The sequence below is a fragment of the Ectopseudomonas toyotomiensis genome (assembly GCF_017167985.1).
Lineage (GTDB): Bacteria > Pseudomonadota > Gammaproteobacteria > Pseudomonadales > Pseudomonadaceae > Aquipseudomonas > Aquipseudomonas toyotomiensis.
The window spans coordinates 2263361-2319915 of record NZ_CP070505.1; the positions used below are offsets into that span (position 1 = coordinate 2263361).

Below are 56555 nucleotides of genomic sequence, written 5' to 3' on the forward strand. Positions count from 1 at the left end.
CCTGCAATTGCCCGGCAAGGACCTGCAGGACAGCAGCATCAACATCCTGCGCCTCAATGACCTCGGCACCTCGCTGGTGATCACCCGTGGTGCATTGGGCGATGGCGAAACCCTGCGCAGCCACTTCGAGGCCCAGGTCGCCAAGCTGGCGAAACAGGTCAAGGATCTGCGCTGCAGCGCGTTGCAGGACGTCCAGGTCGGCCCGGCCCAGGCCATCGTCGGCGTCGAACTACGCAGCCAGTTCAGCAAGGGGCCGGAGCAGGTCTACCAGTTCCAGCTTGGCGTGTTGCTGGCCGATGGTCGCCGCCTGCTCGCCCTTAGCTACGTCAAGCCGACGCCGCTCGATGACGCCGACGCCGCGCACTGGGCGCAGATCAAGCACAGCCTCAGCCTCAACGGATGACCTGCGATGTCTGATGCGCTCTGGGCCGCCCGGCTCGGCGACGATCTGCTGCACACCACATTGCTCGCCGATATCGTCGGTGGCGTGCTGGAAGTGGCTGCCTATGCCGCCATCACCGCCGTGGCCTGTGCCGCGGTGGTCGCCGCCACCGGCCTGACTGTCCTTACCGGCGGTCTCGGTGGGTTTGTCCTCGCAGCAGTAGTGGGTATCGCCGTGGGGGTCGGCATGAACAAAACCGGCTGGGACAAGGGTCTCACGACCCTCTGCGAAGGCCTGGGCAACGCCATCTCCCCGCCCAATGTCCAGGCCAAGATCCTCACCGGCGCCAACAAGACCAAAACCAACGGCCTGCCTTCCGCGCGCGCCGCTGGCAAGTTGGGCAGCGCCGCTGCGCCGGCCGGCACCGAGCTGGAGCAGGCGCCGCCCGCCGAGGAGCCTGAGCCCAGCTTCCTCGACATGGCCAAGAGCTTCTTCAGTGAGATGTGGCAGCCGACGGTTGCCCAGCCGGCACCGGGCGTCATCCCCTGCCCGCTGGATGCCATCGAGTGCAAGAAGCACCCGCCGATGCCCGTGCAATTGCTCGCCGAAGGTTCGATCAAGGTCAGCATCGAAGGCCAGCCGGCGGTGCGCAGCGGTGACCGCAGCACCTGCGAGGCCACGGTGGTGGACAGCGGCAACATCTCGCCAAACGTGCGCATCGGTGGTGACGCCGTGGTGGTGCAGCCGATTCGCAGCGGCAAGACCCCCGGCATCGGCCTGGCCCTGACTGTGCTCATGGCGCTGCGTGGCAACCCACGCAAGCTGTGCAGCAAGCTGCCCTGCCTGGTCGCCGGTTTCGCCGGCAACATGGCCATGGGCGGCGCGACCGCCTATGCCACCAATTCCATCGTCAACGCCCTTGGTTCGGCCAGCAGCGGTGCGCCCAACCCGGTGCACGCCAGTACCGGGGCCAAGGTGCTCGGCGAAGACGACGACCTCGACTTCGTCCTGCCGGGGCTGATGCCCATCGAGTGGCAGCGCTTCTACAGCAGCTGCGACGAGCGCCGTGACGGTTTGCTGGGGGCTGGCTGGAGCCTGCCGTTCGAGATCGCCGTGCAGGTGCGCGCCCACCCGCAGGGTGGCGAAGCGCTGACCTATATCGACGAGCAGGGCCGCCCCATCGAGATCGGCAGCCTGCCACCGGGCGATGCCTGCTACAGCCCGGGTGAAGGCCTGAACTTCCGCCGCGATGAAAGCGGTGCACTACTGGTGGAAAGCGTCGATGGCCTCTATCGTCTGTTTGAGCCTCTGCCTGACGCGCCGCAGCGGCTGCGCCTGAGCAAGCTGGGTGATCGCAACGACAACCGCCTGCTGCTCGAATACGACGCCGCTGGCCGACTGCGCGCCGTGCGCGATGGCCATAACCAGCTGTGCATCGAATTGATTGCCGACGCTCAGCACCCGCAGCGCCTGGGCCGGGTCGAGCGCCTGTTCGCCGACGCGCGGCGCGAGGTGCTGGTCGCCTACGCCTATGATGCGCAGGGTGATCTCAGCGAAGTCCGCGACGACAAGGGCCAGTTGCTGCGTCGCTTCGTCTACGACAGTGGCCGTCGTCTGATCGAACATCAGCGTCCCACCGGTCTGCGCTGCTTCTATGAGTGGGGTGAGTTTCAGGGTGCCGATGGCCGCGAATGGCGGGTGACACGGCACTGGACCGACGACGGCGACGAATACCGGCTGCAGTACGATCTGGATGCGGGGATCACCCGGGTCACCGACGGCCTTGGTCGCACCAGCGAACGCCACTGGAACAGCCAGTACCAGATCACCCGCTATCGCGACGCCCTCGGCCAGCTCTGGCTGTTCGAATGGAACGACGAGCGCCAGCTGCTGGCCGCCGTCGCACCGGACGGCGCGCGTTGGCAATTCGCCTATGACGAATCCGGCAACCTTTGCGAAACCCACGACCCGCTGGGGCGTCGTGACTTCACTAAGTGGCTCGGCCACTGGTCGCTGCCGGAAGCCGAGACCGACGCTGCCGGCAATGCCTGGCAGTACCGCTATGACAAGCGCGGCAACTGCATCGCCGAGATCGACCCGCTGGGCCATGTCACCCGCTACCGCTACGACACCAGCGGCCTGCCGGTGGAGATCATCGACGCCAGCGGCAAGCGCAAGACCCTGCGCTGGAACACCCTCGGCCAGCTCACCGAGCAGGTCGACTGCTCCGGCTACCCGACGCGCTTCGCCTATGACGAGCGCGGCAACCTGGTGCAGATCACCGATGCCCTTGGCGAGATCACCCGCTACCACTACGACAGCCAGGGGCGCCTGCTGCAGACTCAACTCGCCGACGGCCGCTGTGAGGAATTTCAACGCGACACCATTGGTCAGCTCAGCGCCTACCTCGATCCTGCCGGCAAGCCGGTGCGCTACCGTTACGACCGCCGTGGCCAGGTGCGCCAGCGCATCGATGCCCTGGGCCGCAGCGTCGGTTTCGAGTACGACGCCTATGGCCGCCTGCTCGCCCTGAGCAACGAGAACGACGAGCGCTACCGCTTCACCTGGGACGTGCTCGACCGCCTCACCGCCCAGCATGACCTCGACGACAGCGCCCGGCATTATCGCTATGACCCGCAGGGCAACCTCATCGCCCTGGCCTACACCCCGGCGCCGCATGGCACCGGCCTGGGCAGCGTACCCGAGGCGCCACCGGCGCCGATCATCCACCGCTTCGAGCGCGATGCCGTGGGCCGGATGATCGCCAAGCACACCGATGACGGTCGCACCGAATACGCCTACGACCCGCTCGATCGCCTGACCGGTATCGACTTCACCGCCGTCGATGGCCAGGTGCAGTCGCTGGCCTTCGCCTACGACGCTCTTGGCCAATTGCTCAGCGAGCAGAGCGCCGCTGGCGCCCTGCAGCATGCCTACGATGAGCTCGGCAACCTGCTGGAAACGCAACTGCCTGACCGGCGCCGTATCCGCCGCCTGTACTACGGCAGCGGCCACCTGCAGTTGCTCCACCTGGATGATCAACTGGTCAGCCGCTTCGAGCGCGACCGCCTGCATCGCGAGGTGCTGCGCACCCAGGGGCAGCTCGTTACCCGCAGCCAGTACGACCGCACCGGACGTCTCACTGCGCGCCTGCGTCGGCGTCTGGAAACGCCCGTGCAACTGCCGGCCGAAGCCGAGCGGCGCTACGCCTTTGATCCCAGCGACAACCTGATCGGCCGTCTCGACCGTGACCCGGCCAGCCAGCGCGAACAGAAGCAGCAGCTGCACTACGATGCCAGCGGGCGCATCATCGCTAGCCAGGACCTGATTCGCGGCAATCTGGAAACCTACAGCTACGACGCCGCTGCCAATCTGCTCCACCCGGTCGGCGGCGACGCCGCCAGCAGCGGCTGGGTACGCCACAACAAACTGCTCACCTACCAGGACAAGCGCTACCGCTACGACGCCTTCGGCCGCCTGGTGGAAAAACGCAGCGGCCGTCACCAGGTGCAACGGCTGAGCTACGACGCCGAACACCGCGTGCGGGAAGTCACCAACAGCGACGGCAGCCGCGTGGTCATGCACTACGATCCGCTCGGCCGGCGCATCGGCAAAAGCCACTACGATGCCCACGGCGTACTGCTTGGCCAAACCGACTTCACCTGGGACGGCCTGCGCCTGCTCAGCGAAACCCGCAACGGCCGGCACAGCCTCTACCTCTACGACGAAGGCAGCTACGACCCGCTGGCGCGCGTAGACGGCCAGGGCGAACATGCGCGCCTGCGCTATTACCACACCGATCCGAACGGCCTACCGCAGCAGCTCACCGAAGACGACGGCCGCTGCATCTGGCAGGCCCGTTATCAGGTCTGGGGCAATACCCTGGCCGAACAGCAGGAAAGCTCCTTTGTCGAAGAGCAGAACCTGCGCTTCCAGGGCCAGTACCTGGACCGCGAAACGGGGCTGCATTACAACACCTTCAGGTTCTACGATCCGGATATCGGACGCTTTATCAGCCCGGATCCGATTGGTTTGGGGGGCGGCATAAACCTCTACCAATACGCTCCCAACCCTATTGCCTGGGTCGACCCTTTAGGCCTTAAATGCAGCAACTCTTGGAATAGCTTCCAAGCGCGCTCCAAGGGAGTATTTTCTTCGAGGGGGCAGGCAGCCAAGGCTTATTCGCTTTGGAAGAAGAGAGATTGGAAAGCTCTTGAGGCATTCATGGGGCCTGGTGCCTGGCCTCCAAATCGGGGCTTCGTTAAGGTCAAACCAGTAGTCCTTCAACCCGGTACTAAGATTGACCGTTATGGCGGCTGGATGGATAACGGAAAGTTTAGGGATTCAGGTACTTTCGCATCTCCCGCTGGGGCTTCTTTTGGCAGCCGGGCACTGCCTCAGAACACCCTGAATAAACCGCTGAATACTTATGAGGTGGTTAAGCCGGTCAAGGCCGACGCTGGCCCAGCTATACCCTGGTTCGGGCAGCCTGGTAAAGGCACCCAATATGAGTTATCAAAATCTATCGACGAGCTGCTGAAACAAGGTGCGATAAAAAAAATTTAGTTGAATGGAATCATGAAGAATCTTGTTAAAAAGAAAAAAAGACTATTCGATGGGGCTGAAAGCGATTTCTATGTGTTCAGCTCAATGTTGGATACGACAGATTTAGGATCAGTGCTCTTCGACAACCGGCAGGTCCAGTATTTATGGGAACTGGGTGAACGGCAGGCCGATGCGCTGATAGGTTTGGTTCCTGGCGCAATAAAGCATCTGGATTTTCCTGGTGATACGCCCGCGTATAAGCAGGGAAACCTTGCGCTCTACGTGCAGCGCGTTACTGGTCAAGATGACAACCACTCGGTACTCATCGTCGTAGCTGCAGGCGAATCGCAACCTGCGCGATTCGTGATCGATCTATGTGGCGTGTTTGTGGACGAGTAAAGCTGCCTTCTGATTAGCGTCAGGCTCAGATCATGATTTTTTGCGAGCGCCGCTATGGCAAAAGGCTTACACGCCGAAGCGCAACGGGCCTCTCCCCTCGCATGAGTGGGCTGGTTAATCTAGTCACACCTACCGGGAACTGGATGTCCCGAGTCAAGGAAGACAGACCGCGCCAGGATGGCAAACGACAGGATGTCGGAAGGTCTTAAAAAACCCGCTTCGGCGGGTTTTTTGTTGCCTGCGGGAAAATCAGGCGACGCTGAACGCAGATAGCCAGGCATGACTCAGGTCTGCCAGTAATCCGAGCCCCACCTGTCAGTCCGCCGTGGCCAGGACCTGTGTATTACGCCCGGCATGCTTGGCGCGATAGAGCGCGGCGTCGGCCTTGAGCAGCATGCCGGTGATGTCCTCTACGAGTGAGTTGGGGCTGCCGTAGACACCAGCGCTGAAGCTCAAGGCGATGTGCTTGTCGTCAATCTGCGCCGGGTGCTGGGTCAGGGATTGGCGTAGCTGATCGACCAGCTCCAGTGCGCCGCTGGCGTCGGTGCCGGGCAGGATCAGCAGGAATTCCTCACCACCATAACGGCCGATGCTGTCATTACGCCGCAGCCGCTGCTGAAGATGGTCCGCGCAATGCCTGAGCACGGCATCGCCGACCAGGTGGCCGTGGCTGTCGTTGATCTGCTTGAAGTGATCCAGATCGAGCATGGCGATGGACAGCGGCGTGCGTTGGCGGCGAGCGCGCTCCAGCTCGTCGGTGAGTTGTTCGAGTATCGCCAGGCGATTGGGCAATCTGGTAAGCGTGTCGCGCAGGGCGGTCTGGCGCAGCTCCGATTCGATGCGCTCGCGCGACAGCAGCACCAGGCCGAAGGAGAACATGATGATGGTGGCGGCGCCGAGGGCGACGGATACCGTCTGTTTCAGGTTGCTGACGTCGTAGTGCATTTCCGCCGGCGCGCCGCTGAGGATGACCACCACGCGGATGCCCAGGCCGAACAGGCTGATGCCTGCACCGATCATCAGGATTCGATGGGCACGCCCACCGGGCACCGCATGGAGGCGGCTCAGGTGCAGAATCACCAGGCATTGGCTGAACAGCAGCAGGCAGGCCAGCAGTTGGCGGGGTTCCTGGGTATCGATCAGCAGGCTGAGCAGCACGCCCAGCAGCAGCGGGAAGGCGAAAGCCAGCCGCCATGGTGGTCGGCGGCCGTGGATCAGCGGCAGGCTGACCGTGTAGAACGCCAGCGCGGTGGACAGCAGCGTGTTGGCCAGCACATAGCTGAACCACATCGACACCTGCCCGAACAGGGTGAAGCCGATGTAGGCCAGCGCATGGGACAGCATGCCCAGACCGGTGGTGAGCATGCCGTCGCGATGACGCAATTGGCCGACCAGGATCAGACAGCTGCCCATGATCACGGCGACCAGCGCGACGGCTCCGAACAGTGTCTGAGTGTGGGCGATCATGTCAGCCTTCTTGTTTTCTGATTTGCGTTGACTCTGGGGCAACTGCCCTCACGGTACCTGTGCGGGCTCAGGCCCACCAGTAGCGCACCATATGGAAGAACACGGGTGCAGCGAAGCACACCGAGTCCAGGCGGTCGAGCATGCCGCCGTGGCCTTCGATCATATGCCCCCAGTCCTTCACGCCGCGATCACGCTTGATCGCCGACATCACCAGGCCGCCGGCAAAGCCGAGCATGCACACCAGCAGGGCGAATAGCCCCGCCTGCCAGAAGGCAAAGGGGGTGATCCAGCACAGCATGGCGCCGATCAGGGTAGCCAGTGCCACGCCGCCGATAAATCCTTCGATGGTCTTGGATGGCGAGAGATTGGGGGCGATCTTGTGTTTGCCGAACAGCTTGCCGCACACGTACTGCAGCACGTCGGAGAGCTGCACGACGATGATCAGCCAGGCGATCAGCAGCAGGTTGCGGCCCTCGTAGCCGGGGATGTCCAGGGTCAGCAGCGCGGGTACCGAGGAGATGCAGTACACGGCGATCATCAAGCCCCACTGCACCTTGGCCGCGCGCTCGAGATAGCGCGTGGTATCACCGCCCAGCGAGGCGAGGATCGGCAGCAGCAGGAACAGATAGACCGGGATGAAGATGGCGAACAGGCCGTACCAGCCGAAGGCGATCAGCAGGTACTGCATCGGCAGGGCGAAATAGAAGGCTGCCACCAGCGCCGGATAGTCGCTGCGCCGGGTCGGCGTCAGCGTCATGAACTCGCGCAGGGCGTAGAAGGACACGAAGTAGAACAGCACCACGACGCCGATGTTGCCGAACAGGAAGGCGATGCCGATCACCAGCACCATCACCCACCAGGCGTTGATCCGCGCGTTGAGGTTGTCGATCACCGGGTTCGGCTGATCACCACTGCGTCGCTTGAGGACGAAGCCGACCAGGCTGGCCAGCAGGAGCAGGGCACCGATACCGGCGAACAGCAGTAAAGTGTTGTTATCCATCTCAGGCCTCCTCGGGTGCCAGTGCCAACAGGGCGTTGCGTGCGCGTTCCAGGAAGGCGTCCTTGCTCTCGCCCTCGATGCGCTCCAGCGCGGCGCCGAAACTCAGGGTACACAGCAGAGGCAGCGGCAGCGCGCGGCCCTTGGGCATCACCCGGTTGAGGTTGGCGATCCACACCGGCACCAGTTCCACATCCGGGCGCGCCTGGGCCAGGTGATAGAGGCCGCTCTTGAACGGCAGCAGCGGCTCGTCGCCGAGATTGCGCGTGCCTTCGGGGAAGATGATCAGCGAGTCGCCGCCATCCAGCGCATCGAGCATCGCCTGCAGCGGGTTGGCGCCTTCCTTGCGCTCGCGGTCGACCAGCACGCCGTTGAATACGTTATTGATCAGGAAGCTGCGCACGCCCGGCTTCTGCCAGTAGTCGGCGCCGGCCACCGGCCGGGTGCGCTTGCGCAGTTCCGGCGGCAGCGATGCCCAGAGCAGGACGAAGTCGCCATGGCTGCTGTGGTTGGCGTAGTACAGGCGTTGTGTCGCCTGCGCGGTGCTGCCGAGCCACAAGGCTCGGGCACCGGTCAGCAGGCGGGCTGCCGAGGTGATGGCGAAAGCGGTCAATGCGGCGAGCATGGCGACTCCTTAAGCGAAAACGATGAAGAACCCGAGTGCGACGATGAAAATCTGTAGCAGCAGGCACAGCGCCTGTTTACGTAGCAGGCCGAGCGCACCCTGAGCGCGCAGGCTCCAGTCGCGGCCAGCCTGCTGCGCATTCTGCAGCCCCAGCTTCTGCAGTGCCTGATCCAGCGCATGAGTCTGGCTGTCGAGCTGTTCGCCAGCTTCCGCCAGACGCTGGAACAGTTCGGCATCCAGCGCCACGCGCAGCGCCCAGTATTTTTCGGCCAGGCCGGCGATCAGCAGCACGGCACAGAGCAGCGCCAGGATCAGGCTTGGCGGTGCACCCAGCCAAGGCGCCAGGCCGAAGAGCACGGCGACCAGGCTTAGCGTGCTGGAGCAATGATCGAGGTTGCGGCCACGTCGCAACAGTGCCGCGACCAGCAGCAAATCAGCCTGCATGAGCGACCTCCAACCCCGGTTGTGCATCGACCATGGATTGCAGCGCGGCCAGGTGCTGTGGGCCGAGCACGACCTGTGGCCGCGCCTGGTGGATCAGCGCCACGGCCGCATCCACGCTCTGGCAGCGGCCGCTATACAGCAGCCAGGCCGCCACGGCGGTGGCACTGCGCGAGTAGCCCAGTGCGCAGCACACCAGCACCGGGCCCTTGTGGCGTAGTCGTTCGATAGCCTCGGCGGCGTGTTGGCAAGTGAGTGCATCCGGCGCCACCAGATCCAGTGACGGCAGGCTGCAGTAGTTCTGTGGCGTGTACTGCAGCGGCAGCTCGGCGCAGAGGTCGACCAGGGCGGCATAACCATCGAGATCGCCCATGGCGGGCAGGCGGCCGAGGTGGATGCCCGCCACGACCTGGCTTGGCGCTGGCTGGCGGTATGTCCATAGCCGTGAATTGATCCAGGCACCGAGCAGATAGGGGGCGAGCAATGCCGTGGCGGCTGGGCTGAGGCGACCATTGGCCTGCTTCTGGAAACCGCCAGCACCGAACAGCAGGTAGTTGAGCGCAACCAGCGCCAGTGAAGCCACCGGCCAGAACAGCCATAGCCAGGCACCGCCCAGCTTGACGGCCAGCACGGCGCACAGCGTTGCGCCAAGCCCATAGCGCAGCGCCAGGCGCCAACGCCGCGGATCGCTGGCCAGGCGTATTTGCGTAAGCGGCGTAGCGCCCTGCAGCGGTAGCAGCCACAGGCAGAAGAAGCCCGCCAGCGCCCCGGTGGGCAGGTCGATGAAGTGATGCTGCCAGGTGGTCAGCACCGAGATGCCGATCAGCGCCATCCACCCGTGCAGCAGGCCACGCCAGAACAGGCCGCGGGTGTGATTGGCGAACATCGCCCAGATGATCACCAGCAGGGTGATATGCAGCGAAGGCGCCTGGTTGAAGGGTTTGTCGAAGCCCATCAGTACGTCGAACATCAGGCCGAAGGTGCCGTCCAGCGGCGGCCGCTCGAAGGTGAAGCGCAGCGGCCAGAGCAGGAAGCAGGCGACGCAGATGACCTGAGCGGCGAGCAGACGCAGGGCGTGGCGATCCATCTCGCGGCGGCAGACCGGCAGCAGGAAGGACAGGCCGTAGAGCAGGTCGATCGACCAGTACGGCACGATGGTCCAGGGCCAGAGCGGGATCTGCGGCTCCCAGGCGAAGACCAGGCTGCCGACATCATCGCGTTGTCCGGTGAACCAGTTGGCGAAGCCGTAGCTGGCGAAGAACAGCGGGCCGAGCACCAGCAGCCAGAGTACGCCGCGCTTCCACAATCCCTGTTCGCGCGCGCTGTCCATCACTTCACCCGTTGTGCCAGGGATACGCTGAAGATGCCCCACTGGTCGATGCGCTGCGCCACCTTGCGAAAGCCCGCCGCTTCCACCAGCTGATCCATCTCCGCCTGGCTGCGCCGGCGCATGACCCAGGCCTGGCCGCCGCGGTGGCTGGTCAGGGCGCGGGCAATCAGCTCCAGCTGCGGGTGCCAGGGCTGGCCGGTGTAGACCAGATAACCACCCTCCTCGACCGCCGCCGCCAGCCCGGCCAGCGAGTCGCCGACCATCTGGTTGCTGCCGAACAGTTCGTACAGGCCGGAGACCACCGCCAGGGTAGGCTTGGGATCCAGCACGGCGAGATCGTCACGGTCGAAGGCATCGCCTTTGACGAAGCGGGCGATGTCGCCCAGGCCCTTGTGCTCGATCAGCGCGTTGCCGTCACGCACGTTGATGTCGCTGTAGTCGCGCAGCAGGATCGAATCGGGGCGCTGCTCCTGGCCCTCCAGCGATTCGAGGATGTAGCGGCCGTGGCCGGCGGCGATATCGACGATGCGCACCGCCTTGTTCGCCTCGCGCAGTCGGACCATGGCCAGGCGTAGCAGCTCTTCGGCGTGCAGCTTGCGTTGGCGGATGCCACGCCAGCCGATGGAATCGAGGTAGTTCTGGTCGATCAGCCGGCCCAGTGCGCCCTTGCCGATCGGCTGGTTGCGGTAGACGTAATCAAGCGTGCTGCCGGAGTCGAAGCCGGTGTCGAAGCCCAGCTTGACACCGGCCGAGAGCGTGCTGCCCAGGCGCATGCCGGCGCGGGTAGCGCGCCAGTAGAGATCGCGCAGCGAGTTTTTCGGCAGCGGTGCGGCCAGCTCTTCGGCTTCGGCGCAGGTGGCGCCCAGGCGGTCGGCATCGAGCAGCGAGGGACGCGCCACCGGCTCCTCGAAGTTGCGCAGGATAAAGCGCCGTGCGCGGCTCAGGGCATGGGCGCGGTCGCGTTCACCGAGGGTGTCGTGGAAGAAGCCGGGCAGCAGGTGCTTTTCCTTGCGCAGGCTGCCGAGACGCTCGAAGAAATCTTCCTGTGGTTTACGGTGGACGACGAAGTCGGCGCCGGAGATCAACAGTTGGGTCGGCACCTGGATGGCCTGGGCGTCGGCGACGACGCGCTCGGCGGCTTCATACAGGCCGAGCAGCATGGTCACCGAGATTGGCCGAGCGATCAGCGAGTCGTTCTCGAAGGAGGCGATACGCTCGGGATCGTGGCTAAGGAAGCGCGCCTTCACGTAGCTGTTGACGAAGAAGTTGCCACGCCAGGCGTGCAGCAGCTTCAGCCCAGGGCGGGCGAAGGGTACGTAGAGCTTGACCTTGAATGCCGGCGAGGCGAGCACCAGGCAGCGCACCTTGGGCGCGTAGTCGTGGGCCCAGGTGGAAACGATCACCGCGCCGACGCTTTGCGCCACGACGGCCAGGTTCTCTTCGGTGATGGCGTGCTGGCTGCCGATATGCTCGACGAAGGTCTGCACGTCACGCACGTTGGTGGCGAAGCTTGGGCTGTCGCCGCGTGCGCCGGGCGACAGGCCATGGCCACGGGCATCCCAGGCGAAGAAGTCGCAGTGCGGCAGCTCCAGTTCATCCACCAGGTGGGTCATGCGCCCACCGTGCTCATGCCCACGATGAAACAGCACGACGGCCTGGCGTGGGCCGTCTGCGGGCGCAGTCGCCGGCCAGTGGCGATAGCTCAGCTCGACGCCGTCATGCGTGGTGAAGGTGTGAAGCTGTACGGGGCGCATGGAATCTCCTTATTCCTTAGGACGAGTCAGACCGCTTCGGCCAAACCCCGGCGAACGCGGTTGTAGAGGGTATAGAGCAGCAGGGCGAGGATCAGACCCAGCAGCAGATTGATCCACAAAGCCGGAAGCAGGCCGCTGGCGACGCCAGCGCCGAGCACGCCGAAGCAGAAGGCGCGATCACTCTTGCCCATCGGCCCGTCATAGCGACGTGAGGCACCGACCATGGGCCCGAGTACGCCAGCATATTCACTGATCACCGCCAGCAGCACCACGACAATCACCAGCAGCGGCGAAACGCCGGGCAGCAGGGCGAAGGGCAGATACAGTGCGCTGTCGGCGATCACGTCGCACAGTTCATTGAGATAGGCGCCTAGCTTCGATTGCTGACCGAATTCACGGGCGAGCATGCCGTCGACGGCGTTCAGCGCCATGCGCAGCAGCATCCACAGGGGAATCAGGGCGAACAGCCAGGTGATGTGACTGAAAGCAGCGAGCAGGGCACCGAGCAGCACGGAGACGGCGGCTGCGGCCAGAGTGACCTGGTTGGCGGTGACGCCGTGTGCGTAAAGGCGTTCGACGCCGGGACGCAGCAGGTTCTGGAAGGCCGGTTTGAGCTGGTAGATCGACGGCATGGCAGCGAATTCCTTTTCGTGTCTCATCTTCGGCCATTGCCGCGGGCGAGACTGTGAACCCATCGAGGTAGAAGCGGCTTTATCGACGGCTGGTGCCCGCTGGAAGCCAAATGGCGGTTAGGCCTTTCCTACATCTGAGCCACAACTTATACCCCGCTGCGGGATTTTCCTAGCGCTGGTGATTCGCCAGGAAAATCAGTTCGATGCAGGGGTTGATGGCGCTTTGATTGCATTCCCTGCACAGCTTGTCCACAGATCAGGCGGTTTCGCCCAGACGGCTCAGCTGCGGCTCTTCGCCACGCAGTTCGGTCTGTTGCTGGCGTACCCACTGAAAAGCACGTTCGTTGAGCTCGGCGATGGCACGCGGCCCTTCGCCTTCTGCGTACATCGGCTGGCCGATGATCACCTGGATAGTGCCCGGGCGCTTGCCCCAGCCAGCCTTGGGCCAGAACTCACCGGCGTTGTGTGCGATGGGCAGTACCGGCAGGCTGGCATTCACTGCCAGGGCAGTGCCACCTCGGGAGAACTTGCCGATCTGGCCCGGCGGAATCCGCGTGCCTTCGGGGAACACCAGTACCCAGGCGCCCTGCTTGAGGCGTTCGTCGCCCTGCTTGGCCAGTTGCTTGAGCGCCGCCTTGGGGTTGCTGCGGTCGATGGCGATGGGCTTGAGCAGCGCCATGCCCCAGCCGAAGAACGGCACGCGCAGCAGTTCGCGCTTGACCACCTGCGACAGCGGCTCGAAGAAGCCGGAGAGGAAGAAGGTCTCCCAGGTGCTCTGGTGGTTGGCGAGGATCACGCAGGGGCGCTCGGGGATGTTCTCCAGGCCGCGTACTTCATAGCGAATGCCGACGATCACCTTGGCCAGCCACACGGCGCAGTTGCACCAGGCCTGAACGACGAAGCGGTAGCGTTGGCGGAACGGCAGCAAGGGGGCGACCACCAGGCTGATCAGGCACCAGAAGAACGAGCTGGACGACAGCAGCAGGTAGAAAAGCGTGACTCTGAATGCCTGCACTAGCGCCATGAACCTTCACACCTTATGAGAGCAATTGATCGGCGACAGCCGCCAGATCATCGAATACCAGGGTTCCTGGCGGCAGTGGCTTGGCCAGGGTGCGTTCGCCCTTGCCGGTTTTCACCAGCACAGGCTGACAATCGACGGCCAGCGCGGCCTGCAGGTCACCGCTGGTATCGCCGACGAACCAGATTCCTGCCAGATCCGTGGCGTAGTGCGCGGCGATCTGCCGGAGCATGCCTGGTTTCGGTTTGCGGCATTCGCAGCCGTCATCCGGCCCGTGCGGGCAATGGACGATCAGGCCGACCTCACCGCCCTGCTCCGCCACCAGCTGGCGCAGGCGCGCGTGCATCGACTCCAGGGTCGCCAGATCGTAATAGCCACGGGCAATGCCGGACTGGTTGGTAGCCACGGCCACTGTCCAGCCCGCTTGCGACAGGCGCGCGATAGCAGTGATAGACGAAGGGATCGGTATCCACTCGTCAAGCGTCTTGATATAGGCGTCGGAGTCTTGGTTGATGACACCGTCGCGGTCGAGGATCAGCAGTTTCATGCAGCCACGCCAGAAGCAGAGATGGAAACGACCGCTGGCCGCGAAAACCTTCGCGGCCAGCGCCTGGCGTCAGCCCAGTACCGAGATGTCCGCCACGCCAAGGAACAACCCGCGCAGGCGGGCCAGCAGGGCGTAACGGTTGGCGCGCACGCGTGCGTCTTCGGCGTTGACCAGCACCGCCTCGAAGAAGGCGTCCACCGGCTCGCGCAGACCAGCCAGCTTGGCCAGGGCCTCGTTGTACTGGCGGGCGGCGGCCAGGGGCTGTACGGCCTGGTCGGCCTGCTGGATGGCGGCGTGCAGGGCGAACTCGCTGGGGTTGTCGAAGTAGTGCGCCTCGACCTGGGCGGCGACGCCACCTTCGGCCTTGCTCAGCAGGTTCGACACACGCTTGTTGGCAGCGGCCAGGGCAGCGGCCTGCGGCAGCTTGCGGAAGGCCTGCACGGCCTGCACGCGCTGGTCGAAGTCCAGCGGCGAGGTCGGGTTCACCGCACGCACGGCCTGATACACGGCCACCTCGATGCCTTCGTCCTCGTAGCGCGCACGCAGGCGGTCGAAGATGAACTCCAGCACCTGGGCGGCCAGGCCTTCGGTCTTGATCTTGCCGGCGTACTGGGCGACGGCGAAGTCGACTGCAGCGGCCAGGTCCAGATCCAGGCCCTTCTCGATCAGGATGCGCAGCACGCCGAGGGCGGCGCGGCGCAGGGCGTAGGGGTCTTTCGAGCCGGTCGGCAGCATGCCGATACCGAAGATGCCGACCAGGGTGTCGAGCTTGTCGGCCACCGCCACGGCAGCACCGGTCAGGGTGCTCGGCAGTTCGGCGCCGGCACCGCGCGGCATGTACTGCTCGTTCAGGGCCAGGGCGACGTCCTGCGGCTCACCGTCGTTGAGCGCGTAGTAGTAACCGGCGATGCCCTGCATTTCCGGGAATTCGCCGACCATCTCGGTGGCCAGGTCGCACTTGCTCAGCAGGCCGGCACGAGCGGCGCGCTGGGCGTCGCCACCGACTGCGCGGGCGATGAAGCCGGCCAGGGCGGAGACGCGCTGGGCCTTGTCGAACACCGAGCCGAGCTGGGCCTGGAATACCACGTTGGCCAGGCGCTGGTTGAAGCCTTCGAGCTTCTGCTTCTTGTCCTGCTTGAAGAAGAACTCGGCGTCGGTCAGGCGCGGACGCACGACTTTCTCGTTGCCGGAGACGATCTGCGCCGGGTCCTTGGACTCGACGTTGGCCACGGTGATGAAGCGCGGCAGCAGCTTGCCGTTCGCATCGAGCAGGCAGAAATACTTCTGGTTGTCCTGCATGGTGCTGATCAGCGCCTCTTGCGGTACCTCGAGGAAGCGTTCCTCGAAGGAGCAGACCAGCGGCACCGGCCATTCGACCAGGGCGGTGACTTCGTCCAGCAGCGCTGGCGGCACGATGGCCGTGCCCTGCTCGGCGGCGGCCAGTTCGTCGACGCGGCGGCTGATGAGCTCGCGGCGTTCGGCGAAGTCGGCCAGCACGAAGGCACTGCGCAGGTCTTCGGCGTAGTTGGCCGGGCTGCTGATGCGCACGTCGCGGTTGGCGTGGAAGCGGTGGCCACGGGACACGCGACCCGCTTTCTGCGCGAGGATCTCGCAGTCGACCACGGCGTCGCCGAAGAGCATCACCAGCCACTGGGTCGGACGCACGAATTCGTCACGACGGGCGGCCCAACGCATGCGTTTCGGGATCGGCAGGTCGTTCAGTGAGTCCTGCACGATGGTCGGCAGCAGGTTCACCGCCGGCTGGCCAGGGATGTGCTGGGCGAAACGCAGTTTCGCGCCGCTGCGGTCGATCTCGGCGATGTCCACACCGCACTTGCGCGCGAAGCCCAGGGCGGCCTGGGTCGGGTTGCCGTCGGCGTCGAAGGCGGCCTGGATGGGCGGACCGTCGAGGTTCATGCTGCGGTCGGCCTGCTGCTCTTCGAGCTGCTCGACCAGCACCGCCAGGCGGCGCGGCGCGGCGTACACGCGGCTGGCGGCGTAGTTCAGACCGGCGGCCTTGAGGCCTTTCTCGATACCGGCGAGGAAGGCGTCACCGAGGCTTTTCAGCGCTTTAGGTGGCAGCTCTTCGGTGCCCAGTTCGACCAGGAAATCTTTCGCACTCATGCTTGTGCCTCCAGCTTGGCCAGTACTTCGTCACGCAGTTCGGGGGTGGCCATGGGGAAGCCGAGCTTGGCGCGCGCCTGCAGGTAGCTCTGCGCCACCGCGCGGGCCAGGGTGCGCACGCGCAGGATGTACTGCTGGCGCGCGGTCACCGAAATGGCGCGGCGGGCGTCCAGCAGGTTGAAGGTGTGCGAGGCCTTGAGCACCATCTCGTAGGTCGGCAGTGGCAGCTCCAGCTCGATCAGGCGGTTGGCTTCGCTCTCGTAGAAATCGAACAGCTCGAACAGCTTCTCGACGTTGGCGTGCTCGAAGTTGTAGGTGGACTGCTCCACTTCGTTCTGGTGGAACACGTCGCCATAGGTCACGGTGCCGAACGGGCCGTCGGTCCAGATCAGGTCGTAGACCGAGTCGACGCCCTGCAGGTACATGGCCAGGCGCTCCAGGCCGTAGGTGATCTCGCCGGTCACCGGGTAGCACTCGATGCCACCGACCTGCTGGAAGTAGGTGAACTGGGTGACTTCCATGCCGTTGAGCCAGATTTCCCAGCCCAGGCCCCAGGCGCCGAGGGTCGGCGATTCCCAGTTGTCCTCGACGAAGCGGATGTCATGGACTTCCGGGTCGAGGCCGATGGCCTTGAGCGAACCCAGGTACAGCTCCTGGAAGTTCTCCGGGTTGGGCTTCAAGACCACCTGGAACTGGTAGTAGTGCTGCAGGCGGTTGGGGTTTTCGCCGTAGCGGCCGTCGGTGGGGCGACGCGAAGGCTGCACGTAGGCGGCGTTCCAGGTCTCCGGGCCGACGGCGCGCAGGAAGGTGGCGGTGTGGAAGGTGCCGGCGCCCACTTCCATGTCGTAGGGTTGCAGCACCACGCAGCCCTGCTCGGCCCAGTAGTTCTGCAGGGCCAGGATCAGGTCCTGGAAGGTGCGCACGGCAGGCTTGGTCTGGCTCACGAAAAAATCACCTGTGGAGGCTTGCGAGGGAAAGCCGGGGAGTATATCGAAACTCGACGCAGGCCGCAGGGTACGGCATATCGGCATCATTCGCGGTTGATGTTGACTGTATTTATATCCAGTTATTTTGCCGCTATAGTCGTCGCTTCGACCCCGACCGAGGCCTACCGCCATGCCCCGCTGCTTCTGGTGTACCGACGATCCGCTGTACCAGGCCTACCACGACGAGGAATGGGGCGTGCCGCAGCGCGATGCCGGTCATCTGTTCGAGATGCTGCTGCTCGAGGGCGCGCAGGCCGGCCTGTCGTGGATCACCGTGCTGAAGAAGCGCGAGCGTTATCGCCAGGTGCTGCATGGCTTCGATCCCGAGCGTCTGGCCCGCCTCACTGACGAAGAGATCGAGGTGCTGATGCAGGACCCCGGGATCATCCGCAACCGCCTCAAGCTCAAGGCCGTGCGGCAAAACGCCCAGGCATGGCTGCAGCTGGAGGATCCGGTGACCTGGCTCTGGTCGTTCGTCGGCGGCGCACCGAAGATCAACCATTTCAGCGACCGCAGCCAGATGCTGGCAGTGACGCCTGAAGCCGAGGCGATGAGCAAGGCGTTGCGCAAGGCGGGCTTCAACTTCGTCGGACCGACCATCTGCTATGCCTTCATGCAGGCCACGGGTATGGTGATGGACCACACCACCGACTGCGACCGCTATGCGCAACTGAAGGGCTCATGACCACCATCACCACGCTGGATGAACTGCAGGTACTGTATGGCGAAAGCCATGAGCGCTCGCGGCGCAAGGAGTTGCCGCGGCTGATCGAACCCTACCGTGCGCTGATCGAAGCCTCGCCCTTCGTGGTGTTGGCGAGCGTTGGCCCGGATGGCCTGGATTGCTCGCCGCGTGGTGATGCGCCGGGCTTCGTGCAGATTCTCGACAACCAGACCCTGCTGCTGCCGGATCGCCCCGGCAACAATCGCATCGACAGCCTGCGCAATATCGTGCTCAACCCGCAGGTGGCGCTGCTGTTCCTGATTCCGGGCGTCGGTGAGAGCCTGCGCATTAACGGCCGCGCAGAAATTTCCCTCGACCCCGAACTGCTCGAATTGGGCCGTGCCCAGGGCAAACTGCCGCGCAGCGTGCTGCGCATCCATATCGATACCTGCTACTTCCAGTGCTCCAAGGCGGCGGTGCGCTCGGGCCTGTGGGATGCCTCGCGTCAGGTCGAACGCGCCAGCCTGCCGAGCGCGGGCGATATCTTCCGCTGCATCTATGAGGAATTCGACGTCGAGGCCTACGAGCGCGATCTACAGCAGCGGCTGCGGACGAGTCTTTACTGACTGAGCCGGCCCTGGTCGTTACGCCTTGTCTTGCCTGCCTCACCAACGTTTTTGAACGTCCTGTTAAACTGGGCGCTTTGTATAAACGCTTGGAGTCTCTCGTGGAAAAACTCAAGGGCGCCCTGGTGGTGGGTTTCCTGCGCCTGTTCGCACTGCTGCCCTGGCGCGCCGTGCAGGCCGTGGGCAATGCCATCGGCTGGCTGATGTGGAAACTGCCGAACGGCTCGCGCGACGTGGTGCGCATCAATCTGAGCAAGTGTTTCCCCGAGTTGAACGAGGCCGAGCTGGACAAACTGGTCGGTCAAAGTCTCAAGGACATCGGCAAGACCCTGACCGAAAGTGCCTGCGCCTGGATCTGGCCGGCGCAGAAATCGCTCAAGCTGGTGCACGAAGTGGAGGGCCTGGAGGTGCTGCAGCAGGCGCTGGCGTCCGGCAAGGGCGTGGTCGGCATCACCAGCCATCTGGGCAACTGGGAAGTGCTCAACCATTTCTACTGCAACCAGTGCAAGCCGATCATTTTCTACCGCCCGCCGAAGCTCAAGGCGGTCGACGAGCTGCTGCAGCAGCAGCGCGTGCAGATGGGCAACCGCGTGGCGCCGTCGACCAAGGAAGGCATCCTCAGTGTCATCAAGGAAGTGCGCAAGGGCGGCGCCGTGGGTATTCCGGCCGACCCGGAGCCGAGCCGTTCGTCGGGTGTGTTCGTGCCCTTTCTCGGTACCACCGCGCTGACCAGCAAGTTCGTGCCGGGCATGCTCACCGGTGGCAAGGCGGTCGGTGTGTTCCTGCATGCGCTGCGTCTGCCGGATGGCAGCGGCTACAAGGTGATCCTCGAGGCGGCCCCCGAAGGCATGTACAGCGAGAACGTCGAAGAAGGCGTGGCGGCGATGAGCGAAGTGGTATCGCGCTACGTACGCAACTACCCGAGCCAGTACATGTGGAGCATGAAGCGCTTCAAGAAGCGGCCCGAGGGTGAGGCCAAGTGGTACTGACGTACTGCCACTGAGCATGATGATGAACGAAGGCGCCTCGATGGCGCCTTTTTTCTGTCGAGCGTTGGGAATTGTTTCGATTTTGCGTTATTAAAGGCTGCATCGTCCGCCTACCCCCGGAGCCTCCATGCCGAACCAGCGCCAGCAGGTGCGTACCCCGATGAAGTGCCGGATCAAGATCAGCCACCCCAGCTTCGGCGAGCTGCTGGCGCAGACTCGTGATCTGTCCGATAGCGGTGTCTACGTGAAGCACCCGGACATGGCCAGCTTGTCGGTCGGCACCGAAGTGATCGGCCAGGTACAGGATCTGCCTTTCCCCGCCCCGGTATTGAGGATGGAAGTGATGCGCGTGGATCCCGAAGGGGCCGGCCTGAGGTTTCTCGGCGAGGCCTGAACGGCTTCAGCCAGTTCGGACATTCGCAACGAGCGTTTCAGCTAAATGGAACATTTTGTTACATCTACACTCTGATCTAGGCCTCACTCCGAGGTGGCGTCCATCAGAGGCGTTTTCGACATGAGTCGAGCGGTATCCGAACTCCCCGTCCAGGGCGCTGATGCGCCTGATCTTCTTCCTCCTTCACAACCCGGCTGGTTGCAACGTAACCGCCAGCTGTTCGGCCTCGGTCTCTCGCTATTGCTGTTCGGCGTGGCGCTGGTCGCCTGCTGGCACCTGGTACGCGAAATCAACCCGGACCAGGTGCGCGAATCCCTGGCAGCTGTGCCGCCGCAGGCGCTGCTTGGTGCCCTGCTGGCGACCGTGCTGGGCTTTGCGGTGATGCTCGCCTACGAGTGGTCGGCCAGCCGCTACGCCAACGTCGAGCTGCCGGCGCCGACCCTGGCGCTGGGCGGCTTCTGCGCCTTCGCCATCGGCAATGCCGTCGGCCTCTCGGCGCTGTCTGGCGGCTCGGTACGCTACCGTCTGTATGGGCGCAACGGCCTTGGCGCGGGCGATGTGGCGCGCATGAGCCTGTTCGCCAGCCTGTCGCTCGGCGTCAACCTGCCGATCCTCGCAGCATTGGCGGCGCTGTTCGATCTCGAGGATGCCTCGGCCGCGCTGCGCCTGTCCGAGCCGGTGCTGGCAGTCGTGGCCGTCGCCGTGCTGGTCGCCGCCGCGGCCGTGGTGCTGCTGGTCAGCCGCAAACGCCTGGCCGAGCGCCCCGCCCCTGGCTGCTGGCAGGTCGATCTGGGACGTTTCAGTCTGCGTCTGCCAGGCCTACGCATGAGCCTGACGCAGCTGCTGATCAGCAGCTTCGACGTGCTGATCGCCGCCAGCGTGCTGTATCTGTTGCTGCCCGAGGCACCGCCTTTTTCGTCCTTCGTGCTGGTCTACATGCTGGCGCTGGCGGCCGGGGTGCTGAGCCATGTACCGGGCGGTGTCGGGGTGTTCGAGGCAGTGCTGCTGGCGGCCTTTTCCTCGCGCATCGACCCGGCCGGGTTGGTCGCCGCCATGCTGCTCTACCGCCTGCTCTATGTGGTGCTGCCACTGGTGGCGGCCGGGCTCCTGCTGCTGGCTGCCGAGGCGCGCCGCTTGTGGTTCCCACGGCAGGTGGCGCGCGTGGCCAGTGGTATGGCGGTGCCGCTGCTGGCGCTGTTGGTGTTCTGCGCCGGCATGGTGCTGCTGTTCTCCGGTGTGACCCCCACTGTGGATGAGCATCTGCAGGCCCTGGGCTTTCTCATACCGCCGCAACTGATCGCCGCCTCGCACCTGGCGGCCAGCCTGGTCGGCACGCTTTGTCTGCTGCTGGCGCAAGGCCTGCGCCGGCGCCTGTCGGCGGCCTGGGCGCTGACCCTGGTGCTGCTCTGCCTGGGCGTGGTGTTGTCGCTGCTCAAGGGCTTCGACTGGCTGGAGGCCCTAGCGTTAGCGGCCATCGCCGGCTTGCTGGCACTGTTTCGCCGCGAGTTCTACCGGCGTAGCCGCCTGATGGACGTACCGGCATCCGGCCTGGCGCTGGCGGCCACGGCTGGAGTGATCGCCGCCTCGGTGTGGCTGCTGCTGTTCGCCTATCAGGATGTCGCCTACAGCCATCAGTTGTGGTGGCAGTTCGAGCTGGATGCCAACGCTCCGCGTGGCCTGCGGGCGGCGCTGGGCAGTGCCCTGGTGTTATTGGCGGTCAGCCTGACCTGGCTGCTGCGCGCCACGCCGCCAAGTATCAGCCTGCCGGACGAGGATGCATTGCTGCGTGCCCGTGCCATCGTCCAGGCCTCGCGCCAGCCGGAAGGCGGTCTGGCACTGAGTGGCGACAAGGCGTTGCTGTTCCACCCCGATGGCGAAGCGTTTCTGATGTACGCGCTGCGCGGCCGCAGCCTGGTGGCGCTGTTCGACCCGATCGGCCCGCCGGCGGCGCGTGCCGAGCTGATCTGGCAGTTCCGCGACCTCTGTGATCGCCACCATGCGCGACCGGTGTTCTACCAGGTGCGCGCAGAGAATCTGCCCGGCTATATCGACATCGGCCTGACTGCGCTGAAACTCGGTGAGGAAGCGCTGGTGGACCTGAATACCTTCGACCTGGCCAGCAACGGCAAGGAGATGAAGGCGCTGCGCTACACCTGGAACCGCGGTCAGCGCGACGGCCTGAGCCTGGAGTTCCATGCCCCCGGCCAGGTGCCGATGGCGGAGCTGCAGGCGATCTCCGATGCCTGGCTGGAGGGCAAGAACGTACGCGAGAAAGGCTTTTCCCTCGGCCGTTTCAGCCCCGAGTACCTGGCGCACTTCCGTGTCGTGGTGGTGCGTTTCGAAGGTCGCGCGGTGGCCTTCGCCAATCTGCTGGAGTGCGAGACGCGCGCGGTGGCCAGCCTCGACTTGATGCGCGTGCTGCCGGATGCGCCGAAGTCGACCATGGAGTTTCTCATGCTCGGCCTGATCCAGCAGTTCCAGAGCGAGGGCTACGCGCGCTTCAGCCTCGGCATGGTGCCGCTGGCCGGTCTGCAGACGCGCAAGGGGGCGCCACTGCCGCTGCGCCTCGGTGCACTGGTGTTCGATCGTGGCGAGAACTTCTACAACTTCCAGGGTCTGCGCCGCTTCAAGGACAAATTCCTGCCCCAGTGGGAGCCGCGTTACCTGGCCGTGCCGGCCGGGCTCGATCCTTGGGTGGCACTGGCCGACACCGCTGCGCTGATCGCTGGCGGCCTGGGTGGACTGGTGAGGCGCTGAGATGAGCAGGATGACAAGGAGGCTGGGCGCGGTGTTGCTGGCCGTGGCGCTGGCAGCGGGAGCGGCAGGCTGGTGGTGGTCGATGCGCGCGGCCACGCAGTTCGAGACGGTGCAGATCCAGGGTAAGTCGGCGCAGTTGCTCAGCCAGGGCGAGGCACGTCAGCGCGTGCTGTTGCTCGCGCCGACCGACCAGGCGTTGGATGAAGCCACGCTGCGCCGTCTTGGCGAAGCCGGCGATCTGCGCCTGCTGCAATTGCCCTTCGTCGCGGGCGCCTGCGAGGCGCAGCAGCAGTTGCTCAGCCGGGCCAGTGAGCGCCTGGGTGGCGCGCCGACCTTGGTGGCCGGTATCGGTCCGGCGGCGGCCTCGGCCTGGCGCTGGCTGGCGGCGCAAAGTGACGACCAGGTCCAGGCGCTGTCGGTCGGCTTCGATCTGGCCAAACCCGACTGCGCCGAGCCCTTGCCGAACATGGCCGAGCACGGCCATTGGATCGCCCTGTGGAATGACAATCCGGGTGATGACAACGCCCGCTTCCTGCGTGAGCAGCAAAACGGCGAGCCGCGCATCGGCGCGTTGGGCACGCCGCTGCCAACGCTGCTGGCCGATCAGTTGCAACACCTGCTTGCTGGCCAGGGCGCGGCGATGCCGGTGATCGAGCATCCCTCGGCGCAACCGGCCGATACCCTGACCCTGTTCTATTCCGGTGATGGCGGCTGGCGTGACCTCGACCGCGCTTCCGCCGAGCACATGGCCGCTGCCGGTTATCCGGTGGTGGGCATCGACACCCTGCGTTACTACTGGCAGCACAAAAGCCCGGAACAGAGCGCCGCCGACCTGTCGCGGCTGATGCAGCAGTACCGCGGCAAGTGGCATATCAAGCGCTTCGTACTGGCGGGCTACTCCTTTGGCGCCGACGTGCTACCGGCGATCTACAACCGCTTGCCGGCCAGTGATCAGCAGCAGGTCGACACCATGCTGCTGCTGGCCTTCGCCCGCAGCGGCAGTTTCGAGATCGCCGTCAGCGGCTGGCTCGGCAAGGATGGCGCAGAGGCGCCGACCGGGCCGGAACTGCGTAAGGTCCCGGCGACCAAGGTGTACTGCATCTACGGCAGCGAGGAAGCCCCCGAGAGCGGCTGCACCGAAGCCGGTGCCCCAGGGGAGCATCTGATGATCGAGGGCGGCCACCACTTCGATGGTGACTACGCCGCGCTGGCGCAGAAGATGCTGGCGGCGATCAAGGCGCGGCGGCCGTGACGCATGCCAATGAATTGCCGTGATTCTGTAGGAGCGGATTCATCCGCGAAAAATCGCGGCTAAAGCCGCTCCTACAAGATTGCGCGCAGCAGGGCGTGAACCAGCCTCAATTGGCCTCGTTCACCGCACTCAGAAACGCCTTGGTTCGCTCCTGCTGCGGGTTGCCGAACAGCTGATCCGGCGTGCCCTGCTCGTGGATGCAGCCCTGATGGAAGAAGCACACGCGGTCGGCGAACTCGCGGGCGAAGCCCATCTGGTGGGTGACCATGAGCATGGTCAGGTTGTGCTCGCTGCCGAGGCGGCGGATCACGTTGAGCACCTCGCCGCACAGCTCCGGGTCGAGTGCCGAGGTCACCTCGTCGAACAGCATCACCTTGGGCCGCATCGCCAGTGCGCGGGCGATGGCCACGCGCTGCTGCTGACCGCCGGACAGCTGCGAGGGGAAATGGCGCAGTTTCTCGCCCAGGCCGACCATCGCCAGCAGATCCTCGGCGCGTTCGGTGGCTTCCTTCCTGCCCATGCCGAGCACCTGCATCGGTGCTTCGATCACGTTCTGCAGTGCACACATGTGCGGGAACAGGTTGAAGCTCTGGAACACCATGCCGATCTTGCCGCGCACCTTGCGCTGGTGGCTGGCGCTGGCCGGCACCAGACGACCATCGCGGCCGGGCATATGGGTGAGCGGTTCGTCGTCGACCGAGATCACGCCTTCGTCGATGCTCTCCAGGGTCATCAACGCACGCAGCAGTGTGGATTTGCCCGAACCGCTGGGGCCGATGATCGCCACCTTCTCGCCGGGGGCGACGTCCAGGTTGAGCTTGTTGAGCACGGTGAGATTGCCGTAACGCTTGGTCACGTCGGTGAAGCGGACGATGGGCTGGGGCATGGAGGAACTCCCTGCGGCGTCTGTAGAGTTGAGAAAAGCAGTCATCGGGCAGTGACCTCCAGCCGATCTTCCACGCGCCGCACGCACCAGGCCAGGGCCAGGCTCAGCAGCAGGAAGAAAAGACCGACCATGGTGATGGGCTCGAGGTAGCGGAAGCTCTCCGAACCGATGTTCTTGGCTTGCTGCATGATCTCCACCACGGTTATGGCCGACAGCACCGGGGTGTCCTTGAGCATGGCCACCAGGTAGTTGCCCAGCGCCGGCAGGATCGGCCGCAGCGCCTGCGGCAGGATGATCTGCCGATAGGCCGACAGCGGCGACATGTTCAGCGCCGTCACCGCCTCCCATTGGCCACGCGGCACCGCATCCAGGCCAGCGCGGTACACCTCGGCGGTGTAGCAGGCATAGTGCAAGGCAATGCCGAGGATGCCCGCCTGCAGCGCGGTGAGGTTGAGCCCGTAGTTGGGGAACACGTAGAACAGGAAGTACACCTGGATCAGCAGCGGCGTGCTGCGGATGAACTCGATCAGCCCGGCCACCGGCCAGGACAACCACATGTGCTTGCTGCGCCGGGCGATGGCCAGCAGCAGGCCGACGACGATGGCGATGGCAAAACCGGCGAAGGTGATCAGCAGGGTGTTGAGCGAGGCCTTGAGCAGGTCCGGGAGGATGCTCAGGGCGAAATCCCAGTCGAAGAAATTCATTGCAGGCCTCCGCGCATCCGGCCACGGCTCAGGCGTTTTTCCAGCAGGCGCATGCCGAGGTTGATCACCTGGGCCATGAGGAAATACAGCACCAGGGCCAGGGCGAAGATCTCCAGGGTCATGAAGGTCGCCTGATCCAGCTGACGGGCACGGAAGGCCAGGTCGGACAGGGTGATCAGCGACACCAGCGAGGTGTTCTTCAGCAGTTCGATCAGCAGGTTGGTGCCCGGCGGAATCGCCGCCAACAGCGCCTGCGGTAGGATGATGCGCAGGAAGCGTTTCGAGGGACGCATGTTCAGCGCGGTGCAGGCCTCATACTGACCCTTGGCCACTGAGCGGATGGCGCCGCGCATCACTTCCGCGCCATAGGCGCCGATGTGCAGGCCGAGGCCGACGATGGCCACGGCGAAGGCGCTCATCTCGACGTTGAACGGCGGCATCGGCAGCACGAAGTACAGCCAGAACAGCTGCACCAGCAGTGAAGTGCCGCGGAAGATCTCGATGTAGGTGATCGCCAGCCAGCGCAGCGCAGCGATCGGCGACAGGCGGCCGAGGGCGGCGATCACTGCGCTGACGATGGCCAGCAGCGAGCCCCAGAAGGTGACTTGCACGGTGACCCAGGCGCCTTGCAGCAGCAGGGGGAGAAGATCGGTCATGGATGTCTACCGCTCTATGCAGGGAAATACGCCACGCACCTGGGTGCGCGGCGTAACCCGTGCATTACTGGCCGCAGAGTTCGGCGGCGGTCTTGTCGGTGATGTTGGACTGGTCGAAGCCGAAGGGCTCCACCGTGGCCAGATGCTCTTCGCTGCCCAGCCACTTTTTCAGCTCGGCATTCACCGCATCGCGCAGCTCCTTGTCTTCCGGGCGGAAGGCCAGGGCGCCGTAGCCGGTGTGAGCCGGGTCGTCCTTGAATTCGGCGATGGCTTCGACGCTGTCGCCGCCCTTGTCGGCCAGGCCCTTCATGGTCAGCTGGGTGCCGACTGCAGCGTCGGCGCGACCGGCGCGCACGGCCTGCAGCTGTGCGGTGGTGTCCGGCACCTGGAGGATCTGATCGTCAGTGATACCGGAATTACGGGCATAACCCAGGTTCACCGTGCCGGACATGATTGCCACCTTGGCACCGCTCTTGGCGATGTCTTCGTAGCTGTGCAGGCCCTTCGGGTTGCCGGCTTTCACCAGCAGGGTATCGGGCAATTGGTAGTGCGGGTCGGTGAACAGCACCTGCTTGCAGCGCTCGGGGGTGATGTACATGCCGGCGGCGATCAGGTCGAAGCGGCTGGCGCGCAGGCCGGGGATCAGCGAACCCCATTCGGTCAGCACCGGGTTGATCTTCTCGACACCCATGCGCTCGAAGATCTTCTTGACGATCTCTGGCGACTCGCCGGTGACGCTGCCGTCGAGGGCGGTGTAGGCGAACGGTGTTTCGTTGGCGTAGCCGATACGCACGCTGCTGCTGTCCTTGACCTTGTCCAGGGTCGAGGCCTGGGCACCGGCGGCGAGACCGGTGAGCAGGGCGCAGGCCATTGCGAGGCGGCCGAAGCGGGAGGGGATAACGCTACTCATCTTGGTGTTCTCCTGTTTCTTGTAGTCCGCCAACGGCGGCGTGCTGTGTTAGGAGGCAGGTAAATCAAGAGCGTTGGGGCGCTGTTCGCGCCAGGTGGTAATTCTTCTGAGGTGCCAAGGCACTGTTTTCCACCCTTGGCCCGAGCATACAAAGGCTTTTTTCGCTACGGCATTGCACTAGGACAATTGAATCGTAACGCCTCGCGCGGGATGCTTGAGCGCAATCGCCAGAGGAGCCATCGATGCACAACTGGAAGAAGGCCCTGGCCAACGCCCGTCCGGGCGAATCGAAATACAAGCTGCTGGTCCAGGCGGTCGCCGCCGACATTGAACAGGGTACCTTGCTCGACGGCCAGCGGTTGCCACCGCAACGCCAGGTTTCGGATGCCCTGGGCATCAGCGTGCAGACCGTGACCAACGCCTACAAGGAGCTGGAGCGCCAGGGCCGGGTGCGCTGCGAGGTGGGCCGTGGCAGCTTCGTTTCGCGGCGTACCAGTGAGCGTGTGGCCACCAGCATGCTCGATCAAACCGAGCAGGCGCTGATGGACTTTTCCAATGCGCGTATCCTGCATACGGCTGATCACGACCGCCTGTGGCGGCAGACCTGCCTGGAGCTAGCGCAGGAGCCGGACCAACCGTGGATTCACGCCTTCCGCCCGATTGCCGGCATGCAGCACCAGCGCGAGGCCGCGGTGCGCTGGCTGGCGCGCCTGGGTATGGATGTGGGCATCGAGGATGTGCTGCTGACCAGCGGCGCCGCCCACGGTATTTTCCTCGCCTTGGCTACCCTGGCCGGCCCGGATGACGTGGTGCTCTGCGAAGGGCTGACCGACCACGGCGCCATCGGTAGCTCGCAGGTGCTCGGCTTCACCCTCAAGGGCCTGGAGATGGATCGCTACGGCCTGAACCCCGAGCATTTCGAGGACATGTGCGGCAACGAGCGCATCACCGCGCTGGTTTGCACGCCCAACCTCAACAACCCCACCAGCGCGCTGATGCCCGACGAGCGCCGCCGCCAGATCGCCGAGATCGCCCGCCGCTATGGCGTGTACATCATCGAAGACGACGTCTACGGCCCGCTGCTGGCCGGCCAGCAGGCCACCCGGCCGCTGAGCCATTACGCGCCGGAGCTGTCGTTCTACTGCACCAGCATGACCAAGTCGGTGCTCACCGGCCTGCGTATCGGCTACCTGGTGATGCCCAAGCGCCTGGCCCTGCGCACCGAGAGTATCCTGCGGGTCAACAGCTGGATGGCGCCGTCGCTGCTCGGTGAAATCGCCACGCGCTGGATCGACTCCGGCGAGGCCGAGGACCTGGTGCAGTTGCAGAGGCAGCTGCTGGCCAACCGACAGGCGCTGGTGGAACAGGAGCTGGGCGAGCACCTGATCGGCAACCACCCCTATTCGCTCAACAGCTGGTTGCGCGTACCCGAAGGCTGGGAAACCGATGGCCTGCTGCGCGAGCTGCGTCGGCGCAACGTCGCTCTGACCCTGCCCGACCCTTTCGTCCCGCCCGGCATGCCGCGGCCGCGCGCGGTACGTTTGTGCGTCGGCGCCGAATGCAGCGAAGCGAAGATGCGCCAGGGCGTGCAGATCGTGCGGGACGTGTTCGAGCAGTATCCGAAGGTGCATGATTTTTGAGCGGGCACCGACGGTGCGCGGACTCAGCCCCCTCTCCCGCTTGCGGGAGAGGGCTGGGGAGAGGGGTTCGTGTAGCCCGGATGAAATCCGGGAGCGGTTTGCACCAATGCTTCCGGGTTGCATCGGTGCGCACAGCACAGCCTACGCAAACGCACCGATTGCTCGCCTCTTGAAGTGCCCGAATAAAAAATCGTCCTAGTACATTCAGCCGCTCAATTTCCCGCTCATACACTCGGCCGCACACCTTCACGGAACGTGCGCCATGTCTTCCATCCACTTCGATGAACTGCTCCAGGCCCGCCAGCGTATCGCCGGCCTGGTGCGCCAGACGCCGCTGGAGCACTCGCCCAGCCTGAGCCGCCTGGCCGGTGTGCCGGTGTGGCTGAAGTTGGAATCGCAGCAGGCCACCGGCAGCTTCAAGCTGCGCGGCGCGAGCAATGCGGTGGCGCAGCTGGATGCCGAGCAAAAGCGCCTCGGCGTGGTCACTGCCTCCACCGGCAATCACGGCCGCGCCCTCGCCTTCGCCGCCGCGCAGCAGGGTGTGAAGGCCATCGTCTGCCTCTCCGAGCTGGTGCCGCAGAACAAGGTGCGCGCGATTCGCGAACTGGGCGCCGAGGTGGTGGTCAGTGGCCGCAGCCAGGACGACGCCCAGCTCGAAGCCCTGCGCATCGCTCGCGAACAGGGTGCTGCGTTCATCCCGCCCTTCGACCACCCGCATGTGATTGCCGGCCAGGGCAGCCTGGGCCTGGAGATTCTCGAGCAGTGCCCGGACGTCTGCGAAGTGCTGGTACCGCTGTCCGGCGGTGGTCTGTTCGCCGGCGTGGCGCTGGCGATCAAGGCGGCCAGTCCGGCCATTCGCACCCACGGCATCAGCATGCAACTGGGCGCGGCGATGCACGCCAGCCTGCAGGCCGGCGAACCGGTCGAGGTAGAGGAACTGCCAACCCTGGCCGATTCCCTCGGCGGCGGTATCGGTCTGGATAACCGCTTCACCTATTCCATCACCCGCGAGCTGTGCGACCAGCTGCACCTGCTCGACGAGGCTTCCATTGCCCGTGGCATTCGTCACGCCTACCGCGAAGAAAGGCTGGTGGTCGAGGGCGCAGCTGCCGTCGGCATCGCCGCCCTGCTCGACGGCCTGATCGAACCACGCGGCCCGGTGGTGGTGGTGATCAGCGGTCGCAATATCGATATCGACCAGCACCTGCGCCTGCTCAATGGCGCCGACGCCTGAGGAACTCCCATGGCCAAGACCCTGATACTCAACCAGGCCGATTTGCGTGGGTGCGTCGGCCTAGACACTGACAGCCTCGCGGTGGTGGAGAACGCCTTCCGCCTGCTCGCCACGGCCGCTGTTGCGATGCCGCCGATCCTGCGTCTGGACGTGCCCGAGCATAACGGCGAGGTGGACGTGAAGACCGCCTATCTGCCAGGCGTCGCCCATTTCGCGATCAAGGTTAGTCCCGGCTTCTTCGATAACCCCAAGTTCGGCCTGCCCAGCCTCAATGGCCTGATGATGCTGTTTTCGGCACAGACCGGCCTGGCCGATGCGCTGCTGCTGGATAACGGCTACCTCACCGCCGTACGCACCGCCGCCGCTGGTGCCGTCGCCGCCAAATGGCTGGCCCGCGAGGACGCCAAGGTGGTCGCCATCCTCGGCGCCGGCGAGCAGGCGCGCCTGCAGTTGCAGGCTCTGCGCCTGGTGCGTGAGGTGCGCGAGGTGCGTATCTGGGCCCGTGACCCCGCCAAGGCCCAGGCCATGGCCGCCGAGCTGGACGATGCGCGCGCGGAGGACAGCGTCGACGCGGCGCTGGATGGCGCCGATATCGCCATCACCACCACGCCCAGTCGCGAGCCGCTGATCCAGCCGCAGCACCTGCGCCCCGGCCTGCATATCACCGCCATGGGCTCGGATGCCGAGCACAAGAACGAGATCGCCCCGGCCGTGCTGGCGCGGGTCGATGCCTATGTCGCCGATCGTCTGAGCCAGACCCGCGTATTGGGTGAGCTGCATCACGCCATCGCCACCGGCCTGGTGGCTGCCGATGCTGACTTCGCCGAGCTCGGCCAGGTGATCGCCGGCCAGCGCCCCGGTCGCACCGCGCCCGAGCAGATCACCCTGTGCGACCTCACCGGTACCGGCGCCCAGGACACCGCCATCGCCAGCCTCGCCTATCAGCGCGCCGTCGCGGCCGGCAAAGGCCTCAGTTTCGATTCCTGAAACCTGCGGGCGCGGCACGCCGCGCCTGAATAACTGTTCCATCACGAGGGCAACGCAATGTCCGAAATCGTCGTCAACCTCCCCTTCACTCGGGAGGAATATGCCCAGCGCCTGGCCAAGACGCGTAGCGCCATGCAGGCCAGGGGCATCGAGCTGCTGATCGTCACCGACCCGTCGAACATGGCCTGGCTCACCGGCTATGACGGCTGGTCGTTCTACGTGCACCAGTGCGTGCTGCTGGCGCTCGATGGCGAGCCGGTCTGGTACGGCCGCGGCCAGGACGCCAACGGCGCCAAGCGCACGGTGTTCATGCAGCAGAGCAACATCGTCGGCTACCCCGATCACTACGTGCAGTCCACCGAGCGCCACCCGATGGACTACCTGGCCAAGGAGGTCATTGCCGCGCGTGGCTGGAACAGGCTCAGCATCGGCGTCGAGCTGGACAACTACTACTTCAGCGCTGCCGCCTACGCCTCGCTGCAGCGCAATCTGCCCAACGCGCGCTTCGTCGATTCGACTGCTTTGGTCAACTGGCAGCGGGCGATCAAGTCGTCCACCGAGATCGGCTACATGCGCATCGCGGCGAAGATCGTCGAGCAGATGCACGCGGCGATCTTCGCCAAGATCGAGCCGGGCCTGCGCAAGAACGAGCTGGTGGCCGAGATCTACCGCACCGGCATCCTCGGTGCAGACGGCCATGGCGGCGACTATCCGGCCATCGTCCCGCTGCTGCCCACCGGCGCCGATGCCAGCGCGCCGCACCTGACCTGGGACGACTCGCCGATGATCAGCGGCGCCGGCACCTTCTTCGAGATCGCCGGCTGCTACAAGCGCTATCACTGTCCGCTGTCTCGCACTATCTATCTGGGCAAGCCACCGCAGCATTTCCTCGACGGCGAGAAGGCCGTGGTCGAAGGCATCGCCGCCGGCCTGGAGGCGGCCAAGCCGGGCAATACCACCGGCGATATCGCCCGCGCCTTCTTCAAAGTGCTGGAGAAGTTCGGCATCCACAAGGACAGCCGCTGCGGCTACCCCATCGGTATCAGTTATCCGCCGGACTGGGGCGAGCGCACCATGAGCCTGCGCCCCAGTGACGAGAGCGTGCTGCAGCCGGGGATGACCTTTCACTTCATGCCGGGCCTGTGGCTGGACGACTGGGGCCTGGAAATCACCGAATCGATCCTGATCACCGACAGCGGCGTGGAAACCCTCTGCGACGTGCCGCGCAAGCTGTTCGTGAAGGACTGATGCCATGACCGACGTTCTGCGCGACAACCCCATCAGCCCCACGGTCGATTTCGACCGTGACGGTGTGCAACACGGCTTCCTCAAGCTGCCCTATTCCCGTGACGACTCGGCCTGGGGCGCGGTGATGATCCCGGTGACCGTGGTGAAGCACGGCAGCGGCCCCACCGCGCTGCTTACCGGCGGCAACCACGGCGATGAATACGAAGGCCCGCTGGCGCTGAGCAAACTGGCCCAGCGTCTGCGCGCCGAGGACGTCGCTGGTCGGGTGATCATCGTGCCGTTCATGAACACCCCGGCGGTGCAGGCTGGCACCCGCACCTCGCCCATCGACAAGGGCAACCTCAACCGCAGCTTTCCCGGCAAGCCGGACGGCACGGTGACGCAGAAGATCGCCGATTATTTCCAGCGCAGCCTGCTGCCGCTGGCCGACGTGGTGCTGGACATCCACTCCGGCGGCAAGACCCTCGACTTCCTGCCATTCGCCGCCTGCCACGTGCTGCCCGACAAGGCGCAGGACGCCGCTTGCGCCGCCGGCATGCGCGCCTTCGCCGCGCCCTACTGCATGCGCATGCTGGAGCTGGACGCGGTGGGCATGTACGACACCGCCGCCGAGGAACAGGGCAAGGTATTCGTTACCACCGAGCTGGGTGGCGGCGGCAGCAGCACGGCGAAAAGCCTGGCCATCGCCGAGCGTGGCGTGCGCAACCTGCTGATCCATTTCGGCCTGCTGCCGGGCGAGATCGAGGCGGGTGAGTCGGTGATGCTCGACATGCCCGACGGCGACTGCTTCGTCGCCAGCGAGGATGACGGTCTGCTGGAGATGTGCCGAGATCTCGGCGCCAGGGTGGAGAAGGGCGAGGTGATCGCGCGGGTGCACAGTGCGCGTCGTACTGGCGAGCCGGCCACCGAATACCGCGCCAAACGCAGCGGTCTGCTCGCTGCCCGGCATTTTCCGGGGCTGGTGAAAGGTGGTGATACCCTCGCAGTCATCGCCGAGGTGGTGGACTAGAAACGGTCGCGGCTAAGGCCCTCCCACAGTCTGAGTGTCTCGTGGGAGGGGCTTTAGCCGCGATCTGGCCTCTACATCTTTAAACCCTTAGCCAACCGAGAAACCGATGCACAAGCTCGACCGCTATGACCTGAAGATCCTGCGCATCCTCTCCGAGGATGGACGGATCACCAAGTCGGCCCTGGCCGAGGCGATCAACCTCTCGGTGACGCCGGCCTGGGAACGGGTGCGCAAGCTGGAAAGCGCCGGGTTGATTCAGGGATATCGCGCGCAGATCGATTGGGCTGCGCTGTTTCGCAGCCAGCGGGTGCTGGTGGAAATCACCCTGGCCCGCCACACCGCGCAGGACATGCGCCGCTTCGAGCAGCGCCTGAACGAGGCGCCGGAAGTGGGCTTCTGCTACGCCACCGGCGGCGGTGTCGATTACATCGCGATGATCCGCGCCCGCGACATCGACCACTACCAGCGCTTCATCGACCAGCTGCTGCTGGAAGACCTCGGCATCGAGCGCTACTTCACCTATATCGTCACCAAGACCATCAAGGCGGACACGTCGGGCGCGCCCGCCGAACTGGACGACTAACGTACGCCACCATGAGATGTCGGGCATCTGTAGGGTGGATTAGCCGCCTGCCGAGGTGACCGAGCGTTTCACCTTCACCGCCGCCAAGACATCGCCCTGACCTTAACGGCCTGTGGGGGCGGCTCAGCTGCAGAGGCGTAATTGGGCGCGAATGGTCGGGAATGCGGAGGCATAAGCGGCAAACCGTTCGTCGACTACTACCCCCTGGAACTGAACCAAAGACTTTTCCCGGGAGTCCGTCTCCGGGACGGGCAGGAGGTCCGTTTCCGATGCAATGCCTTGATTCGGAAGGGCTTCCGCGCAAAGGCCAATCACCAGGGTCACTGGGTTTGAATAAGTTCTTCATGTCACTTTGCCTGGGAGGCGCTCTTTTACTGGGAATTTGTACCCAAGCCTCCGCTACCTTTCGCATTCACACCATTCCTGCCACTGCGCCAGCGGCCGCGCCCAAACCGGCCAGCGAAGTGATCGACCGCGCCCTTGGTGCACTGGGCACGCCTTACCGCTGGGGCGGTACCAGCCTGCGCCACGGCTTCGATTGCAGCGGCCTGGTGCAATACGCCTTCAAGACCCAGGATGACCTCGACCTGCCGCGTACCTCCCGCGCCCTGTCGCGCCTGGACGCGCCCTCGGTGAAACGAAGCGACCTGCAGCCCGGCGATCTGCTGTTCTTCCGCATTCGCAGCCGCTCGGTGGATCACGTCGCCATCTACATCGGTGAGGGCCGCTTCGTCCACGCGCCGCGGCGCGGCACCAAGGTGCGCATCGACCGCCTCAACAATTCGTACTGGCAGCGGCATTTCCAGTTGGCCAAGCGGGTGGTGCCGGAGGCCTGAGTCAGCGACGGCGCGACCTTTCATCCAGGCGGTCTGAACATCTGCGGCAAAACCTATCCCGCGAGTCAACAATGCGCTAGAATGCGCGCCGTTCGTGGCCATGTCGGCTGCGACAGTGGGTTCCCTCACCCCACTTCATGAAAAAGGACATCGACATGACCCTGATTCCTGCGTCGGTCAGTCGGCCCGTGCTGGCCGGCCTGATCGCTTTCCATATCCTCATCATCATCGCCAGCAACTACCTGGTGCAGCTGCCGATCACCCTGTTCGGCTGGCATACCACCTGGGGTGCGTTCAGCTTTCCGTTCATCTTCCTGGCCACCGACCTCACCGTGCGTCTGATCGGCAAGCACGCTGCGCGCGTGGTGATCGCCCGGGTGATGCTGCCTGCGCTGGTCGCCTCCTATGTGGTGTCTGTGCTGTTCCACGAAGGTGCTTTTGGCGGCCTGGCTATGCTGGGCGACTTCAACCTGTTCGTCTTCCGTATCGCCGGGGCCAGCTTCCTGGCCTACGCCTTCGGCCAGTTGCTCGATATCCAGGTGTTCGACCGCCTGCGCAAGATGCGCCAGTGGTGGGTCGCGCCGACGGCCTCGACCATCTTCGGCAACCTGCTCGATACCTTCCTGTTCTTCTCGGTGGCCTTCTGGCGCAGCGACGATCCCTTCATGGCCGCCAACTGGGTAGAGATCGCCACGGTGGACTACGTGATCAAGCTGGCCATCAGCCTGATCCTCTTCGTGCCGCTGTACGGCATGCTGCTCAGCGCCATCGTTCGCGCACTGCCGCAGCGTACCGCTACCGCCTGAGTCAAACCGTAGCAATCCGGGGGCAGCGGTGCGCACGGCGCACCCTACAGAAGGAGCACGGCGGTTTCGGATGTGAGCAGAAAAACCGCCTGTTCGCCGATCACCTTCAGAAAAAACTGCTGTCACGCCGCACCGGCTTGGAAAAAACGCCAAGCCACCCTTCCCTAGCATGTCTCCCATGTCCATCGGCCCGGAGACATCGCCATGCCCCTCGACCATCCCCTGCTGTTCAAATCGCTGTGCTACGTCGACGGTCACTGGCTGCACAGTGACGACGGCGCCAGCATCGCCGTGCACAACCCGGCCGACCAGAGCGTGATCGGCCATGTGCCGATGCTTGATCAGACGCAGATCGTCGCCGCGGTGGACGCCGCCCAGCGCGCGTTCGCCGACTGGCGCGAGCAGAGCCTGGAAACCCGCGCGGCGTTGCTGCGGCGCTGGGCCGAGCTGATCCTGCAGCATCAGGAGGACCTGGCGCGCATCCTCAGCCAGGAACAGGGCAAGCCGCTGGCCGAGGCCCGTGGCGAGATCCGCTACGCCGCCAGCTTCATCCCCTGGTTCGCTGAAGAGGCGCGCAGGCTCTACGGCCAGACCATTCCCAGTCATATCCCCGGTGCCCAGCTCGGTACGCTGAAGGAGCCGGTCGGCGTTTGCGCCCTGCTCACGCCCTGGAACTTCCCCAGCGCGATGATCACCCGCAAGGCCGCTGCAGCGTTGGCGGCTGGCTGCACCGTGGTGGTCAAACCAGCGCACGAGACGCCCTATTCAGCCTTTGCCCTGGCGCAACTAGCCGAGGAAGCCGGCTTGCCAGCCGGTGTGTTCAACGTGGTGCTGGGCGAACCGCAGATGACCATGGAAACCCTGGTCAAGGACACGCGGGTACGTTCTGTGAGCTTCACCGGCTCGACCCGCGTCGGCAAGCTGGTGCTGCAGGCTGCCGCTGAGGATGTGAAGAAAGTGGCGCTGGAGTTGGGTGGCAACGCGCCGCTGATCGTCTGCGCTGATGTCGACCTGGATCACGCCGTGCAGGTGGCGCTGGATGCCAAGTTCCAGACCTCTGGCCAGGACTGCTGCGCCGCCAACCGCATTCTGGTCGAGCGACCGGTGTACGAAGAATTTCTACAGCGCTTCGCCAAGGCCGTGCGCGACCTGCGCGTCGGCCCTGGCCATGACGCGCGCAACCAGATCGGTCCGCTGATGCACCAGGCTGCGTTGGACGTAACAGCTGCACGGGTTGCCGATGCCATCGAACAGGGAGCGCGCCTGCTGGTCGGAGGTGAGCCCCATGCGCTGGGCGGCTGGTTCTGGCAGCCGACGCTGTTGGCCGACGTTACCGATAGCATGCGCATCTACCGCGAGGAGAACTTCGCCCCTATCGCCGGTGTGCGCGCTTTCGACACCCTGGAGCAAGCCGTGGCCATGGCCAATGACACCGAATACGGTCTGGCCGCCTACATTTGTTCCAACCGCGTGGACGTCGTCCACCTGCTGATCCGTCGCCTCGACCACGCCATGGTCGCGGTCAACGGCACCAAGTTCACCGGCCACCCGATCCCATTCGGTGGCATGAAAGCCTCAGGCCTGGGCCGTGAGGGCGGCACGGAAGGCTTCGAGCCCTTCGTCGAAACCAAGTACTTCTGCATTCATCACCAGGGTCAGCGTTACTGAGCCCATCCGGAGGATTACCCATGAGCCATTACGACGAGCTGTTCGAGCAGGACCGTGCCCACTTCATGCACCCGTCCACCCACGCCCATGACCACGCCAGCGGCGCGCTCAAGGGGCGCATCATCACCGGCGCCTCGGGCATCCGCATTCAGGATCATGAAGGCCGCGAGCTGCTCGACGCCTTTGCCGGCCTGTACTGCGTGAACATCGGCTACGGCCGCACCGAGGTGGCCGAGGCGATCTACAAGCAGGCCAAGGAACTGGCCTACTACCACACCTACGTGGGCCACTCGACCGAGGCCATCATCGAGCTGTCGGCGCGCATCATCGACTGGGCGCCCAAGGGCATGAAGAAGGTCTACTACGGCCTGTCCGGCTCGGACGCCAACGAGACCCAGATCAAGCTGGTGCGCTACTACAACAACGTGCTCGGTCGCCCGGCGAAGAAGAAGATCATCTCCCGCCAGCGCGGCTACCATGGCTCGGGCATCATGACCGGCAGCCTCACCGGTCTGGCCAGCTTCCATCAGCACTTCGACCTGCCTCACGCGGACATCAAACACGCCGCCTGCCCGCACTTCTACAAGGCACCGACCGGCATGGACGAAGCGGCTTTCGTGCGCCATTGCGCCGAGGATCTGGAGCGTCTGATCCTGGCCGAAGGCCCGGATACCGTGGCCGCTTTCATCGGTGAGCCGGTGATGGGCACCGGCGGCATCATCGTCCCGCCCACCGGTTACTGGGAGGCGATCCAGGCCGTGCTGGCCAAGTACGACATTCTGTTGATCGCCGACGAAGTGGTCTGCGCCTTCGGCCGTCTGGGCACGCCGATGGGCAGCCAGATGTTCGGCATGCAGCCGGACCTGATCACCACCGCCAAGGGCCTGACCAGTGCCTACGCGCCGCTGTCGGCAGTGATCGTCGGCGAGAAGGTGTGGAACTTGATCGAGGAAGCCTCCAGCCGTGACGGCGCCATGGGCCATGGCTGGACCTACTCCGGCCATCCGATCTGCGCCGCCGCTGCGCTGGCCAACCTGGATATTCTCGAAAAGGAAAATATCTCTGCCAACGCCGCTGACGTCGGCGCCTACCTCAACCAGCAACTGCGCCAGACCTTCGAAGGTCATCCGCTGGTGGGTGAAGTGCGTGGTGTCGGCATGCTCGCCGCGTTGGAGTTCATGGCCGACAAGGAGGCGCGCACGCCATTCGACCCGGCGCTCAAGGTCGGTCCGCGGGTTTCCGCTGCCTGCCTGGAGCGCGGCATGATCGCCCGTGCCATGCCGCACGGCGACATCCTTGGCTTCGCCCCGCCGTTGGTGCTGACCCGCGCCGAAGCGGATGAAGTGGTGGGTATCGCCAAGGCGGCGGTGGATGCGGTGGCGAGTGAGGTGCTTTGAGGCGAACCGCTGCAATGGGCTTCAGCGTGAAAGTCGAAGCCCTTCGCCAATTCGGTGCGCACTGCGCACCCTACAACACCGTTGCGAACTGTAGGGTGCGCCGTGCGCACCGAGTCGATCAGCGTTGCTTGTCCAGCTTGCGCAGAAACACGGTCATTTCCTTCTCGGCCTGCTTGTCGCCCTTGGCCTGTGCCGCGGCAATGCCCTGCTGCCAGGCCTGCCGCGCGCCGTCGTGGTCTCCCTCGGCCTGCAGCGCCTTGCCCAGCAGCTTCCAGGCCGCTGAATAGGTGGGGTCGAACTCTACGCAGCGTTGCAGGTGCTCGGCCGCCTGGGTGGCGTTACCACCATCCAGATGGGCCTTGCCCAGGCCGAAGCGCAGCAGGGCGTTGTCCATGCCCTTGGCCAACATCTTTTCTAGCGCCTCAGTGCTCACAGGGAGTCTCCTTCGTCGGCCACGCTCGCTCCTACGAGATGTGTCTTCTCTAGCTTCAGAAGAACGTCAACCCTGCCTGGAACAGGCGCTCGACGTCGCGGATGTACTTCTTGTCGACCAGGAACAGGATCACGTGGTCGCCGGACTCGATCACCGTGTCGTCGTGGGCGATCAGCACCTGTTCGTCGCGGATGATGGCGCCGATGGTGGTGCTGGGTGGCAGGGCGATGTCTTCGATGGCGCGGCCGATCACCTTGCTCGATTTGGCATCGCCATGGGCGATCACCTCCAGCGCCTCGGCTGCGCCGCGGCGCAGGCTATGCACGCTTTCGATATCGCCGCGGCGCACGTGGGTCAGCAGGGTGCCGATGGTGGCCAGCTGCGGGCTGATGGCGATGTCGATCTCGCCGCCCTGCACCAGGTCGACATAGGCCGGGTTGTTGATGATGGTCATCACCTTGCGCGCACCCAGGCGCTTGGCCAGCAGCGACGACATGATGTTGGCCTCGTCGTCGTTGGTCAGGGCGAGGAAGATGTCGGCATCGTTGATGTTCTCTTCCACCAGCAGGTCGCGATCCGAGGCACTGCCCTGCAGTACGATGGTGCTGTCGAGGTTCTCCGACAGGTAGCGGCAGCGCGCCGGGTTCATCTCGATGATCTTCACCTGGTAGCGGCTTTCGATGGCCTCGGCCAGGCGTTCGCCGATATTGCCGCCGCCAGCGATCACCACGCGCTTGTAGCTGTCCTCGAGGCGGCGCATCTCGCTCATCACTGCGCGGATGTGGGCCTTGGCGGCGATGAAGAACACCTCGTCATCGGCCTCGATCACGGTGTCGCCCTTGGGCATGATCGGCCGGTTGCGGCGGAAGATCGCCGCGACGCGGGTGTCGACGTTGGGCATGTGCTGGCGCAACTGGCGCAGTTGCTGGCCCACCAGCGGGCCGCCGTAGTAGGCCTTGACCGCCACCAGCTGAGCCTTGCCTTCGGCGAAGTCGATCACCTGCAGGGCGCCGGGGTATTCGATCAGGCGCTTGATGTAGTTGGTCACCACCTGCTCGGGGCTGATCAGCACGTCGACCGGAATCGCTTCATTGTCGAACAGCGCCTCGCGGGTCAGGTAGGCCGCCTCGCGCACCCGGGCGATCTTGGTCGGCGTGTGGAACAGGGTGTAGGCCACCTGACAGGCCATCATGTTGACTTCGTCACTGTTGGTCACCGCCACCAGCATGTCGGCATCGTCAGCGCCGGCCTGGCGTAGCACGGTGGGGAAGGAGCCCTTGCCCTGAACGGTGCGGATGTCCAGGCGGTCGCCAAGGTCGCGCAGGCGATCACCATCGGTGTCGACCACGGTGATGTCGTTGGCCTCGCTGGCCAGGTGTTCGGCCAGGGTGCCGCCCACTTGGCCGGCGCCGAGAATGATGATTTTCACTGATCGCTCCGTTAGCTGTGGCTGGTCACAGCGGTCTTTATCAGCTTGGCATAGTAGAAGCCGTCGTGGCCGTCCAGCTGTGGCAGCAACTGGCGACCGTGGGCGGGCTGCAGGCCGAAATCGCCCTCGATGGCTATTTCTCGGGCATCGGGGGTTCGGGCGAGGAAGGCAGCGATGGTTTCGCTGTTTTCCGTCGGCAGCACCGAGCAGGTGGCGTAGAGCAGGATGCCGCCAGGCGCGAGGGTCGGCCACAGTGCATCGAGCAGTTCGCCTTGAAGTTGCGCCAGGGCGGGAATGTCCTCGGGTTTGCGCGTCAGTTTGATATCGGGATGACGGCGGATCACCCCGGTGGCCGAGCAGGGGGCGTCGAGCAGGATGCGCTGGAACGGCGTGCCATCCCACCAGACCTTGGTTGCACGGCCGTCGGCAGCGATCAGGCGCGCCTCCAGACCGAGGCGCTCGAGGTTCTCGCGTACGCGCGCCAGGCGCTTGGCTTCCAGATCCACGGCGACCACTTCGCCCAGGCCCGGCTCGACTTCCAGCAGGTGACAGGTCTTGCCGCCCGGCGCGGCGCAGGCATCCAGCACGCGTTGGCCTGGTGCCAGCTCCATTAAGTCAGCGGCCAGTTGCGCGGCTTCGTCCTGCACGCTGACGCGGCCTTCCTTGAAGCCGGGCAAGGTGGTCACGTCGCAGGGCTGCAACAGGCGTACGCCGTCGCGGCTGAAGGTGCAGGGTTCGGCGGCGATGCCGGCTTCGTGCAGCTCGTTGAGGTAGGCGTCGCGGCTGCCGTGGCGGCGATTGACCCGCAGGATCAACGGCGGATGCGCGTTGTTGGCGGCGCAGATGGCTTGCCAGTGTTCCGGCCAATGCGCCTTGAGTGCCTTCTGCAGCCAACGTGGGTGCGCGCTGTGCAGCACCGGGTCGCGATCGAGTTCAGCGTACAACGCCTCGTGCTCGCGCTGGGCACGGCGCAACACGGCATTGAGCAAGCCCTTGGCCCAGGGTTTCTTCAGCGCGCCGGCGCAGCCGACCGTCTCGCCGATGGCGGCGTGCTCGGGGATGCGACTGTGCAGCAACTGATAGAGACCGATCAGCAGCAGCGCTTCCACATCCTTGTCGGCGGTCTTGAAGGGCTTTTCCAGCAGCTTGTCGGCCAGCAGTTGCAGGCGTGGCTGCCAGCGCGCGGCGCCGAAGGCCAGGTCCTGCGCCAGGGCGCGGTCGTGGTGTTCGACCTTGTCCAGCTGCGGCGGCAGGCTGCTGCCCAGCGAGGCCTTGCCGGACAGCACTGCGGTCAGGGCGCGGGCCGCGGCCAGGCGTGGGTTCATTGACCGAGCACCAGGCCGGGCGCGAACTGCTCGCGGCGGCTGTTGTACAGATCGCTGAAGGCCAGCGGCTTGCCGCCGGGCAATTGCAGGCGAGTCAGGCGCAGTGCGCCCTCGCCGCAGGCCACGGTCAGGCCGTGCTTGTCGGCGGCGAGGATAGTGCCTGGGGTGCCCTTGCCCTCACTGATCTCGGCCGCATGCACTTTCAATGCATCGCCGTTCAGCGTGGTGTGGCAGATCGGCCAGGGATGGAAGGCGCGTACCAGGCGCTCCAGCTCGACGGCCGGGCGGCTGAAGTCCAGAAGTGCTTCGTTCTTGTTCAGCTTGTGCGCGTAGTTGGCCAGGGCATCGTCCTGCACTTCGCCTTTCAGCGTGCCGGCGGCCAGACCATCGATGGCTTGCAGTACGGCCTGTGGGCCGAGCAGGGCAAGGCGGTCGTGCAGGCTGCCGCCCGTGTCATCGGCTGAGATAGGTGTCGTCACCTTGAGCAGCATCGGCCCGGTGTCCAGGCCCGCTTCCATCTGCATCACGGTGACGCCGGACTCAAGATCACCGGCCTGCACGGCGCGTTGGATCGGCGCGGCGCCGCGCCAGCGCGGCAGCAAGGAGGCGTGGCTGTTGATGCAGCCCAGACGCGGGGTGTCGAGCACCACCTGCGGCAGGATCAGGCCATAGGCAACCACCACCATCAGGTCCGGCTGCAGTGCGGCCAGCTCGGCCTGGGCCTCTTCGTTGCGCAGGCTGGCCGGTTGGTAGACCGGGATGCCATGTTCGACGGCGAGTTGCTTGACCGGGCTCGGCATCAGCTTCTGACCACGGCCGGCCGGGCGATCCGGCTGGGTGTAGACGGCGATGATCTGGTGCGGGCTGGCCAGCAGGGCCTTGAGGTGCTCGGCAGCAAATTCAGGGGTGCCGGCAAAGACGATACGCAATGAGTCAGGCATGGGGGCTCGCTAAAGAAAAAGGCTTGCCGTGGCAAGCCTTCTGGATGGGGCGTCAAGCGCGTTGGCGATGCTGTTTTTCCAGCTTCTTCTTGATGCGGTCGCGCTTGAGGTTGGACAGGTAGTCGACGAACAGCTTGCCGTTGAGGTGATCGCACTCGTGCTGGATGCACACGGCGAGCAGGCCTTCGGCAATCAGCTCATAGGGCTGGCCATCGCGATCCAGCGCCTTGATCTTGACCTTCTGCGGGCGGTCGACGTTTTCGTAGAAGCCAGGCACCGACAGGCAGCCTTCCTGGTACTGGTCCATCTCATCGGTCAAAGGCTCGAACTCGGGGTTGATGAATACCCGCGGCTCGGACTTGTCCTCGGACAGGTCCATGACCACCACGCGCTTGTGCACGTTGACCTGCGTCGCCGCCAGGCCGATACCAGGAGCGTCATACATGGTCTCGAACATGTCGTCGACCAGCTGACGGATGGAGTCATCCACAACGTCCACCGGTTTGGCGATGGTACGCAGGCGTGGATCAGGAAATTCAAGGATATTCAGGATCGCCATATGCGTTTGTGATGCACTTGTGGAATAAAGTCAAAATCCGCTGCTAAGATGATGAACAGCATTGAAAAACGGCTTCACGCCGCGTATTCAGCGGGTTTGGCACGCGGCGCTAGGGCGCTTCACGTGAAGGCACATAATAAAGGGATTCACCGTATGAGGAAATCACTACTCGCCCTGCTCTTCGCAGCTGGCGGACTGGCCCTGACCAGCTTGGCTCAGGCCGAAGTGCAACTCAAGGACGGTCACCCGGACCGCTACACCGTGGTCAAGGGCGATACCCTCTGGGACATTTCCGGCAAGTTCCTGCGCCAGCCGTGGAAATGGCCGGAGATCTGGCACGCCAACCCACAGGTGGCCAACCCGCACCTGATCTATCCCGGCGATACCCTCAACCTGGTCTACGTTGACGGTCAGCCGCGCCTGATGCTCAACCGCGGCGAGTCGCGCGGTACCATCAAGCTGTCGCCGCAGGTGCGCAGCACGCCGATGGCCGAAGCGATCCCGACCATCCCGCTGGAGGCGATCAACAGCTTCCTGCTGAGCAACCGCATCGTCGATACGCCAGAGGAATTCAACGGCAAGCCCTATGTCGTTGCCGGCAACGCCGAGCGCGTGGTCAGTGGCGCCGGCGATCGTGTCTATGCGCGGGGTGCGTTCGACGAACAGAATCCGATCTATGGCATCTTCCGTCAGGGCAAGACCTATGCGGACCCAGATACCCAGGAATTCCTGGGCATCAACGCCGATGATATCGGCACCGGTGAAGTCGTAGCTGAGGAAGGTGATATCGGTACTCTGGTGCTGAGCCGTTCCACTCAGGAAGTGCGCCTGGGAGATCGCCTGTTCCCTACCGAGGAGCGTGCGATCAACTCCACCTTCATGCCCAGTGAGCCGAGCAGCGAAATCAATGGCCTGATCCTCGATGTACCGCGTGGTGTGACCCAGATCGGTCAGTTCGACGTGGTCACTTTGAACAAGGGCGCCCGTGATGGCCTGGAAATCGGCAACGTGCTGGCGATCTACAAGACCGGCGAGACCGTACGTGACCGCGTTACCGGCGAGAGCGTGAAGATCCCGGACGAGCGCTCCGGCTTGCTGATGGTGTTCCGCACCTATGACAAGCTCAGCTACGGTCTGGTTCTGCAGGCCAGCCGCCAACTGGCGGTGATGGACAAGGTCCGCAACCCGTAATACCCGACGAGCCCCGCACTAGCGGGGCTCGTGCTTTCTGGCCGCCAGGATGGCGGTGCAACTGCTCAGGGAAGAATCGTCATGCCTGCACCCTCCTCGCTTTCCCCCGCCGTTTCTCCTGCCGAGCTCGAAGCCCGCTTGCGTCTGCATCTATTGCCAGAGCTGGGGCCACGGCGCTTTCGCAAACTCCTGAGCGCTTTCGATAGCGCCTCGGCAGCGCTCAGTGCGCCGGCCACTGCCTGGCGTGCGTTGGGCTTGCCGGCTGCCTGCGCCGAGCCCCGGCGCAGTGCGCAGATCCGCGAGCGAGCGGCGGCTGCCCTGCACTGGCTGGATAAGCCTGGTCAGCATGTGCTGATGTGGGACGATCCAGCCTATCCGGCTCTGCTCGGCGAGCTGACGGATGCGCCGCCGTTGTTGTTCGTGGCGGGCGATCCGGATGTGCTGGAGGCGCCGCAACTGGCCATGGTCGGTAGTCGGCGCGCCTCGCGGCCCGGCCTGGATAACGCACGAGCCTTTGCCCGCAGCCTGGCGGGCGGTGGTTTTGTCATCACCAGTGGTCTGGCGTTGGGGATCGATGGTGCTGCGCATCAGGGGGCGCTGGACGGCGGCGGCAAAACGGTGGCCGTGCTGGGCACTGGCTTGCAGTGCCTTTACCCGCGGCGGCATGTGGGGCTGGCGGCGCAGATCATCGAGCAAGGTGGCGCGCTGGTGTCAGAGTTGCCGCTGGACTGTCCGCCGCAGGCGAGTAATTTCCCGCGGCGCAACAGGATCATCAGCGGGTTGTCGCTGGGTGTACTGGTGGTCGAGGCCAGCCCTTCCAGCGGCTCGCTGATCACCGCGCGCCTGGCCGCCGAACAGGGGCGCGAGGTCTACGCCATTCCTGGCTCGATCCATCATCCTGGCGCGCGAGGCTGCCATCAACTGATCCGAGATGGCGCCATCCTGGTGGAAAGCATCGAACATATCCTCGAAGCCCTGCGTGGCTGGCAGGCACCGGCCGTCCAGCCCACATCGGCGCCGCTCGCTAGCGTCGAGCATCCATTGCTGGCCTTGCTGCATGCCGCGCCGCACAGCACCGAGGCGCTGGTGCAGGCTAGCGGCTGGCCGTTGTCACAGGTGTTGGCAGCGTTGACCGAGCTGGAACTCGATGGCCTGGTGTGTACCGAGGCCGGGCGTTGGCTGGCGCGCAGTCGATAACAGTCCGTTAAGGCCCGTGGCAGGCAACGATTGGCTTGGATAGACTGCCGCCCATTGATTCCGCGGGAGACAGTCGATGGCCAGCAACTGGCAGATACAGCAAACGGCGCGAGTGGTGCGTGAGGGGGGCGTGATCGCCTATCCGACCGAGGCAGTCTGGGGCCTGGGCTGCGATCCCTGGAACGAAGCGGCGGTGGATCGCCTGCTGGCGCTCAAGGAGCGGCCGATGCACAAGGGGCTGATCGTGGTGGCCGACGACATCGAACAGTTCGACTTCCTGCTCGATGATCTGCCAGAGATCTGGCAGGAGCGCCTGGCTGGCAGCTGGCCAGGCCCGAACACCTGGCTGGTGCCGCATCAGAATCGCCTGCCCGAGTGGGTCACAGGCCAGCACGATACCGTTGCCCTGCGCGTCAGTGATCATCCACTGGTGCGTGCGCTATGTCGCTGCACCGGGCCGCTGATCTCCACCTCGGCCAACCCGGCGGGGCGCCCTTCGGCGCGTTCGCGTCTGCGCGTCGAGCAATACTTCCCAGGTGAACTGGACAAGGTGCTTGGCGGCGCTTTGGGCGGGCGCAAGAATCCCAGCCTGATTCGAGATCTGCGCACGGGCGATGTGATTCGGCCGTCCTAGAAGAGCGGCTCAAGCTGCAAGTCATTGCCGTAGGGTGCGCCGCGCGCACCGCGAAAACCACACAGGTCTGAGAACGAGTGGTGCGCATGGCGCACCCTACGGTCCGCCACCTCGGCTATGCACCGTCACTCAGATCTGCTTGCAGCGTCGTAGCCCGGATTGCAACTGGGCTACGGGTTTGTGCCGCTGCATGGGGTGATTCATCTTTCGTAGGGTGCGCCGCGCGCACCGGCTTTCGCCACACCCTGTCCGAAAGAATCGCGACACCATCAATATCTATCAGTCCTCACGGCAGCAGGATGGTCGAACCGGTGGTTTGCCGTGAGCTCAGCGCATCCTGTGCAGCAGCGGCGTCCTTCAGCGCATAGCGATTGCTGATTTCCACCAGCAGCTTGCCGCTGGCGATCATGCCGAATAGCTCGTCTGCCATGGCCTGCAGGCGCTGCGCGCTGGTGGCGTAACCGGCCAGGGTCGGGCGGGTGACGTACAGCGAGCCCTTCTGCGCGAGGATGCCCAGGTTGACCCCGGTGACCGCGCCGGAGGCATTGCCGAAGCTGACCAGCAGGCCGCGCGGTGCCACGCAGTCCAGCGAGGTTTCCCAGGTGTCCTTGCCAACGCCGTCGTAGACCACCGGGCACTTGCCGCCGTCGGTCAGCTCCAGCACCCGCTGCACGACGTTTTCATGGCTGTAGTCGATGGTCGCCCAGGCACCCTGTTCCTTGGCCCGCGCCGCCTTTTCCGCCGAGCTGACGGTGCCGATCAGCTTCACGCCCAGCGCCTTGGCCCACTGGCAGGCGAAGGAGCCAACGCCGCCGGCCGCAGCGTGGAACAGGATGGTCTCACCGCCTTTGAGTTCATAGGTCTGGCGCAACAGGTACTGCACAGTCAGACCCTTGAGCATTACCGCAGCGGCCTGCTCGAAGCTGATGTTGTCCGGCAGTTTCACCAACTTGTCGGCGGGCAGCACGTGCAGTTCGCTGTAGGCGCCGAGCGGGCCGGTGGCGTAGGCGACGCGGTCACCGACTTTGATGCCTTCGACCTCGCTGCCAATCGCTTCGACCACCCCGGCACCTTCGGTGCCCAGGCTCGAAGGCAGCGCGGGCGGCTGGTACAGGCCGCTGCGGAAGTAGGTGTCGATGAAGTTCAGGCCGATGGCCCGGTTGGCCACGCGCACCTCGCGCGGGCCAGGTGCTGCCGGCTGGTAGTCACGGTACTGCAGCACGTCGCTGCCGCCGTGCTGGCTGAACTCGATACGCTTGGCCATCTCGGATTCCTTGTCTGATCGGCGCCGCTGCAAGCGGCGAAAGAGCCTATCCAATCGTCCCGATTGACCGACGTCAACTGCGGATGTGCCTGGGTGAATGCTATGCTGCCCGCCGATTTCGACCTGCTCCCTGTTCAAGGTGCCGCCGTGACTGACCGTACCGAGGCCGTGAAGGCCTACCTGCTCGACCTGCAAGATCGCATCTGCTCCGCCCTGCAAGCCGAAGACGGCCAGGCCGTGTTCGCCGAGGACGCCTGGCAGCGTCCGGCCGGGGGCGGCGGGCGCACGCGGGTGATCGAGAACGGCGCGCTGATCGAAAAGGGCGGGGTGAATTTCTCCCACGTGTTCGGCGACAGCCTGCCGCCGTCGGCCAGCGCCCATCGCCCCGAGCTGGCCGGCCGCGGCTTCCAGGCCCTCGGCGTGTCGCTGGTGATCCACCCGGAAAACCCCTATGTGCCGACCTCGCACGCCAACGTGCGCTTCTTCAGCGCCGAGAAGGAAGGCGAGGAGCCGGTGTGGTGGTTCGGTGGCGGCTTCGACCTCACGCCCTACTACGCCAATGAAGAGGACTGCGTGCACTGGCACCAGGTCGCGTATGACGCCTGCGCACCGTTCGGTGCCGAGGTCTATCCCAAGTTCAAGGCCTGGTGCGACCGCTACTTCCACCTCAAGCACCGCGGCGAGCCGCGCGGCATCGGTGGGTTGTTCTTCGACGACCTCAATGAGTGGGACTTCGACACCAGCTTCGCCTTCATGCGCGCCATCGGTGACGCCTATATCCAGGCCTACCTGCCCATTGTCCAGCGCCGCAAGCTGATGCCGTTCGGCGAGCGTGAGCGAGAGTTCCAGGCCTTCCGTCGCGGTCGCTACGTTGAGTTCAACCTGGTGTTCGACCGTGGCACCCTGTTCGGCCTGCAGTCCGGCGGGCGCACCGAGTCGATCCTCATGTCGCTGCCGCCGCATGTGCGCTGGGGTTACGACTGGAAGCCGCAGCCCGGCAGCGAGGAAGCTCGCCTGACCGAGTATTTCCTGACCGATCGTGATTGGCTGGCGCAGGCCTAGCTTCCATTCTCTCTTGTAGAGCTGCGCCCCGAGGCGGGGCTCCTACAGGACGGCGTCAGTTTCGTAGATTTCTACCGTTACAGGACTTTCCATGGACCGCTACTGCGTCTTCGGCAACCCCATCGGCCACAGCAAATCGCCGCTGATCCACCGCCTGTTCGCCGAGCAGACCGGTCAGGCGCTGACCTACGATGCGCGCCTGGCGCCGCTGGACGACTTCGTTGGTGATGCCCGCGCCTTTTTCGCCGACGGCCTGGGCGGCAACGTCACCGTGCCGTTCAAGGAAGAGGCCTTTCGCATGGCCGACGAACTCACCGAACGCGCCCGCCGCGCCGGCGCGGTAAATACCCTGAAGAAACTGGCCGACGGCCGCCTGCTTGGTGACAACACCGACGGTGCCGGGTTAACCCGCGACTTGCAGGACAACGCTGGCTTCAGCCTGGCCGGCAAGCGCATCCTTGTGCTCGGCGCCGGCGGTGCCGTGCGCGGTGTGCTCGAACCCTTCCTGGCGCAGAAGCCGGCGGTGCTGGTGATCGCCAACCGCACCGTGGCCAAGGCCGAACAACTGGTTCGCGAATTCGCCGATCTCGGTCCGCTGGTCGCCGCTGGCTTCGACTGGATCGATGCGCCGGTGGACCTGATCGTCAACGGTACTTCTGCCAGCCTCGGTGGTGAGTTGCCGCCGATTGCGCCGAGCCTGATCCAGCCTGGTCATACCGTCTGCTACGACATGATGTACGGCCGTGAAGCGACCGCCTTCAACCGCTGGGCCTTTGATCAGGGCGCGGCGCGCTGCCTGGACGGCCTGGGCATGCTGGTCGAGCAGGCGGCCGAGGCGTTCGAGCTATGGCGTGGCGTGCGTCCTGATACGGCGCCGGTGCTGGCTGAGCTGCGCTGTCAACTGGCGGGCTGAGCGGGCATGGACGAGCAAGCGCTGCCGAGGATCAGGGGCTATCACGCCCATGTTTACTTTGACGCCAGCACCCTCGATCAGGCCCGTGCGCTGTGTGAAGAAGCCGCGCGGCTTTTCCCTCTGAAGATGGGACGGATGCACGAGCGCCCAGTCGGGCCACACCCGGATTGGAGCTGTCAGTTGGCCTTTCGTCCTGAGCTGTTCGGTGAGCTGGTGCCCTGGCTGATGCAACATCGCAATGGCCTTAACGTGCTGGTGCACCCGATCACTGACAACGAGCTGCGCGACCACCGCGACTGGCCGCTACGGCTCGGTCAGGTGCGCCCGCTGGATCTGAGCACGCTCGCAGACGAATGAGGGTTAGGACGAGCGGTCTCACTCAGTCTTCGAACAGTACCGGGCAGCGCTCGGCGCCTTCGAGCTTGAGGATTTCCTCCACCACTGGCGGCCGTGCCTGACGCAGCACCAGGCTGCGCTTCAGCGCCTGCAGGCGGCGCGCCTCCTGGTGCAGCATCTCCACGCCGGCATAGTCGATGAAGTTGATGTGCCGCGCGTCGATCACCAGGCGTTGCCCGCGGCTGCGTTGCAGCAACTGCTGGATGTACTGGCAGGCCCCGAAGAAGATCGAACCCTCGATGCGCAGCACCTCGTCGTCGCCGTCCTGCCACAGGCGCACGCGCGGCTGCGAGGTGCGTTTGAGGTAGAAGAACAACGAGGCCAACACGCCGGCGTAGATCGCCGTCTGCAGCTCCAGCACCAGGGTGGCGGCGAAGGTCAGCAGCATCACCATGAACTCGGAGCGACTGACCCGACGCAGCGCACGGATCGCCGGCAGATCCACCAGGCCCCAGCAGATCAGCAGGATGCCGGCCGCCATCACCGGCAGCGGGATATGCGTCAGTAGCGCTGCGCCGAACACCGCGAACAGCGCCACCAGCAGCGCCGAGAACACCCCGGCCAACGGCGTACGCGCGCCAGCCTGCAGGTTCAGCGCCGAGCGGGTGAAGGAACCGGCCGACAGCGAGGCGGAGAACCAAGGCCCGAGCATGTTCGACAGGCCCTGCGCGCGTACCTCCTGGTTGGCGTCGAGGAACTGGTGCGATTTCACCGCCAGCGCACGGGCGATGGACAGGCTGGTGACCAGCCCGAGCATGCCGCAGGCCACCGCTGCCGGCAGCAGGCGCAGCACGTCGTCGAGGTCGAAGCTCAGCATAGTCAGCGGTGGCAGGCCGCCGGCGAATGGTGCGACCAGGGCAATGTCAGCGGTGAAGCGCGCAGGCAGCAACCAGGCCAGCAGGCTGCCACAGACCAGGCCGATCAGCAGTGCAGGTGCCTTTGGCCAGAGCTTGCGCACGGCCACGCTGAGCAGCAGGGTGAAGGCCGCCAGGGCCAGACTCGGCCAGTGCGCTTCGGGCAGGTGCTGACCGATCTGCAGCAGGCTGGTCAGGGCCGTGGGTTGGCTGGCGACCTCGACGCCGAGCAGATTGGGCATCTGCCCGATGGCGATCACCAGCGCCGCGCCAAGAGTGAAGCCGAGCACCACCGACTGCGAGACGAAGTTCACCAGGGCGCCGAAGCGCAGCATACCTAGCAGCCACTGGAACAGCCCGGCGAGAAAGGTCAGCAGCAGGATCAGGGCGATGAATTCGTCGCTGCCGATGCGCGCCATGGGGCTGACGCTGGTGAACAGGACGATGGAGATGGCGGCGGTCGGCCCGCAGATCAGGTGCCAGGACGAGCCCCACAGGCAGGCGATGATCACCGGCACGATGGCAGCGTACAGGCCGTATTCGGCGGGCAGGCCGGCAATCAGCGCGTAGGCCAGCGATTGCGGCAGGGCCAGGATGGCGCCGGTCAGGCCCACCAGCAGGTCGTTGCCGAGGGTCTTGCGGCTGGTGCCAGGCAACCAGCGGAGAAACGGCAGCAGGGTCTGTCGGTCGGGTAGGCGCATGATTTGGGTCGAGGGTGGGCCGCAGGCGACTCCACCCTACTCACTTGCGGCGGTTAATTCAAAGCCGCGCCTTCACTGCAGCCAGCCCGTCGCCACCGTCGCGGGTGGTGACGCCCTGCAGCCAGCCATCGAGTACCTGCGGGTTGGCCTGGAGCCAGGCCTTGATCGCGGCGTCGTTGCTGGCCTGCTTGCTCAGCACCTGGTCCATGATGTTGTTCTCCATCTCCTGGGTGAACGTCAGGTTGCTCAGCAGCTTGCCGACGTTGGGGCACTGCGCGGCGTAGCCCTTGCGCGCCAGGGTGTTGACCTGGCCGCTGTCGCCGAAATACTTCTCGCCGCCTTTCAGGTACTTCATGTCGTACTGCACGTTCATCGGGTGTGGCGTCCAGCCGAGGAACACCACGAACTGATCGCGTTTCACTGCGCGACCCACCTGCACCAGCATCGCCTGTTCGCTGGACTCCACCAGCGTCCAGTCGCCCAGGCCGAATTCGTCGGCGGCGATCATCTGCCTGATCGACTCGTTGGCGGGTGAGCCGGATGCGATGCCGTAGAGCTTCTTGCCGAACTTGTCGGCGTGCTTGTCCAGATCGGCGAAGGTCTTCACCCCGGCCTCATAGGCATAGGTCGGTACGGCCAGGGTGTACTCGGTGCCTTCGAGGTTCTGCGCCAGCTTGTCCACTTCGCCGCTGGCGACGAACTTGTCGTAGTTGCTCTGCTGCGCCGGCATCCAGTTGCCGAGGAAGACGTCGACCTGGCCCTTCTGCAGGCCGGCGAAGATGATCGGCACGGCCAGGGTCTGGGTTTGCGCCTTGTAGCCCAGGCCGTCGAGCAGGAAGCTGGCGATGCCGTTGGTCACGGCGATGTCGCTCCAGCCCGGATCACCCAGCTTGACCGCGGCACAGGCGGCGTCCTCGGCCCAGACGTTGCCGGCGCTGGTGAGCGCTGCCGCGAGTAACAGCACACTGAATCGGTTCATGGCGTCTCTCCTTTTTTCTTCTGGTTTGGGGGCGGCAGTGGGAAAAGGTTCATACCTGGGGAAAACGAGCGCGGCGTTCCAGGTCGTCGAGATCGATATGGTTGCGCATGTATTGCTGGCTGGCGTCGACCCAGGGCTGGTGATCCCAACTGGTCAGCTTGCCCTGGCTCAGTGCTTCGGCCACCAGGCGGCGGCGGCGTTGGCTGGCCAGGGTGGCGGCGTGGATGGCCGGGATATCCCAGCGTTCGCGGGCCTCGGCCAGGAAGCCGGCGAGGATGCCCTTGTGCTCACTGCAGTCGGCCAGGTTGTGAAGCTCCTGCGGGTCGCTGTCGAGGTTGAACAGCAGCAGCGGATCCTGCTCGGAGTAGACGAATTTCCATGGGCCGCGACGAATCATCATCAGTGGGCTGACGGTGCCCTCGGCCATGTATTCGCCGAGCACTTCGTCATGCCCGCCCTCACCCTTGAGGTGCGGCAGCAGTGAGTGACCTTCCAGCTCCAGGCCCTGCTCGATCTGGCCGCCGGCCAGTTCCACCAGGGTAGGCAGCAGATCGAGGGTGGAGACCGACTGGCTGATCCGGTGCGCGGCGAAGCGCTTGGGCGCGTGCACCAGCAACGGCACGCGGGCGGACATCTCGAACCAGTGCATCTTGTACCAGAGGCCGCGCTCGCCAAGCATGTCGCCGTGGTCGCCGGAGAAGACGATCAAGGTGTCCTCGGCCAGGCCGCATTCCTCGAGGGTTTTGAGCAGCTTGCCGATATTGTCGTCGATGTAGCTGCAGGCGCCGAAGTAGGCGCGGCGGGCGTCGCGGATCTTGTCCTCGGGCAGTGGCTTGTCCCACAGGTCGATGACCTTGAGCAGACGCTGCGAGTGCGGGTCCTGCTCGGCCTGCTCGAGGTGTTGGCGCGGCATGGGAATGTCCACGCCTTCGTAGCGATCCCAGTATTCGCGGGGAATGGTGTAGGGGTCGTGCGGGTGGGTCATCGACACGGTCAGGCAGAACGGCTGATCCGGGGTCATGCGCACATGGTCGTAGAGGTACTGGCGGGCCTTGAACACCACCTCCTCGTCGAAATCCAACTGGTTGCTGCGCACGCAGGGGCCAGCCTGCAGCACCGAGGACATGTTGTGGTACCAGCTGGCGCGTACGTCCGGCTCGTCCCAATTCACCGCCCAGCCATAGTCGGCCGGGTAGATGTCGCTGGTCAGGCGCTCCTCATAGCCGTGCAGCTGGTCCGGGCCGCAGAAGTGCATCTTGCCCGAAAGCGCAGTGCGGTAGCCGAGGCGGCGCAGGTAATGGGCATAGGTCGGTACATCGGCGGGGAAATCGGCGGCATTGTCGTAGGCGCCGATCTTCGATGGCAGGCGGCCGCTGACCAGGGTGAAGCGCGACGGCGCGCAGAGCGGGCTGTTGCAGTAGGCCGAGTCGAACACCACGGCCTGCTCGGCCAGCTTCATCAGGTTGGGCATCTGCACCGGCGAGGCGGCGTCGTGCAGCGGCAGGATCGGCGCGGCCATCTGGTCGGCCATGATGAAGAGGATGTTCGGGCGCTTCATGGTGGCGGCTATTCCATACTGTGGGTTTATGCGACAGTGCTGGCTCCATGATTCCGGTAGAACGGCAGCAGGGTAAACCCGGCTGTAGAACATGCCTCGGATAAGCAGAACTTATGTTCAAAGCCATCGATGGGCTGTCACTCGACGCGCTGCGGGTGTTCGAGTCGGCCGCCCGCCAGCTCAGTTTCACCGCGGCTGCCAGCGAGCTGGGCAGCAGCCAGCCAGCGATCAGCCAGCAGATCAAGCGCCTGGAGCAACAACTGGCCACGCGCCTGTTCGATCGCGTCTATCGCGGCATCGTACTGACCGAAGCCGGCGAGCTGTTGTTGGCCCATGTGCAGGAAGGGCTGGCCAGCCTCGATGCCGGGCTTGTCGCCGTTACCGCGCGTCAGCAGCATGAGGTGCTGCAGGTGGCCACCGACTTCGCCTTCGCCGCCTACTGGCTGATGCCGCGTCTGCAGCGTTTCAATCGCCTGTACCCGGAAGTGGACGTCAGCCTGATCACCAGCGAGCGCGACCCGGCCACGGTGCCCAGCGACATCGACGTGGCGATTCGCTTCGGCGATGGCCGTTTCAAGCACGGCGAGGCCCATCTGCTGTTTCGCGAGGAGGTGTTCCCGGTGTGCAGCCCGCGCCTGCTCGGCGAGCGTCAGCCGCCGCTGCCGGTCGCGGCGCTGGCTGACCTGCCGTTGCTGCACCTGCGTCCGGAACACCGTTCGCGCTGGTTCGACTGGGAGGGGTTGTTTCGCGCGCTGGGTATCGCCAGCCTGCCAACGCCCGGCGCGCTGCGTTTCGACAACTACACCCTGCTGATCCAGGCGGCGATTGCCGGGCAGGGCGTGGCCATCGGCTGGCGCCATCTAGTGGATGAACTTCTGGCTCAGGGGCTGCTCTGTCGTCTGGGTGAGGCCGAAGCGCATTCGGCGCTTGGCTATTACCTGGTGCTACCCGAGCGCAAGCGTCGCCAGCGCCTGACCGCACGTTTCGTCGATTGGTTGCAGGCCGAGCTGGATTCGCCGGCAGCAACCGTTTGACCGGGCCATACTGCAATAGCCAAGCGTGATCCTTATACTGATCGCCGCCGCTCTAGCCGGTCGTTTTCCACGTCTGCCAGCGGCCCCCACACTCCAACCGGTGAAGTGAACCGTGAAACTCCGTCATTCGATTTTGGGCCTGCTGCTATGCGGCAGCCTTGTTGTTTCGAACCTCCAGGCCGCGCCTGCCCAGCCGAAGCAGGAGCTGGCCGCCGGTAGTGCATTGCTGATCGATCTGAAGACCGGCCAGGAGCTCTATTCCAGCAACCCGGACCTGCGCCTGCCGGTCGCCTCGGTCACCAAGCTGATGACCGCCATGGTGGTGCTCGACGCCAAGCTGCCGCTGGACCAGGTATTGACCATCACCATCCGCGACACCCAGGAAATGCAGGGCGTGTTCTCCCGCGTGCGTATTGGCAGCGAAATCACGCGCCGCGAAATGCTGCACCTGGCGCTGATGTCCTCGGAGAACCGCGCTGCCGCCAGTCTTGCGCACCATTACCCGGGTGGTCACGCCGCCTTCGTCGCGGCCATGAACGCCAAGGCCAAGGCGCTGGGCATGCACAACAGCCACTTCGTCGAACCCACCGGTCTGTCCGAGCTGAACGTCGCCACGGCGCGTGACCTGGCGCTGATGGTCAAGGCAGCCAATCAGTACCCGCTGATCCACCAGTTCAGCACCGACTCCGAAGCCACCGTGGCTTTCCGCAAGCCCAACTACACCCTGGGTTTTCGCAACACCAACGCCCTGGTGCGCAAGCCCGACTGGAATATCAATCTGAGCAAAACCGGCTTCACCAACGCCGCCGGCCGCTGCCTGGTGATGGCCACCACCATCGCCAACCGCCCGGTGGCCTTCGTGGTACTCGGCGCGTTCGGCAAGTACACCCACATGGCCGACGCGAACCGCCTCAAGCGCTGGATGGAGACTGGCAAGGTCACTCCGGTGCCGGCTGCGGCGCTCAGCTACAAGCAGCAGAAGCTGGCTGAGTGGAGTCTGCAGGCCGCGCAGTGATGCAGGCGTGACAGAAAGGGCGACTTGGTGAGTCGCCCTTTTTCGTTGTGTCTCAGCTCGGACAGCCCAGCCGCTCGCTGAGAAAATCGAGAAAGCAGGTGATGCGCGACGCCAGCGCGGTGTTGCGGTAGTACACCGCGTTGATCGGCTGGCGCACCTCCACGCGTTGCTCGGCCAGCACCTCCACCAGTGCGCCGCTGGCGCGGGTGGCATCGGTCATGAAGTCCGACAGGCACACCAGGCCTTCACCGGCCAGGGCCAGTTCGAGAATGGTGTCGCCGCTGGAGGCGCGCAGGCTCGGGGTGATGCGCCAGCGCTCGCCGAGGGCGTGACGCAGCGGCCATTCGTTGAGGTTGTCCGGTTCGGTGAAGCCGATCAGGCTGTGCCCGGTCAGATCCTCGGTACGCTCCGGCGTGCCATGGCGGCGCAGGTAATCGGGGCTTGCCAATACGCGGCGGCGGCTGTGACACAGGGGCCTGGCATGCAGGCTGGAGTCCGGCAGGTTGCCGATGCGGATGGCCAGGTCGGTGCGGCGTTCCAGCAGGTCAATGATGCGGTCGTCGCTGTTCAGTTC

52 protein-coding genes (2 of these 52 running past the window's edge) are annotated in these 56555 nt (G+C 64.9%); 27 read left to right on the forward strand and 25 right to left on the reverse strand.

The features are described 5' to 3' along the window. The 3 genes in view from JWV26_RS10385 to JWV26_RS10395 are tightly spaced (at most 12 nt apart) and all read left to right on the forward strand, a layout consistent with a single transcriptional unit that may run on beyond the window. On the forward strand, positions 1-403 hold the 3' portion of the coding sequence (locus tag JWV26_RS10385; protein ID WP_206418997.1) for a DcrB-related protein. It extends 26 nt beyond the left edge of the window; only the last 403 of its 429 coding nucleotides appear in the window; its start codon lies off the left edge, out of view; it ends in the stop codon at positions 401-403. A 6-nt stretch (positions 404-409) separates the two neighbouring features. Then, entirely contained in the window at positions 410-4948 is a 4539-nt protein-coding gene (locus JWV26_RS10390) for an RHS repeat-associated core domain-containing protein (protein ID WP_206418998.1), read from the forward strand. A 12-nt stretch (positions 4949-4960) separates the two neighbouring features. Continuing rightward, complete coding sequence (locus tag JWV26_RS10395) at positions 4961-5326, forward strand: hypothetical protein (protein ID WP_206418999.1); 366 nt, start codon at positions 4961-4963, stop codon at positions 5324-5326. Positions 5327-5641: 315 nt separating this feature from the next. Here the strand turns inward: JWV26_RS10395 and JWV26_RS10400 are convergent, their stop codons facing one another. The 11 genes from JWV26_RS10400 to glyQ all read right to left on the reverse strand — a co-directional run bounded on the left by JWV26_RS10400 (position 5642) and on the right by glyQ (position 17208). Next, positions 5642-6793 (reverse strand): GGDEF domain-containing protein, encoded by a 1152-nt coding sequence (locus tag JWV26_RS10400; RefSeq protein ID WP_206419000.1) that lies wholly within the window; start codon positions 6791-6793, stop codon positions 5642-5644. A gap of 67 nt (positions 6794-6860) precedes the next feature. Further along, a complete protein-coding gene (locus tag JWV26_RS10405) occupies positions 6861-7793 on the reverse strand; it encodes a phosphatidate cytidylyltransferase (protein WP_079785073.1) in 933 nt (310 codons plus the stop codon). 1 nt (position 7794) lies between these two features. Then, on the reverse strand, positions 7795-8415 hold the full coding sequence (locus JWV26_RS10410) for a lysophospholipid acyltransferase family protein (protein ID WP_206419001.1): 621 nt from the start codon (positions 8413-8415) through the stop codon (positions 7795-7797). 9 nt (positions 8416-8424) lie between these two features. Then, positions 8425-8859: a hypothetical protein gene (locus JWV26_RS10415; RefSeq protein ID WP_206419002.1), complete on the reverse strand. Its 435-nt coding sequence runs from the start codon at positions 8857-8859 to the stop codon at positions 8425-8427. Continuing rightward, positions 8849-10186 (reverse strand): phosphatase PAP2/dual specificity phosphatase family protein, encoded by a 1338-nt coding sequence (locus JWV26_RS10420; protein WP_206419003.1) that lies wholly within the window; start codon positions 10184-10186, stop codon positions 8849-8851. Before JWV26_RS10420 ends, JWV26_RS10415 begins: the two co-directional genes overlap by 11 nt. Further along, positions 10186-11940: a bifunctional alpha/beta hydrolase/class I SAM-dependent methyltransferase gene (locus JWV26_RS10425; RefSeq protein ID WP_206419004.1), complete on the reverse strand. Its 1755-nt coding sequence runs from the start codon at positions 11938-11940 to the stop codon at positions 10186-10188. Before JWV26_RS10425 ends, JWV26_RS10420 begins: the two co-directional genes overlap by 1 nt. A gap of 26 nt (positions 11941-11966) precedes the next feature. After that, a complete protein-coding gene (locus JWV26_RS10430) occupies positions 11967-12572 on the reverse strand; it encodes a CDP-alcohol phosphatidyltransferase family protein (RefSeq protein WP_083563756.1) in 606 nt (201 codons plus the stop codon). A 256-nt stretch (positions 12573-12828) separates the two neighbouring features. Next, entirely contained in the window at positions 12829-13596 is a 768-nt protein-coding gene (locus tag JWV26_RS10435; RefSeq protein WP_074915549.1) for a lysophospholipid acyltransferase family protein, read from the reverse strand. A 13-nt stretch (positions 13597-13609) separates the two neighbouring features. Further along, the gene (gene gmhB / locus JWV26_RS10440) at positions 13610-14140 is read right to left on the reverse strand and encodes a D-glycero-beta-D-manno-heptose 1,7-bisphosphate 7-phosphatase (protein WP_072425138.1); all 531 of its coding nucleotides are present in this window, start codon (positions 14138-14140) and stop codon (positions 13610-13612) included. A gap of 69 nt (positions 14141-14209) precedes the next feature. After that, entirely contained in the window at positions 14210-16264 is a 2055-nt protein-coding gene (glyS, locus tag JWV26_RS10445; protein ID WP_206419005.1) for a glycine--tRNA ligase subunit beta, read from the reverse strand. Beyond that, entirely contained in the window at positions 16261-17208 is a 948-nt protein-coding gene (glyQ, locus tag JWV26_RS10450) for a glycine--tRNA ligase subunit alpha (RefSeq protein ID WP_017676289.1), read from the reverse strand. The genes glyS and glyQ overlap by 4 nt, the downstream gene beginning before the upstream one ends. A 172-nt stretch (positions 17209-17380) precedes the next feature. On the opposite strand from glyQ, the gene JWV26_RS10455 reads away from it, so the two are divergent. The 6 genes from JWV26_RS10455 to JWV26_RS10480 all read left to right on the forward strand — a co-directional run bounded on the left by JWV26_RS10455 (position 17381) and on the right by JWV26_RS10480 (position 23932). Beyond that, complete coding sequence (locus tag JWV26_RS10455; RefSeq protein ID WP_074915546.1) at positions 17381-17935, forward strand: DNA-3-methyladenine glycosylase I; 555 nt, start codon at positions 17381-17383, stop codon at positions 17933-17935. Further along, on the forward strand, positions 17932-18540 hold the full coding sequence (locus JWV26_RS10460) for a pyridoxamine 5'-phosphate oxidase family protein (RefSeq protein WP_206419006.1): 609 nt from the start codon (positions 17932-17934) through the stop codon (positions 18538-18540). Before JWV26_RS10455 ends, JWV26_RS10460 begins: the two co-directional genes overlap by 4 nt. A 101-nt stretch (positions 18541-18641) precedes the next feature. Beyond that, entirely contained in the window at positions 18642-19529 is an 888-nt protein-coding gene (locus tag JWV26_RS10465; RefSeq protein WP_072425134.1) for a lysophospholipid acyltransferase, read from the forward strand. 127 nt (positions 19530-19656) lie between these two features. Further along, positions 19657-19923 carry a PilZ domain-containing protein gene (locus tag JWV26_RS10470; RefSeq protein WP_206419007.1) on the forward strand — a complete coding sequence of 89 codons (267 nt, stop codon included), beginning with the start codon at positions 19657-19659 and terminating at the stop codon, positions 19921-19923. Between the two features lie 120 nt (positions 19924-20043). Next, positions 20044-22680, forward strand: coding sequence for a bifunctional lysylphosphatidylglycerol flippase/synthetase MprF (mprF, locus tag JWV26_RS10475; RefSeq protein ID WP_206419008.1), 2637 nt, complete (start codon positions 20044-20046; stop codon positions 22678-22680). A gap of 10 nt (positions 22681-22690) precedes the next feature. Further along, complete coding sequence (locus tag JWV26_RS10480; protein WP_420890297.1) at positions 22691-23932, forward strand: virulence factor family protein; 1242 nt, start codon at positions 22691-22693, stop codon at positions 23930-23932. Positions 23933-24038: 106 nt separating this feature from the next. Here the strand turns inward: JWV26_RS10480 and ehuA are convergent, their stop codons facing one another. From ehuA to ehuB, 4 genes are all read right to left on the reverse strand, one after another. Beyond that, a complete protein-coding gene (gene ehuA, locus JWV26_RS10485; RefSeq protein ID WP_112211049.1) occupies positions 24039-24818 on the reverse strand; it encodes an ectoine/hydroxyectoine ABC transporter ATP-binding protein EhuA in 780 nt (259 codons plus the stop codon). A 41-nt stretch (positions 24819-24859) separates the two neighbouring features. Next, a complete protein-coding gene (gene ehuD, locus JWV26_RS10490) occupies positions 24860-25522 on the reverse strand; it encodes an ectoine/hydroxyectoine ABC transporter permease subunit EhuD (RefSeq protein WP_206419009.1) in 663 nt (220 codons plus the stop codon). Then, positions 25519-26178 carry an ectoine/hydroxyectoine ABC transporter permease subunit EhuC gene (gene ehuC, locus JWV26_RS10495; protein WP_196457272.1) on the reverse strand — a complete coding sequence of 220 codons (660 nt, stop codon included), beginning with the start codon at positions 26176-26178 and terminating at the stop codon, positions 25519-25521. Before ehuC ends, ehuD begins: the two co-directional genes overlap by 4 nt. 64 nt (positions 26179-26242) lie before the next feature. After that, a complete protein-coding gene (gene ehuB, locus JWV26_RS10500) occupies positions 26243-27088 on the reverse strand; it encodes an ectoine/hydroxyectoine ABC transporter substrate-binding protein EhuB (protein ID WP_196457274.1) in 846 nt (281 codons plus the stop codon). Between the two features lie 242 nt (positions 27089-27330). Between ehuB and ehuR the strand changes: the two genes are divergently transcribed. From ehuR to JWV26_RS10550, 10 genes are all read left to right on the forward strand, one after another. Continuing rightward, a complete protein-coding gene (ehuR, locus tag JWV26_RS10505; protein ID WP_206419010.1) occupies positions 27331-28728 on the forward strand; it encodes a MocR-like ectoine utilization transcription factor EhuR in 1398 nt (465 codons plus the stop codon). Between the two features lie 262 nt (positions 28729-28990). Then, positions 28991-29962 (forward strand): hydroxyectoine utilization dehydratase EutB, encoded by a 972-nt coding sequence (eutB, locus tag JWV26_RS10510; protein WP_206419011.1) that lies wholly within the window; start codon positions 28991-28993, stop codon positions 29960-29962. Between the two features lie 9 nt (positions 29963-29971). After that, positions 29972-30949 carry an ectoine utilization protein EutC gene (eutC, locus tag JWV26_RS10515; protein ID WP_206419012.1) on the forward strand — a complete coding sequence of 326 codons (978 nt, stop codon included), beginning with the start codon at positions 29972-29974 and terminating at the stop codon, positions 30947-30949. Positions 30950-31006: 57 nt separating this feature from the next. Then, positions 31007-32197: an ectoine hydrolase DoeA gene (gene doeA, locus JWV26_RS10520; protein WP_206419013.1), complete on the forward strand. Its 1191-nt coding sequence runs from the start codon at positions 31007-31009 to the stop codon at positions 32195-32197. Between the two features lie 4 nt (positions 32198-32201). Beyond that, positions 32202-33206, forward strand: coding sequence for a N(2)-acetyl-L-2,4-diaminobutanoate deacetylase DoeB (gene doeB, locus JWV26_RS10525; RefSeq protein WP_206419014.1), 1005 nt, complete (start codon positions 32202-32204; stop codon positions 33204-33206). A 106-nt stretch (positions 33207-33312) separates the two neighbouring features. After that, positions 33313-33789, forward strand: coding sequence for an Lrp/AsnC family transcriptional regulator (locus tag JWV26_RS10530; protein ID WP_206419015.1), 477 nt, complete (start codon positions 33313-33315; stop codon positions 33787-33789). Between the two features lie 269 nt (positions 33790-34058). Continuing rightward, a complete protein-coding gene (locus JWV26_RS10535; protein ID WP_033377397.1) occupies positions 34059-34625 on the forward strand; it encodes a C40 family peptidase in 567 nt (188 codons plus the stop codon). A 155-nt stretch (positions 34626-34780) separates the two neighbouring features. Continuing rightward, positions 34781-35431 (forward strand): 7-cyano-7-deazaguanine/7-aminomethyl-7-deazaguanine transporter, encoded by a 651-nt coding sequence (locus tag JWV26_RS10540; RefSeq protein ID WP_206419016.1) that lies wholly within the window; start codon positions 34781-34783, stop codon positions 35429-35431. Positions 35432-35635: 204 nt separating this feature from the next. Next, a complete protein-coding gene (locus JWV26_RS10545) occupies positions 35636-37099 on the forward strand; it encodes an NAD-dependent succinate-semialdehyde dehydrogenase (RefSeq protein ID WP_206419017.1) in 1464 nt (487 codons plus the stop codon). 20 nt (positions 37100-37119) lie between these two features. Continuing rightward, positions 37120-38496: an aspartate aminotransferase family protein gene (locus tag JWV26_RS10550; protein WP_206419018.1), complete on the forward strand. Its 1377-nt coding sequence runs from the start codon at positions 37120-37122 to the stop codon at positions 38494-38496. Between the two features lie 118 nt (positions 38497-38614). On the opposite strand, the gene JWV26_RS10555 is transcribed toward JWV26_RS10550, so the two are convergent. Genes JWV26_RS10555 through def form a run of 5 tightly spaced genes read right to left on the reverse strand, consistent with a single transcriptional unit; the run spans position 38615 to position 43183 of the window. Further along, the gene (locus JWV26_RS10555; RefSeq protein ID WP_072425118.1) at positions 38615-38929 is read right to left on the reverse strand and encodes a tetratricopeptide repeat protein; all 315 of its coding nucleotides are present in this window, start codon (positions 38927-38929) and stop codon (positions 38615-38617) included. Positions 38930-38984: 55 nt separating this feature from the next. Continuing rightward, entirely contained in the window at positions 38985-40358 is a 1374-nt protein-coding gene (trkA, locus tag JWV26_RS10560) for a Trk system potassium transporter TrkA (protein WP_017676312.1), read from the reverse strand. A gap of 11 nt (positions 40359-40369) precedes the next feature. Then, a complete protein-coding gene (gene rsmB / locus JWV26_RS10565; RefSeq protein ID WP_206419019.1) occupies positions 40370-41683 on the reverse strand; it encodes a 16S rRNA (cytosine(967)-C(5))-methyltransferase RsmB in 1314 nt (437 codons plus the stop codon). Further along, positions 41680-42624: a methionyl-tRNA formyltransferase gene (fmt, locus tag JWV26_RS10570; RefSeq protein ID WP_206419020.1), complete on the reverse strand. Its 945-nt coding sequence runs from the start codon at positions 42622-42624 to the stop codon at positions 41680-41682. The genes rsmB and fmt overlap by 4 nt, the downstream gene beginning before the upstream one ends. A 52-nt stretch (positions 42625-42676) precedes the next feature. Further along, positions 42677-43183 (reverse strand): peptide deformylase, encoded by a 507-nt coding sequence (def, locus tag JWV26_RS10575; protein WP_004422862.1) that lies wholly within the window; start codon positions 43181-43183, stop codon positions 42677-42679. Positions 43184-43336: 153 nt separating this feature from the next. On the opposite strand from def, the gene JWV26_RS10580 reads away from it, so the two are divergent. The 3 genes from JWV26_RS10580 (at position 43337) to tsaC (ending at position 46205) form a co-directional block, all read left to right on the forward strand. After that, a complete protein-coding gene (locus JWV26_RS10580) occupies positions 43337-44374 on the forward strand; it encodes a LysM peptidoglycan-binding domain-containing protein (RefSeq protein WP_196457292.1) in 1038 nt (345 codons plus the stop codon). Positions 44375-44455: 81 nt separating this feature from the next. Then, entirely contained in the window at positions 44456-45571 is a 1116-nt protein-coding gene (gene dprA, locus JWV26_RS10585; protein ID WP_206419021.1) for a DNA-processing protein DprA, read from the forward strand. A 76-nt stretch (positions 45572-45647) separates the two neighbouring features. Then, positions 45648-46205 (forward strand): L-threonylcarbamoyladenylate synthase type 1 TsaC, encoded by a 558-nt coding sequence (gene tsaC / locus JWV26_RS10590; RefSeq protein ID WP_206419022.1) that lies wholly within the window; start codon positions 45648-45650, stop codon positions 46203-46205. A gap of 286 nt (positions 46206-46491) precedes the next feature. Here the strand turns inward: tsaC and JWV26_RS10595 are convergent, their stop codons facing one another. Next, on the reverse strand, positions 46492-47469 hold the full coding sequence (locus JWV26_RS10595; RefSeq protein ID WP_072425112.1) for an NADPH:quinone reductase: 978 nt from the start codon (positions 47467-47469) through the stop codon (positions 46492-46494). Between the two features lie 147 nt (positions 47470-47616). On the opposite strand from JWV26_RS10595, the gene hemF reads away from it, so the two are divergent. The 3 genes from hemF to JWV26_RS10610 all read left to right on the forward strand — a co-directional run bounded on the left by hemF (position 47617) and on the right by JWV26_RS10610 (position 49801). Continuing rightward, positions 47617-48531 (forward strand): oxygen-dependent coproporphyrinogen oxidase, encoded by a 915-nt coding sequence (gene hemF, locus JWV26_RS10600; protein ID WP_206419023.1) that lies wholly within the window; start codon positions 47617-47619, stop codon positions 48529-48531. Positions 48532-48622: 91 nt separating this feature from the next. Beyond that, complete coding sequence (gene aroE, locus JWV26_RS10605) at positions 48623-49444, forward strand: shikimate dehydrogenase (RefSeq protein ID WP_206419024.1); 822 nt, start codon at positions 48623-48625, stop codon at positions 49442-49444. Positions 49445-49450: 6 nt separating this feature from the next. After that, the gene (locus JWV26_RS10610; RefSeq protein ID WP_206419025.1) at positions 49451-49801 is read left to right on the forward strand and encodes a DOPA 4,5-dioxygenase family protein; all 351 of its coding nucleotides are present in this window, start codon (positions 49451-49453) and stop codon (positions 49799-49801) included. Positions 49802-49823: 22 nt separating this feature from the next. Here the strand turns inward: JWV26_RS10610 and JWV26_RS10615 are convergent, their stop codons facing one another. The 3 genes from JWV26_RS10615 to betC are packed head-to-tail and all read right to left on the reverse strand — an operon-like array spanning position 49824 to position 53932. Continuing rightward, complete coding sequence (locus tag JWV26_RS10615) at positions 49824-51395, reverse strand: SulP family inorganic anion transporter (RefSeq protein ID WP_079785041.1); 1572 nt, start codon at positions 51393-51395, stop codon at positions 49824-49826. A gap of 58 nt (positions 51396-51453) precedes the next feature. Beyond that, positions 51454-52374 carry a choline ABC transporter substrate-binding protein gene (gene choX, locus JWV26_RS10620; RefSeq protein ID WP_206419026.1) on the reverse strand — a complete coding sequence of 307 codons (921 nt, stop codon included), beginning with the start codon at positions 52372-52374 and terminating at the stop codon, positions 51454-51456. Between the two features lie 49 nt (positions 52375-52423). Beyond that, positions 52424-53932 carry a choline-sulfatase gene (gene betC, locus JWV26_RS10625; RefSeq protein WP_196457304.1) on the reverse strand — a complete coding sequence of 503 codons (1509 nt, stop codon included), beginning with the start codon at positions 53930-53932 and terminating at the stop codon, positions 52424-52426. 113 nt (positions 53933-54045) lie between these two features. Here betC and JWV26_RS10630 point away from each other — a divergent pair, with 113 nt between their 5' ends. Further along, positions 54046-54966 (forward strand): choline sulfate utilization transcriptional regulator, encoded by a 921-nt coding sequence (locus JWV26_RS10630; RefSeq protein ID WP_206419027.1) that lies wholly within the window; start codon positions 54046-54048, stop codon positions 54964-54966. A gap of 112 nt (positions 54967-55078) precedes the next feature. Next, positions 55079-55981 (forward strand): D-alanyl-D-alanine endopeptidase, encoded by a 903-nt coding sequence (gene pbpG / locus JWV26_RS10635; RefSeq protein WP_206419028.1) that lies wholly within the window; start codon positions 55079-55081, stop codon positions 55979-55981. 52 nt (positions 55982-56033) lie between these two features. On the opposite strand, the gene JWV26_RS10640 is transcribed toward pbpG, so the two are convergent. Beyond that, positions 56034-56555, reverse strand: partial view of a LysR family transcriptional regulator gene (locus JWV26_RS10640; protein WP_206419029.1) — the 3' portion only. Its footprint extends 372 nt past the window's final position; the window shows 522 of its 894 coding nt (coding positions 373-894); the start codon falls outside the window, past its right edge; the stop codon is at positions 56034-56036.

Excerpts from the sequence above, each read along its gene's own strand:
- JWV26_RS10610 (WP_206419025.1), top strand. The coding sequence starts at position 49,451 with ATGGACGAGCAAGCGCTGCCGAGGATCAGGGGCTATCACGCCCATGTT.
- JWV26_RS10415 (WP_206419002.1), bottom strand. The coding sequence starts at position 8,859 with ATGCAGGCTGATTTGCTGCTGGTCGCGGCACTGTTGCGACGTGGCCGC.
- mprF (WP_206419008.1), top strand. The coding sequence starts at position 20,044 with ATGAGTCGAGCGGTATCCGAACTCCCCGTCCAGGGCGCTGATGCGCCT.
- eutC (WP_206419012.1), top strand. The coding sequence starts at position 29,972 with ATGGCCAAGACCCTGATACTCAACCAGGCCGATTTGCGTGGGTGCGTC.
- glyS (WP_206419005.1), bottom strand. The coding sequence starts at position 16,264 with ATGAGTGCGAAAGATTTCCTGGTCGAACTGGGCACCGAAGAGCTGCCA.
- doeA (WP_206419013.1), top strand. The coding sequence starts at position 31,007 with ATGTCCGAAATCGTCGTCAACCTCCCCTTCACTCGGGAGGAATATGCC.
- JWV26_RS10535 (WP_033377397.1), top strand. The coding sequence starts at position 34,059 with ATGCAATGCCTTGATTCGGAAGGGCTTCCGCGCAAAGGCCAATCACCA.
- eutB (WP_206419011.1), top strand. The coding sequence starts at position 28,991 with ATGTCTTCCATCCACTTCGATGAACTGCTCCAGGCCCGCCAGCGTATC.
- JWV26_RS10455 (WP_074915546.1), top strand. The coding sequence starts at position 17,381 with ATGCCCCGCTGCTTCTGGTGTACCGACGATCCGCTGTACCAGGCCTAC.
- JWV26_RS10430 (WP_083563756.1), bottom strand. The coding sequence starts at position 12,572 with ATGCCGTCGATCTACCAGCTCAAACCGGCCTTCCAGAACCTGCTGCGT.
- JWV26_RS10420 (WP_206419003.1), bottom strand. The coding sequence starts at position 10,186 with ATGGACAGCGCGCGCGAACAGGGATTGTGGAAGCGCGGCGTACTCTGG.
- doeB (WP_206419014.1), top strand. The coding sequence starts at position 32,202 with ATGACCGACGTTCTGCGCGACAACCCCATCAGCCCCACGGTCGATTTC.
- betC (WP_196457304.1), bottom strand. The coding sequence starts at position 53,932 with ATGAAGCGCCCGAACATCCTCTTCATCATGGCCGACCAGATGGCCGCG.
- fmt (WP_206419020.1), bottom strand. The coding sequence starts at position 42,624 with ATGCCTGACTCATTGCGTATCGTCTTTGCCGGCACCCCTGAATTTGCT.
- JWV26_RS10400 (WP_206419000.1), bottom strand. The coding sequence starts at position 6,793 with ATGATCGCCCACACTCAGACACTGTTCGGAGCCGTCGCGCTGGTCGCC.
- JWV26_RS10390 (WP_206418998.1), top strand. The coding sequence starts at position 410 with ATGTCTGATGCGCTCTGGGCCGCCCGGCTCGGCGACGATCTGCTGCAC.
- JWV26_RS10630 (WP_206419027.1), top strand. The coding sequence starts at position 54,046 with ATGTTCAAAGCCATCGATGGGCTGTCACTCGACGCGCTGCGGGTGTTC.
- JWV26_RS10410 (WP_206419001.1), bottom strand. The coding sequence starts at position 8,415 with ATGCTCGCCGCATTGACCGCTTTCGCCATCACCTCGGCAGCCCGCCTG.
- def (WP_004422862.1), bottom strand. The coding sequence starts at position 43,183 with ATGGCGATCCTGAATATCCTTGAATTTCCTGATCCACGCCTGCGTACC.
- JWV26_RS10435 (WP_074915549.1), bottom strand. The coding sequence starts at position 13,596 with ATGGCGCTAGTGCAGGCATTCAGAGTCACGCTTTTCTACCTGCTGCTG.
- JWV26_RS10545 (WP_206419017.1), top strand. The coding sequence starts at position 35,636 with ATGCCCCTCGACCATCCCCTGCTGTTCAAATCGCTGTGCTACGTCGAC.
- JWV26_RS10460 (WP_206419006.1), top strand. The coding sequence starts at position 17,932 with ATGACCACCATCACCACGCTGGATGAACTGCAGGTACTGTATGGCGAA.
- JWV26_RS10595 (WP_072425112.1), bottom strand. The coding sequence starts at position 47,469 with ATGGCCAAGCGTATCGAGTTCAGCCAGCACGGCGGCAGCGACGTGCTG.
- JWV26_RS10470 (WP_206419007.1), top strand. The coding sequence starts at position 19,657 with ATGCCGAACCAGCGCCAGCAGGTGCGTACCCCGATGAAGTGCCGGATC.
- JWV26_RS10405 (WP_079785073.1), bottom strand. The coding sequence starts at position 7,793 with ATGGATAACAACACTTTACTGCTGTTCGCCGGTATCGGTGCCCTGCTC.
- ehuB (WP_196457274.1), bottom strand. The coding sequence starts at position 27,088 with ATGAGTAGCGTTATCCCCTCCCGCTTCGGCCGCCTCGCAATGGCCTGC.
- ehuA (WP_112211049.1), bottom strand. The coding sequence starts at position 24,818 with ATGCCCCAGCCCATCGTCCGCTTCACCGACGTGACCAAGCGTTACGGC.
- ehuR (WP_206419010.1), top strand. The coding sequence starts at position 27,331 with ATGCACAACTGGAAGAAGGCCCTGGCCAACGCCCGTCCGGGCGAATCG.
- aroE (WP_206419024.1), top strand. The coding sequence starts at position 48,623 with ATGGACCGCTACTGCGTCTTCGGCAACCCCATCGGCCACAGCAAATCG.
- JWV26_RS10615 (WP_079785041.1), bottom strand. The coding sequence starts at position 51,395 with ATGCGCCTACCCGACCGACAGACCCTGCTGCCGTTTCTCCGCTGGTTG.
- JWV26_RS10580 (WP_196457292.1), top strand. The coding sequence starts at position 43,337 with ATGAGGAAATCACTACTCGCCCTGCTCTTCGCAGCTGGCGGACTGGCC.
- gmhB (WP_072425138.1), bottom strand. The coding sequence starts at position 14,140 with ATGAAACTGCTGATCCTCGACCGCGACGGTGTCATCAACCAAGACTCC.
- tsaC (WP_206419022.1), top strand. The coding sequence starts at position 45,648 with ATGGCCAGCAACTGGCAGATACAGCAAACGGCGCGAGTGGTGCGTGAG.
- dprA (WP_206419021.1), top strand. The coding sequence starts at position 44,456 with ATGCCTGCACCCTCCTCGCTTTCCCCCGCCGTTTCTCCTGCCGAGCTC.
- JWV26_RS10395 (WP_206418999.1), top strand. The coding sequence starts at position 4,961 with ATGAAGAATCTTGTTAAAAAGAAAAAAAGACTATTCGATGGGGCTGAA.
- JWV26_RS10540 (WP_206419016.1), top strand. The coding sequence starts at position 34,781 with ATGACCCTGATTCCTGCGTCGGTCAGTCGGCCCGTGCTGGCCGGCCTG.
- JWV26_RS10480 (WP_420890297.1), top strand. The coding sequence starts at position 22,691 with ATGACAAGGAGGCTGGGCGCGGTGTTGCTGGCCGTGGCGCTGGCAGCG.
- JWV26_RS10530 (WP_206419015.1), top strand. The coding sequence starts at position 33,313 with ATGCACAAGCTCGACCGCTATGACCTGAAGATCCTGCGCATCCTCTCC.
- rsmB (WP_206419019.1), bottom strand. The coding sequence starts at position 41,683 with ATGAACCCACGCCTGGCCGCGGCCCGCGCCCTGACCGCAGTGCTGTCC.
- ehuD (WP_206419009.1), bottom strand. The coding sequence starts at position 25,522 with ATGAATTTCTTCGACTGGGATTTCGCCCTGAGCATCCTCCCGGACCTG.
- ehuC (WP_196457272.1), bottom strand. The coding sequence starts at position 26,178 with ATGACCGATCTTCTCCCCCTGCTGCTGCAAGGCGCCTGGGTCACCGTG.
- JWV26_RS10550 (WP_206419018.1), top strand. The coding sequence starts at position 37,120 with ATGAGCCATTACGACGAGCTGTTCGAGCAGGACCGTGCCCACTTCATG.
- choX (WP_206419026.1), bottom strand. The coding sequence starts at position 52,374 with ATGAACCGATTCAGTGTGCTGTTACTCGCGGCAGCGCTCACCAGCGCC.
- JWV26_RS10425 (WP_206419004.1), bottom strand. The coding sequence starts at position 11,940 with ATGCGCCCCGTACAGCTTCACACCTTCACCACGCATGACGGCGTCGAG.